Raw genomic sequence first — 57,671 nt, forward strand, 5'->3', positions numbered from 1 at the left:
GTTGGTGCAGGTCAAGTAACTGAAATTACTGACTAATTCCAAATAATATTTAAAAGTTCCGTAGGGAAACTTACGGAACTTTTTTAATCTACGGGCATCGTCCAATGGTAGGATACCGGTCTCCAAAACCGTTGATCAGGGTTCGAGTCCTTGTGCCCGTGCAAAAAATAGATAATGAGCTTAGTTGATTTTATAAAAGGTTCTTATACAGAATTTAGCAGCAAGGTAGAGTGGCCGAAATGGCCAGAATTGCAATCGTCTACGATTGTGGTAACTATCGCGACAATTATTTTAGCATTATTTGTTTTTGGAGTAGACTCTGTCTTCAGCAAAACAATTGCAAATACATTGTCAATCTTCATCAACATGTTCAATTAAAAGTACTTTCCTAAATGAGTGATTTGAAGTGGTATGTTCTGAAGTCCATCAGTGGGCAAGAAAATAAGGTGAAAACCTATATTGAGAACGAGATGAAGCATCATGGGCTCGAAGCTTTCGTAACCCAAGTGGTTATTCCTATGGAAAAAGTGATCCAGATGAGAAATGGTAAAAAGGTCCCGAAAGAGAAACCTTATTATCCAGGATATTTAATGGTAGAATCTAACCTTGTTGGAGAGGTTCCTCACATTATTAAAAATATTCCCGGAGTTATTTCTTTCTTAAGTCTTACAAAAGGAGGTGATCCAGTACCAATGCGTAAGTCTGAAGTGAATAGAATGCTTGGTAGAATGGATGAATTATCTGAGTTTGCTGTAGAAGCAAATATTCCATTTATCGTGGGAGAAAACATCAAAGTTATTGATGGACCATTCAATGGATTTAATGGAACAATCGAAAGATTATTCGAAGATAAAAAGAAAATTGAGGTTTCAGTGATGATTTTTGGGAGAAAAACACCAATGGAATTAAGCTATATGCAAGTAGAAAAAGTGTAAAACTTGATTTAAATATAATTAAAATCGCTCTTTGTGAGCGATTTTTTTGTTAGAAGAGTTCCTCAAAATTATTCGAATTTGTTTCTTACAATACGGAGCGATATGATTTGATTGGTTGCTATATTTCCTCTAAATAGTATATAAACATGAGCGAGTACCATAAAAATCCGAAAACAATCTGCTAAAGTGCGTAAAGGTTCCCTTTTGCAGTGGAGTCTTCTAAACTGCTTTTCCTACAAAGGACAACTAACATGTACCTTTTTTGGGGCAAGCTAAGCTGCCTTTTCAGCAAGCATGCATATATTAATTTCGCAATTCTTTCTAAAAATCAACTGTTTATCTCTTGTGTAATTAAAAATTATTCTTAATTTTGCAATCCGAAATGTAAAGTAGTTAGATGAGATAACCTTTGCAGATTTATAAATGCTTCCACATTCATAAATTCATTAATTTTTATAAAAAATCAAAATGGCTAAAAAAGTCTTTAAAATGGTTAAGCTCCAAGTAAAAGGAGGAGCAGCAAACCCTTCTCCACCAGTAGGTCCAGCATTGGGTTCTGCAGGTGTGAATATTATGGAGTTTTGTAAGCAATTTAACGGAAGAACTCAAGACAAACCGGGGCAAATTTTACCTGTAGTAATTACAGTGTTCGAAGACAAATCTTTTGAATTCGTTATTAAAACTCCACCGGCTGCAATCCAACTTTTAGATGCAAGTAAGCAAAAGAAAGGTTCAGGAGAGCCAAACAGACTCAAAGTAGGTTCTGTTTCTTGGGATCAGGTTAAAAAAATTGCTGAAGACAAAATGGTAGATCTTAATTGCTTTACAATAGATGGTGCCCTTACAATGGTGGCCGGAACTGCAAGATCTATGGGATTAAGAGTAACAGGAACTAAACCAACTAACGCTTAAAACTAATAGAAATGGCAAAATTGACAAAAAAGCAAAAAGAAGCTTTAAGCAAAATAGAAAAAAATAAAGTTTACAACTTAGAAGAAGCATCTGCTTTGGTAAAGGAGGTAAATTTCGCAAAATTTGACGCATCTGTTGATATCGCAGTTCGTTTAGGAGTTGATCCTAGAAAAGCGAATCAAATGGTAAGGGGCGTAGTTTCTCTTCCACACGGAACTGGTAAGGATATTAAAGTTTTGGCTTTAGTAACTCCAGATAAAGAAGCTGAAGCTACTGCAGCTGGTGCAGATTATGTAGGTCTTGATGAATATTTACAGAAAATCAAAGACGGTTGGACTGATGTAGACGTAATTGTTACGATGCCCGCAGTAATGGGGAAATTAGGTCCATTGGGTAGAGTATTAGGACCAAGAGGTTTAATGCCGAATCCAAAATCTGGAACCGTAACAATGGACATTGGTAAAGCTGTGGCAGAAGTAAAGGCTGGTAAAATCGATTTCAAAGTTGACAAATACGGAATCATTCACGCTGGGATTGGTAAAGTGTCTTTTGATGCTGCTAAAATCAGAGAAAATGCTTCTGAATTAATTCAGACTTTGATCAAATTGAAACCAACTGCTTCCAAAGGTATTTATGTGAAGAGCATTTATATGTCTTCTACTATGAGCCCAGGTATTGCAATTGATACTAAATCTGTAAACTAAAATCTGAAGAACAATGACAAAAGAAGATAAAGTATTAGTAATACAAGATATAAAAGAAATGTTGCAAGACGCGAAAGTGATCTACGTAGCAAATCTTGAAGGAATGAATGCTGCTGCAACTTCAGATTTCAGAAGACAAGCATTTAAGCAAAATATTACAATGAAAGTTGTAAAAAATACTTTGCTGCAAAAAGCAATGGAACAAATGGAAGGTGATGTAGATTACTCAGAAATGTTCCCGTCTTTCAAAGGTAATACTGCTCTAATGATTTCTGAAACAGCTAATGCTCCGGCTAAGTTGATTCAAGGATTCAGAAAAAAAGCTGCAGTCCCTGCGTTGAAATCTGCTTATTTGCAAGATACATTTTATGTAGGTGATGAGAATTTAGGCGCGTTGGTAAACATCAAGTCTAGAGAAGAAATGATTGGTGAAATCATCACATTGCTTCAATCTCCACTTAGAAATGTACTTTCTGCCCTACAAAACAAACCGGAAACTACAGAAGCGAAAGCGGAAGAAGCAGCTCCAGTTGCAGAAGAAGAGGTAAAAGCAAAAGAAACTCCAGCTGCAGATGCTGCTCCAGAAGCAAGTACTGAAGCTACAGATGCACCTAGTGCAGAGTAATTAGACTCAAAAACAAATCAAAATAAATCGTTCAACAATTAAAACATTATTAAAATGTCAGATTTAAAAAACTTAGCGGAAACGCTTGTAAACCTTACTGTAAAAGACGTAAGTGAATTAGCTGCAATTCTTAAAGATGAGTACGGAATCGAACCTGCTGCAGTAGCTGTAGCTGCTGGTGGTGGTGCAGGTGCTGAAGCTGTAGAAGAAAAAACAGAATTCGATGTAATCTTGAAAGCTGCAGGTGCTTCTAAATTAGCAGTTGTAAAATTAGTTAAAGATTTAACTGGTGCAGGCTTGAAAGAAGCTAAAGATATGGTAGATTCAGCTCCGACTGCAATTAAAGAAGGTATTTCTAAAGACGAAGCAGAAGCTTTGAAAAAACAATTAGAAGATGCAGGTGCAGAAGTAGAAGTAAAATAATTCTTCCTGTTATCCTTATATAATGCCGTTTCCCTTTGGAAGCGGCTTTTTTTTGAACTGGTTTTCAGTTTGATCTTTTAAATTTGTTCATGGACATTGTAAATTTCTATTTTACAGACAAGCGGAAGATTTTTATCATGCATCTATCTTAAATTATTCACCTTTTACTCTTCCGCATTTTATTACAAATTGATTGGGATATGAAAGTTTTAGAATATCACGTAATTGATTTTTAGATCATGATTATCATTATTTTAATTGATGAAAAGTGCCTGTTTTGTACAAGGGGTTTTAACCCTTTCTGCGCAATCTCACTAAAAAAAGATGGTTATATAAGAATTAAACTTCTAAAATTTGTAAATTTGTGGGGAATTGAACAGCGGACTAATATTTCGATGTTTGATTCAAACACAACACAACACAAATTTTGAAAAAACATTTATTCACTGTACCTTTGGGGGAGCAGGGTTTAAGAACGTATAAGCTACGCTTATTTGTCATTCTTTTAATCAGCCTCTTTTTCAGTTCACATGCTACTGCTGTGATACCCGATAGTGCTATTTCCCAAAATAATCCAGAAGCCATCATTTATGTTGCTCATGGAACCACAATCATCGGCACTTCCGATTTTTCTAATGCGCGGGTCATCCAGATTCCGAAAATTTCCACAGATAAAAAAGACAACGGTGAAAAGGTCTCTTCAGCACCGGTTTCTGAACAGATAACAGCAAAGCGTGACGAAATTGAAAAGACTTCGAAGGTCCTTCAGGCTAAGATTACCAAAGGTGTACAAAGTTTCTACAAGTCGTCACCCCAAAGCGACTGGTTTAATTATTCAAAATTAAATTTCAGTTCTATTGCGGTAATCAATACGGTAAATATTTATAAGTATTATCCTTCAATTTTTGTCGAAGAGGTAATTTTAAGAGCTTTTTCCTTATCCTCTATTGATCAACAATTTTACACTTCTTTATCTTATTTGCAACTCTGCAAATTTAGAAGTTCCTCTCTTCGGGCACCGCCTGCACATTCGTAAACATTTGATTTCTACTTCAGCGTATTTTATTAATAGATAAGATTCTTCGTAAAGATTTTTACTCTTGAAGAAAAGAAATCAGTCCAATTTATAAATTATTCACACTGAACAGTTTATAAATTAATTCTTTCTCAATTTTCTACAACACAACAAACCATATTATGATGAAAAAACAAATTATTCAAATGAAAAAGAACACTTTAAAAGTGTTTTTCGCAGCCTTGCTATTTTTAATCGCAGGTGCGGCACAAGTTAATGCACAGAACCTCGCACTGTTTGATAAAAGTGAAATTCCTCAAGAGCTCATTTCTCCAACTAAATTTTCCATAACTAAATCTGTGCAGCCTGAACTTACTTTTGATTCGGCAACTCCTTATTTTGATACCTTAGAAGTAGTGGATTATAATAACCAATTATTGGCAACAGTTATCGCTACAAATGTTACTAATTCTGATAACACTATAGTAAATCGAGTATTTGATTTTTCTAGAGTTTCCCCAGCAACTTATTTTGCGAAAGGAGATTTGACCGGCGCTATAATTTACTATCAGATTGATGTAAAAAATTAATAACAACCATATATTTAAACACATACACAAATGAAAAATCTATATTTTACACTAAAAAATTATAAGGTTAGGTTGTTGTTTAGCGTCGCGCTACTTTTTCTACTTAACGCTATTGGTTATGCGCAGATTAACACGGTTCTAAATACCCAGATAAAAGGTGAAATTACAGCTGTCGCAGGTGGATCTACCTCATCAACTTACAATATTACAACACCAAAACCCGCTGGTGCAACAACGGTTAACAAAATTTTTATATATTACTCTCATGTGCTTCGGGGTGGATCTGAATTAGGAGCCAATGCTATTACCGTTAATGGCGTAAACCCAAATTTAAATATTTATACTGTTTCAGGGACCTCACTTGTTAGTTACACCCGTTACGCAGAGGTAAGCACTACTGCAACTGCTTTGGTTAATACCTTAGATACACTAGCTGCAGGTACCAATACCACTATTGCTGTAAATGAAGGATCCAACTCTGCAAAAATTGAGGGTGTAGGAATCTTGATTTTATGGAATGTGCCAACTAAACCGCTTGGTCGTTTTGTAATTCAGATGGGTACTTTAATAACGGGACCACTTCCAGCTTCTCAATCATTCCTAGTGAATGCAATAGATAAAACTTTACCGGGTTTCAGTGCAACATTGGGGGTGGGAATTAGTTTCTCAACAGGAGATTTTAATGGTAATAACCAACTTTCACAATTAAAGATTGGTGGTGCAACTCCAACCGTTATCGTTACCTCTACCGCAGGTGGTTATGATGACGGGCAATTATCGAACGGAGCACTAATCACGCTTGGTGGATTTGGAGATAGTCCCACAACTAACGCTTCTGATGAACTCTACGATGTTGCCTCTTTTTTAACGAATGGACAAACGCAGATTTCCTATAGTTTGTTAGATGTTGATAACGTTTATGATGATTACATTAATGTCGTGTACTTTACGAGTACCGGGATCAGTTCACCGTGTTTAGCTGGAACTGTAGCTCCTGCATTATCTGCTACTACCCTTAGCAACATTTGTCCTGCAACAACGGCAAATTTAACTACCATCACGGCAAGTAATAAACCAACAGGAACTACTCTTTCTTGGCATACCGGTTCACCTGCAACTACTGCCAATGCAATTAGTGGAAATATGGTCGCTGGAGGAACTTATTATGCATCTTTCTTTGATTCTGTAGGTAACTGCTATAGTCCTACCACCGCAGTAACTGTCACCATAAATCCGTGTTTCTGCTACAATTTACCTAATACTGCAACTGCGGGAACAAATACGCAGCACGGTATCACTTTATTAAAAAGAGCCGGTGGTTCAAGCGCGGATTGGCCGATGGTTAGAAAATCAGCGCTAACTGCCTTAGAATCTAACAGTAAAGGATTTGTAATCACAAGAATGACTACGGCACAAATTAATGCCATTACCTCTCCACAAGAAGGAATGATGGTTTTTGATACGTCACCATCGGTAAAATGTTTAAAAATTTATTCAGACGGTGTCTGGAGCTGTTTTAACACTCCTGCCTGTCCATAATAAATAAAATGTGATTCTGGTTAAATCAAATAATAAATTGATTATCAATTTAATCGCTCACTTCAATATCAAAATTTACAAATAACACACAAATGAAAAATATATTCACAATCATACTGTTAACAGTATTAACCGGACTTAATGCTCAGGTAATCATCGGTAATGCTATTGGCACTGCCACCACTAAAACCTCTGTCCTTTTAGAATTTGCCGCAGGACAGAATAAAGGGCTTATTGTTCCGTATGTAAGAACATTGCCCACATCTAATGCACTTGTAGAAGGAGCAATTATATTAGATGCGACCATGGCTACTACAGCAAGAATGAAATATTACAATGGAACAAGTTGGATCGATTTAAGCGGTCAGGATGCTAATGTTACTGCATCTCTAGCGGATCAGCCTTCCACAGGCGTAGTGGAAACTGCGTCTAAAGCCATTATTGGAGCTAGTACTTCTTCTGCAGACGGCGTTTTAGTCCTTGAATCTACGACTCAAGCCATGATTTTGCCCATTGTTGCTGATGTACAGCTTATTCCGAGTCCTTCCCCAGGAATGATGGTTTATGTTAACAAAGCAGGAGCAAAACGTATGGCCGTTTACAATGGCAGCAAATGGAGTTTCTGGAAACCTTAAAAAAGGGAGTGATGTAAAAAGGCCGAATCAAAATTTGATTCGGCCTTTTTTGTAATATTTCAAAAAAGTAAAGAACCATTATATGATTATCGATAGAATTGTATTTAATTAACAACATCATAACAATTTTTATGTATTTTTGGTACCATTAAATATGTAACAAAAAATATTTGTAACATATTTCGCAAAAATTACGCTTTTGAGAAAAAATTTATTTTTTAGTAATTTAAACAGGACGCAAATAAAAACGCAAAACGATATGTGTTTTTTTGCCGTCTTTTTAATTTCTTTTTTTTGTCAGACCCATCTTAGTGCCTCTTTAACCAAGAGCACTGCTCTTAGCATCATCGAATCAAAAGTGACCTACAGCCCAGAAAATCCTCTTGAAATTTATGCCGCAAATGATTTAGATAAAATTCCTTTTGCAGACAGTACGAAAAAACCGACTGCGCGTTTAGCTACAGTTTCCAATAAACAACTTCATTTACTTTCCAAAAAAAGTAATCCTACAACAGAAAGTGGGGAAGGCTTTACCAATACTCAGACAGAACCAGTTGAAATTTTTATTACGTCTGGAACTACTGTGATTGGTTTGGAAAATATATACAATGTGAAGCTGGTTGCCCTAAAAGCGAAAGCCAAACCTAAAAAAGTTGAAAATTCCGCTCTTTCTGAGCAGGTGAAATTAGCCGAAAAAAACAGCCAAGAAAAATTAGCGGTAACAAAAAAAGCTAAGGAGCTAAACATAAAAACAGAGGTTATCTTTTATGCTGATCCAAGTGGAAATTCAGATATTAAAAAACAATCAGGAAGTTTTTTTGCAGCGGTAATTTCACCCTTTAATGTTCTTCAAAAATCGGTACTTGCTTCTTCTAATAGCAAACATACTGCAACGATCAAACTGGAGGAAAAAAAGCAAAAATTTGCAACCTCTTTATCTTATTTACAATTTGGTCCATTAATAAATTCTTTTCTTCGGGGTCCTCCGAATTTTTCCTAATTCTTACATTCTCTTTTTTTCGCTCACAGAAAACGTTTTAACAGATTTTAATTTACATAAAGAGTTTTAAATTAAAAGGAACTTTTTTAAAATTTAAATTTTGTAATGCGATTTTTATAAAGAGGCTGAACAAAATTCAAAAAATTCTACTATTTATTAAAGTAGATTATACAATACGATAAATTAAAAAAATATGTTTAAAAAATTACAACAGCAAAGCATTTTCTTGAGTGCTTTATCTAAGCGGAAGGCAAGTTATCTCAAAAAAAATGTTGCCTTTTTATTTTTACTTACGATACTTGGCTCTTCTAATTTATTTGCCCAAGCTGGTAAAGATGGAGCTTTAACAGTATCAGCGGCTAATACCGTATTATCCAGGTATACAAGACCAACCGCTGATATTGCGGCAGGCGCTACCAGTATTACTGTTACAGCGATCTCCGATTTGAATAGAGATGCTGTTAGTTATTTGCCATCGGGATTGGTGACCAATGCAGCAGGTTTTGCCTCAAATGCTGTCGCAGCGGGAGATTTATTGATGATCTATCAAGCCCAAGGAGCTACTATCAATACTGCGAATACAATTGCTTATGGTGCTGTAACCGCTTTAAATGGAGCCGGTACGTATGAATTGGCAAGAGTTGCCAGTGTTTCAGGTAACACTATTAGTTTATCATGTGCAACCAAGCAATCTTATATGCTTGCTGGCCATGTGCAAGTAATTAGAGTCCCACAATATACCACATTAACTGTTGCTTCAGGTGGGTCGGTTGTTGCAATTGATTGGGGTAGCCCTACTTTTGGTGGAGCAGATCCTTCTGCTCCTGAAAGAAGACGAGGTGGATTTAATGCCCTGTTAGCAAACGCTATCATTAACAATGGAACAATATCTGCAAACAAGGCGGGTTTTAGAGGAGGCACCAGAGATAATAATACCACAGGGGTTGGAGGTTTCAACACAGATTATGTAACAGCAAGTGATGCTCTATCTGCAGAAAAAGGAGAAAGCATAGCAGGTTACAGAGTTGATTATGATGCCATAGGCGGTAGATACGGACGGGGAGCTGCTGCCAATGGTGGAGGTGGTGGTAATGCCCACAATGCCGGTGGTGGTGGTGGTGCTAATGGAGGGAATCTAGCCAACTGGTTTAGAGGCGCAGGAGTGATGCAATCTTCCGGTAGTTGTGGTGCTACTGCATGGACTTTGGATCCAGATTACATAGGGAATGGCAATGTCCTCACCACTTCTTCGGGAGGTGGTAGAGGGGGATACACTTATGGTGCTAATAATTTAGATGCTTGTACGCAGGGACCCTCATACGCTGCGGGTTCAATAAGCCCAGGTAATCCAGCGTCTAATGTTACTGTAGCTTGGGGTGGAGATAACAGGGTTTCTGTAGGCGGATTGGGTGGTAGACCTATCACTTCTACAACCTTTTCAAACCGAATTATATTTGGTGGCGGTGGTGGAGCTGGAGATGGTAATAATAATGCCAGCAATGATGGTGGTGACGGTGGAGGAATTGTGTTTCTTGTAAATACTACTACTATTACGGGAACAGGTACCATACAGGCAAATGGCGAAAATGCCCTTAATACGATCAATGTCGGTAATGACGCTCCTGGAGGTGGAGGTGGTGGCGGATCTATCGTCATCCAATCAACTACAATCAGCAATACTCAAACAGTTAATGCTAGAGGAGGCGCTGGTGGAAATCAATTAATTGGCACTAATGAAAGTGAAGGTCCTGGTGGAGGTGGCGGTGGCGGCGTAATCACAATAAATGCTGCTACAGATTCTTCTACCAAATCGGTTACTGGTGGTGTATTTGGTACGAGTACTTCAAATTCTGTAACAGAGTTTCCTGCAAATGGTGCAACAAGTGGAAATGAAGGTACTATTTTAAGCTTATCTATAGATATTTCTGTATGTGGGGTGTGCTACAATCTTCCAAATACCGGAATAGCAGGAATAGATACCAAACACGGAATCACTTTGTTGCAAAAAGCAGGTGCAGACAACGGTGGCTGGCCAATGATTAGAAAAAGCGCACATACTGCTTTAGAATCTAATACCAAAGGCTTTGTAATTACCAGAATGACGACAGCGCAAATTGGTAATATCGTTTCGCCACAAGAAGGAATGATGGTTTTTGATTTGACAGTATCTTGTTTAAAAATCTATGCAGATGGAGTTTGGAGTTGTTTTACAACACCCGCTTGTCCATAATTTAAAAAAAAGTAGATAAGAGAGCTTTTTATCACACTACATAATCAGCTTTCTTCTCTCCTTTAATCATTAAAATATTAAAAATGAAATCACAGATTCATACATACCCAACTCAAAATAGATATAAGATGTATAAAAATATATTCACAATCATATTATTAGCCGCAATTACCGGGGCCAATGCGCAAGTCATCATCGGTGATGCGGCAGGAACTGCTTCAGATAAAACTTCGGTTTTGCTGGAATTCGCTACAGGAGCAGGACAAAACAAAGGAATTATTGTTCCCTATGTTCGATCCCTACCAACAGGAAGCGCTCTTGTAGGCGGTGCAATAATTTTAGATGCAACAACTGCAACAACTGCAAGAATGAAATATTACAATGGCACCGCTTGGATTGATCTAAGTGGGCAAGATGCTAATATTACGACCACTTTAACTGCTCAACCTTCTACAAGCGTTGTAGAAACTGGTGCAAAAGCCATTATTGGAGCTACAACTTCTACTGCAGATGGCGTTTTGGTTTTGGAATCTACCAGCAAAGCTATGGTTTTGCCTACGGTTGCAGACGTACAAGATATTCCAAGTCCTTCTCCAGGAATGATGGTTTTCGTAAAAGGGGTAACGCCAAATTTCAATAAGCGACTGGCTGTTTATAATGGCAATAAGTGGAGTTTTTGGAAACCTTAAAATTTTCATAGGCTAAAATACCGGTTCCTTTTTGGAGCCGGTTTTTTTTATTCAATATTCAATTTTATTTTCTACATTTGTTTTTGCGTTTTCAAAGAAATTAAATAGTTCACTTCAATTACCGTCGAAATTTTATTTGTTTCGCACCGAACTTATTTGTATCTTTGCACTCAATTTTGGCGCAACAATTTATATACTTTCCCTAGAAATACTACTCTTTCATATTCTGAAAGGGCTTTGTCGTTTTTAAAATAGTCTATGAAAGTTATTCCATTATTACTTCAAAAGTATTTTGCACTACTCCGTGAAAAGATATACCGGTGTTGCAGTTAGAAAGAGCCAAGTAAAAGACCCAAGAGCCAAGACTTCTCCTGATTGCGCCAAAAATCAACCGTCTTCACTCTATTTCTTTCTTAATTCTTTCTGATATTTTTAAAACAAAATATTTTTTTAACCCTCATTCTTTAATTTTTTTATGAGTAAATCTAAAGCAGTCGCTAAAACTCAGGCCAATCAAAGGATCAATTTCTCCGAAGCAAAAGGAAAAATTGTGACTCCTGACTTTTTGGACATTCAGATCCAATCTTTCAAAGATTTTTTCCAGTTGGATACCCTTCCGGAGCAGAGACTCAATGAGTCCCTGTACAAAACCTTTCAAGAAAATTTCCCAATTACCGATTCCCGAAACAATTTTGTTTTGGAATTCTTGGATTATTTGGTTGATTCCCCACGATACTCGAGAGACGAGTGTGTAGAAAGAGGTTTAACGTATTCAGTACCTCTTAAAGCCAGATTAAAATTGTATTGTACAGACCCGGAACATGAAGATTTCCAAACTGTAGTACAAGATGTTTATTTAGGACCAGTTCCTTATATGACGCCATCTGGATCATTTATTATTAATGGAGCTGAGCGTGTTATTGTAACGCAATTACACAGGTCTCCAGGTGTTTTCTTTGGTCAGACCTATCACGCCAACGGAACTAAATTGTACTATTCCCGTATTATTCCTTTTAAAGGATCTTGGATGGAATTTACAACGGATATTAATAATGTAATGTTCGCCTATATTGACCGTAAGAAAAAATTACCTCTTACAACATTACTAAGAGCAATCGGGTACGAATCCGATAAAGATATCCTTCAGATTTTTGATCTTGCAGAAGAAGTAAAGGTTTCTAAAGCAGCCTTGAAAAAAGTAGAAGGTAGAGTTCTTGCAGCGAGAGTTTTGAACACTTGGTTCGAAGATTTCGTGGATGAAGATACAGGTGAGGTTGTTTCTATTGAAAGAAATGAAATCATTTTAGATAGAGAAACAGTTCTTGAAAAAGAGCACATCGATATGATTATGGATTCTGGGGTGAAATCAATTTTGATTCACAAAGAAAATGCAAACGAATTTTCTATCATCCAGAATACTTTACAAAAAGATCCAACCAACTCCGAAAAAGAAGCGGTTGAATATATTTACCGTCAGTTGCGTAATGCAGATCCACCCGATGAAGAAACTGCACGTGGTATTATTGAAAAATTATTCTTCAGTGAGCAACGTTATTCATTAGGAGAAGTTGGTCGGTACAGATTGAATAAAAAATTAGGTTTAAACATTCCAGAAAAAACGGAAGTTTTAACCAAAGAAGATATCATCGCTATTGTTAGACACTTAATCGAATTAGTGAATGCAAAAGCCGAAGTTGATGATATTGATCACTTGTCTAACCGTCGTATTAAAACTGTAGGGGAGCAATTATCTGGTCAATTCAGTGTAGGTCTTTCAAGAATTGCAAGAACAATTAGAGAGCGAATGAACGTTAGAGATAACGAGATTTTTACTCCAATTGACTTGGTAAACGCAAAAACATTAACCTCTGTAATCAACTCGTTCTTCGGAACCAACCAGTTGTCTCAGTTCATGGATCAAACCAATCCTTTATCAGAAATCACGCACAAGCGTAGACTTTCTGCCCTAGGACCTGGTGGACTTTCCAGAGAGAGAGCAGGATTTGAGGTTCGTGATGTTCACCATACTCACTACGGTCGTATTTGTCCGATAGAAACTCCAGAGGGACCAAACATTGGTTTGATTTCATCTTTGGGAATCTATGCGAAAATTAATACGCTTGGTTTCATTGAGACTCCTTATAGAAAAGTAGAAAACGGTAAAGTTGATTTAAAAACAGCACCTATTTTCTTAAATGCAGAGGATGAGGAAGATAGAGTAATTGCGCAGGCAAATATTGACATGAAAGAGGATGGAACCATTCTTACAGACCGAGTTATTGCTCGTTTAGATGGTGATTATCCAGTTGTTGAGCCACAACAAGTAGATTTAATTGATGTAGCACCAAACCAGATTTCTGGTATTTCTGCATCACTTATTCCTTTCTTGGAACATGATGATGCGAATAGAGCTTTGATGGGATCAAATATGATGCGTCAAGCTGTACCATTATTAAAACCAGAAGCACCAATTGTAGGTACAGGATTAGAAAAGCAAGTTGCTTCTGACTCTAGAGTATTGATCAACGCAGAAGGTAATGGTATTGTAGAATATGTAGATGCTGATAAAATCACCATTAAATATGACAGAAGTGATGATGAAAATCTAGTTTCTTTCGATACAGGTACTAAAACTTATAAATTAACCAAATTCCGCAAGACCAATCAGGGAACAACCATTACTTTAAGACCAAACGTAAGAGTAGGTGAAAAAGTAGAAAAAGGTCAAGTTCTTTGTGATGGTTATGCTACAGAAAATGGTGAATTAGCAATCGGTAGAAACCTTACTGTAGCATTTATGCCATGGAAAGGGTACAACTTTGAGGATGCAATTGTAATTAATGAAAAAGTAGTTCGAGAAGACTGGTTTACTTCAATCCACGTAGATGAATACTCTCTAGAAGTTCGAGATACCAAATTAGGTATGGAAGAATTAACTGCAGATATTCCAAACGTTTCTGAAGAAGCAACCAAAGATCTAGACGAAAACGGAATGATCAGAATTGGAGCCGATGTGAAACCTGGTGACATTATGATTGGTAAGATTACTCCAAAAGGAGAATCTGATCCAACTCCAGAGGAGAAATTGCTTCGTGCAATCTTCGGAGACAAAGCCGGTGATGTAAAAGATGCTTCCTTGAAAGCCGATTCTTCTCTAAGAGGAGTGGTGATTAATAAGAAATTGTTCTCTAGAAACATCAAAGACAAAAAGAAAAGAACGGAAGAGAAAATTAAACTTGAAGAGATCGAAAACACGTATAAAGCGAAATTCGATGAATTAAGAAATACTCTTCTAGAAAAATTAGGAACTCTGGTAAACGGTAAAACTTCTCAAGGCGTTAATAATGACTTGAGCGAAGAAATCATCGGGAAAGGAGTAAAATTCACAACGAAGTTACTTCAGTCTGTAGAAGATTATGTAAATGTAAGTGGTGCAGATTGGACCGTTGATGCTGAACGTAATGAGTTAGTGAAACAATTAATCCACAACTACAAGATCAAATACAATGATCTAAACGGTAGAAAAAACAGAGAGAAATTTGCAATTTCAATCGGTGATGAATTACCTGCAGGTATTATTAAACTGGCTAAAGTTTATGTTGCTAAAAAACGTAAACTGAATGTTGGAGATAAAATGGCGGGTCGTCACGGTAACAAAGGAATTGTTTCCCGTATCGTTCGTGAAGAGGATATGCCGTTCTTAGAAGATGGAACACCTGTAGATATCGTATTGAATCCATTAGGAGTGCCATCTCGTATGAACATTGGACAGATTTATGAAACCGTTTTAGGTTGGGCTGGACAAAAACTAGGGTTAAAATTTGCAACACCGATTTTTGATGGGGCAAGTTTAGATCAGATTAATGAGTACACAGAACAAGCTGGTTTACCACAATATGGTAGCACTTATCTTTATGATGGTGGTACTGGTGAAAGATTTACACAACCTGCAACAGTTGGTATTATTTATATGCTAAAACTGGGTCACATGGTTGATGATAAAATGCACGCAAGATCAATTGGACCTTATTCCCTAATTACGCAGCAACCTTTAGGTGGTAAAGCGCAGTTTGGTGGACAAAGATTCGGGGAGATGGAAGTTTGGGCATTAGAAGCATTTGGTGCATCTAATATCCTTAGAGAAATCTTAACAGTGAAGTCTGATGACGTGATTGGTAGAGCAAAAACTTATGAAGCAATTGCGAAAGGAGAAGCAATGCCTGAACCAGGTATTCCAGAATCTTTCAACGTTTTACTACATGAGTTACAAGGTTTAGGTCTGGATGTAAGACTTGAAGAATAATTAGAAACAAGTTTCAAGATACAAGACACAAGATTTGTAGCCTTGGTCATTGATTCTGGACTCTCTTAATCTTTAATAATAAAAAATGTCAAATAAAAATAAAACAAGTAATTTTACTAAAATTACAATCGGACTTTCTTCTCCGGAGATCATTTTACAAGATTCCCGTGGCGAAGTTTTAAAGCCCGAAACAATTAACTACCGTACGCATAAGCCGGAAAGAGATGGTCTTTTTTGCGAAAAAATATTCGGTCCTGTAAAGGATTATGAATGCGCTTGTGGAAAATACAAAAGAATCCGCTACAAAGGAATCGTTTGTGACCGTTGTGGAGTAGAAGTTACCGAGAAAAAAGTACGTAGAGAAAGAATCGGCCATATTGGTTTGGTTGTTCCTGTTGCGCATATTTGGTACTTCCGTTCTTTGCCGAATAAAATCGGATATCTTTTAGGATTGCCGTCTAAGAAATTGGATATGATCATCTATTATGAAAGATATGTGGTCATTCAGCAAGGGATCGCGAAAAAAGCAGACGGTGCCGACTTTGACGACAAAGAATTTTTAACGGAAGAAGAATACCTGGATGTTCTAGAAACTCTTCCTGCAGAAAATCAATATCTTGATGATTCTGACCCGAATAAATTCATCGCCAAAATGGGTGCTGAAGCGGTAGAAGAATTATTAAGAAGAATTGATTTAGATGCTTTGTCTTTTGATTTAAGACACAAAGCTCATAATGAATCTTCTAAACAAAGAAGAACTGAAGCCTTAAAACGTCTAAACGTTGTTGAAGCATTACGTGGTGCAAATACCCGAATGATCAACAAGCCAGAATGGATGATTATGCGCGTTCTTCCTGTAATTCCACCAGAACTAAGACCATTGGTTCCATTGGATGGAGGTAGATTCGCAACTTCAGATTTAAATGATCTTTATAGAAGAGTAATCATTAGAAATAACCGTTTAAAGCGTCTTTTGGAAATTAAAGCTCCAGAAGTTATTCTTAGAAACGAAAAAAGAATGTTGCAGGAATCTGTGGATTCACTATTTGATAACACCAGAAAATCTTCTGCTGTAAAATCAGAATCCAACAGACCATTGAAATCACTTTCTGATTCATTAAAAGGTAAGCAAGGTCGTTTCCGTCAGAATTTACTTGGGAAGCGTGTGGATTATTCAGCACGTTCCGTAATTGTTGTAGGACCAAACTTGAAACTACATGAATGCGGTATTCCTAAGGATATGGCAGCAGAACTTTACAAGCCGTTTATCATTAGAAAACTGATTGAAAGAGGAATTGTAAAGACTGTAAAATCTGCAAAACGAATCATAGACAGAAAAGAACCTGTTGTTTATGATATCTTGGAAGGTATAATGAAAGGTCACCCTGTTCTTTTGAACAGAGCACCTACTTTGCACAGACTTGGTATTCAGGCTTTCCAGCCAAAAATGATTGAAGGAAAAGCAATTCAACTTCACCCATTGTGTACCACTGCATTTAATGCCGATTTTGATGGTGACCAGATGGCGGTACATTTACCACTAGGTCCAGAAGCGATCTTAGAAGCACAACTTCTAATGTTAGGTTCTCAGAATATTTTGAACCCGGCAAATGGTTCACCGATTACAGTACCATCTCAGGATATGGTTTTGGGTCTTTATTTTATGACCAAACAACTAGATTCTACAGATACGATGAAAGTGAAAGGAGAAGGTTTAGCTTTCTATTCACCAGAAGAAGTAGAAATCGCTTATGCAGAAGGACAAGTTTCTTTAAATGCAAAAGTAAGATGTAGAGTTCCTGTAAAAGAAGAAGGAGAAATCGTAATTCGATTAACAGAAACTACAGTAGGTAGAATTTTATTCAACCAAATCGTACCGAAAGAATCTGGATTTGTAAATGAGCTTTTGACCAAAAAATCATTGAGAAATGTTATTGGTAGAGTTCTAGCGGATACGGATTTCCCTACAACTGTTCGTTTCTTGGATGATATGAAGGACTTGGGTTATTCTAATGCCTTCCGTGGTGGATTATCCTTTAGTTTAGGAGATATCGCAATTCCCGAGGAGAAAAAAGGAATGATCGCAGCTGCAGTAGAAAATGTAGACGAAATTAAGGCCAATTATAACATGGGTCTTATTACAGATACAGAGCGTTATAACCAAGTAATTGATGTTTGGACGAACACTAATGCAGGATTAACAGAGATGATTATGAGCAGAATGAAAACCGATCAAGGTGGGTTTAATTCAGTTTATATGATGCTTGATTCTGGAGCAAGGGGTTCCAAAGAACAGATTCGTCAGCTTTCTGGAATGAGAGGGTTGATGGCGAAACCACAAAAAGCTGGTTCTACTGGTGCAGAGATTATTGAAAACCCGATTGTAGCGAACTTTAAAGAAGGTTTATCCATCTTAGAGTACTTTATCTCTACTCACGGTGCTCGTAAAGGTCTTGCAGATACCGCACTTAAAACTGCCGATGCTGGTTACTTAACCCGTAGATTGGTAGATGTTGCACAAGATGTTATCATTACAGAAAACGATTGTGGAACTTTAAGAGGTACAGAAATTACCCCATTGAAGAAAAATGATGAGATCGTTGAGAGAATTTCTGAGCGAATCTTAGGTAGAGTTTCTCTTCACAATATTTATGATCCAGAAACGGATGAGATTATTGTAGAAGCAGATCAGTTGATTAATGAAGCTTTAGCAAAATTAGTTGAAGCAGCAGGAATTGACATGGTTGAAGCTCGTTCACCCTTAGTTTGTGAAGCGAAAAAAGGAATCTGCGCGAAATGTTATGGTCGTAACCTGGCAACAGGTAAACCAATTCACATGGGAGAGGCAGTAGGAGTTATTGCAGCACAATCCATCGGGGAGCCAGGAACTCAGTTAACCTTGAGAACCTTCCACCAAGGGGGAACTGCAGGTAACATTACAGAGAATCCATCAATTGTTGCAAGACGAGATGGTATTGTAGAAATGGATGAAGTAAGAACGGTAACTTCTGAAAACGAAGACGGTAAAAAAGCTGAAATCTTAGTTTCTCGTTCTACAGAATTCCGTTTGGTTGCAGACAATGCAGCCAGAACACCTTTAATGGTAGCCAACGTTCCTTATGGATCTGAACTATTAGTTAAACAAGGAGACAAAGTAAAAAAAGGAGACACCATTGCGAAATGGGATCCTTATAACGCGGTAATTATTGCAGAATCTGCTGGTAAAGTAGAGTACGAAGATATTATCCAAGGTATTTCCTTCCAATTGGAAATAGATGAGCAAACTGGTTTTGAAGAGAAAGTAATCTCTGAATCCAGAAATAAGAAAGCGGTACCAACTTTAAAAGTTGTAGATGGAAAAGGAGTAGAGCAAAAAGCCTATAACCTTCCAGTCGGAGCCCACCTTATGGTAAACGATGGAGAAAAAATTAAGGCTGGTAAAGTCATGATTAAAATCCCTCGTAAATCTGCAAAATCTGGAGATATTACCGGTGGTTTACCACGGGTAACTGAATTGTTCGAAGCGAGAAATCCTTCAAACCCTGCAGTAGTAACAGAAATAGATGGTGTAGTATCTTACGGTAAAATTAAGAGAGGTAACCGTGAGTTGATCGTAGAAGCTAAAACAGGTGAAATCTCTAAATATTTAGTGAAATTATCGAATCAGATTCTTGTTCAGGAAAATGACTTTGTGAGAGCAGGAAGCAGACTTTCTGATGGATCAATTACACCAGATGACATCTTGAAAATTAAAGGACCAACTGCCGTACAGGAATATTTGGTTAATGAAATTCAAGAAGTTTATAGACTTCAAGGGGTGAAAATCGATGACAAACACTTTGAAATTATTGTTCGTCAGATGATGACCAAAGTTTCTATTGTGGATGGTGGAGATACGCATTTCTTAGAAGGTGCTTTGGAACATAAATTAGATTTCTTATTAGAAAACAATAGAGTTTTCGGTCTGAAAGTAGTAGTAGAAGCTGGAGAATCAAAAGAATTCAAACCAGGTCAAATGATTACGACCAAAGAATTAAGAGATGAGAATTCTAAACTGAAAAGAGAAGACCAAGCCTTGGTTGAAGTGCGCGAAGCATTGCCTGCAACAGCAACATCTGTTCTACAGGGAATTACCAGAGCAGCACTACAAACCAAATCGTTTATGTCTGCAGCTTCTTTCCAGGAAACAACTAAAGTTCTAAACGAAGCAGCGGTATCCGGAAAAGTAGATTACTTGAGCGGATTGAAAGAAAACGTAATTGTAGGACACAGAATTCCTGCAGGTACGGGTCTTAAAGACTACCAAAACGTAATTGTAGGGTCTAAGAAAGAATTCGAAGATATCAACTAAAGACAATAGATAATAGACAGATAGATAATGGATTTTAAATTGCTTTTCAAAGCTTCGTCTATTATCTATTCGTCTATCATCTTTTATCTAAAATAAAATATTATAATTTAAAATTTAACAAGAAATGGACAACAATCAGAACCAAAATCAAAATCAAGATCCAAACAACATTAACATTCAATTAAGCGAAATGGTTGCAGGAGGAGTTTATTGTAACTTAGCTTTAGTAAATCATTCCCCGTCTGAATTCGTGGTAGATTTCATCCAAATGATGCCAGGAGTTCAGCAAGCTAACGTGAGATCAAGAGTAATACTTGCTCCACTTCACGCGAAGAGAGTGATGGCTGCTTTGCAACAAAATATCACCAACTATGAGCAACAATTCGGAGAAATCAAAGAATTAGAGCCTTTCGTAGTAGGACAAAATAACGTTCAGGCATAATTGGCATCCTGAAAATATTTAATCCCGATTCATTCATTTGAATCGGGTTTTTTTTATTTAATATGTAGCGCTAATCCTCAACTTTGACAAAGTTTTAAACTTTGACAAAGTTGTTATAAGATTTTTTCTTTCAATTTTTCTATAATTTCACCATGTTGTTTTTCCAGAAAAGGATTCCACTCTTCCGGTGAAAAATAAGCGGACGAATGTCTGGCAAAAGAAATATTGGTTGTCTGACGATCAATTTCTATGGATGCCGAGATAGGATTAGTATTCCCGATTTTATCATGCGAAATTCTGTTCGTCCGTTTAATATTCAGTTGATCCATCATTCGTTCAAAAGGCATTGCCGCACTTACTCCAATAAAAATACAATCTGTTGGTTTCAGAATTTTAACTATTTCCACAAAAACTTTCCAACCCGCATCAAAATCTGCTATGGTAGGTTGCTCTGTCTTTTTAGAATCAAAACTGCTGTAATCCATCACGCGCTGCACGAAATTATAGAAGGCAATTTCTTCCCATAATTTTTCTTTATTAACAGGAGCATTTCCGAAAATCGCTTTCAAAAGATTATCTAAAGCTGGATGTTTATAATGTTTTTCAAGTTGCGTTTGCAAAACTGCATTTCTGGTGAAATCTATGTTATTTAGTCGGGCTAAATCTTCAATAAAAGCAATTGCTGTTTCACCTTGTGCATATTGTGATTCACCAATAATGAGCAGTCGTTGATTGTTTTTAAAATAGGCTGAACCGATCCAAGGGAGCCATTTTAGGTTTGGAATTTTTTTAAGGTTGGAATCTGCGTATTGGGAACTTTGGGATTTCATTAATTATCTTTCGAAGAAGGCTTCACTTGTTGAAAGTGAGGCTTTTATTTATTTGTTATCACTTTTTCTTAGGTGATATGAAGCAACTGAATGAAATTACTATTTAAATAGGCCATAGATTGTTACTCCTAATAGTGCAAGAATTGCCACTAAAATTCCTCCTAGAATCCAAATCGCCCATTTTGAAAATACCTAGAATTTTTGCAAGATGCATACTAGTATCCTTAGTAAAAGCTTGTGCAACACCTAATAGAGAACCACCTGTAATTACTAAATCATCCATCCATCCAGCTACTGGAATAAAATCAGGAATAGCATCAATTGGACTTACACCATATAGCACACCCAATATTCCAATTATGATTGGTCCTACTTTATTTGTTTTCTCTGTTAGTTCGAATTTTTGTTCCATATTAAAATTATGTTTTTATTTTTAATTGCTATTTCGTTGGTAAATATAATTTCCATTTTCATCAGTGTAAGTACCCTCAATTCTGCCTGAAATATTACTTTTACCCGTTCTATTAAAGTGACCTACGGCTCCCCTAATATAGTTTGTAATATTACGTCCAGAATTTGAGATCCCTAATTTATCAGCTAACTGATTGATTGTCATTGGGCCTTTTGCGTTCATTGCAATTTCTCCAACTTTTATGTGTATTTGTTCACTCATATTTTATAATTAGATTATTTAAGTATTTGGTTAAGAAACCAACTCCGTCCATTAAGGAAAAAATTATTCAAATATTATTTATAGTAATTATTTTAACCTTGACAATTTATGTTAATTTAACATTAAATTGTCTGTACATTTGTGTACAATCCTTTTTTAATAATAAGCATAGTTTAATAGTGTTGTAAAACAATTTTTGAAAGCTGAACTTTTAAATTATAGTGTGAAAATAATTTCAAATGCTCATAGGAGAATTATAAAAATAAAAAAATAAAAAACCTCCTTGGAAAAAGAGAGTTTTCAGAGGTGTGCGAAAATTCATTCCCGTAAGAATATATTTTCTCCATCATTTGTGTGAGTGCAATTGTACCATTTTTGTCATTTACTATTTTGTACAATATTGTGCATCAGTTTGTGGCTTTCACTATATTGAAGAGCCAAATGTGTAGTATGAATAGAGATGTCAGTATTTTAACTCAATTACAAAAAAATGTAGCGAAAGAATTTGGGAAGCAAATCAGTACCGCGACAGATTGCGATCAATTAAGATGGATTTTATAAGCACATTTTAATGCAAACTTAAGCTCACAGACACTTCGCCGGTTTTTTGGTTTAATTAAATCGGACTCTAAATCAAGCCATTTTACTTTAGATCTACTTTCCAGATATTGTGGGTTTTTGGATTTTAAAGATTTCAGAACTTCCTACAGCGAGATTCAATTAGAGCTTTTTTTTACCGACACCTCCAATTGTGACGTAGGTTATTGGCAAAAAAGTGAAATGCTTTGCAAACAAATTACAGATTCGCCAGAACTTTTGGTCAATACGCATCACCGCTTAATGGCTTTTCCCATGGCGCGGAAATATTTCATAGAAAATCATCCGCTGCGTGATCTTATTGGAACGGTTTATTCCCAATATTTTCTGGCCTACTTAAAGTTCAATCAAAGTAGTGAAGCCAAAATTTTTGCGTACGGTTTTCTTTTTCAAAGCGCCTTTTTGCAGCAGAATAAAGAGTTAATGGAACTTTATTTTAAAAAAGTAAAAGATACTGCGCTCTCCGAAAAAGTTCATGTGATTCCGGCTGGGTTAAAGTGTGGGGTTCAGCTACTGTATGCTGATTTTACAGGCAACGAATATCTTTTCAAAAAGTATTTCGCAGAGATGAAAAAGGCCAGATTGATCTACCAAGAATTTTCGGAAAAGTCGGTCTGTAGTTTTGAAAACACCGTCTTAGAATTGCTCATTTTTACAAATCGTACGAAGGAAATGAAATTTTTAATCGATCATCATACTTTTCAGAAAGTCCACGATCAGAGTTATATTCCCGCCGAAAGAAAAAAAACACATGAGGAAGTCTGGAATATTCTTTGTGCTGCAGCCTTCCAGAAAATGGATGACCATTTGAAAGCAGGAGATTTTCTAAAAAGAATTAATTTGGAAAACTTAGGAATCGGCTGGAAAAAATATTATTCCATCATGTACTATTTTGTTGAGTTAAAGGCAACGGAAGCTAGCAACCAAAAACCCATTATTTCAAAACTAAGAACTTTGATCAACGAGACCTATTTCAGTTATTACGAAGATTTACTAAACGTTTATTTGGAAGCTTCTCCTGAAGAAATGCTACAGATTAAAGAACTTCACAAATCTGAAATTTTAGCAACTTCCTAAGATTTTTGATTTTCATACTTATCATTAGATAGAATCAATGATTGCCGCGATTTTTTTTCTAGAATTACCGCTACATTTATCGTTACATAATGCCTTTGAATTTGGTTGAAAAGAAAAATTTGAATTCAAGATTGCATTTAAAATTCAATAAACAGTAAAAGTATGAAAGCAACCTGGAACGGAAAAATTATCGCAAATAGCAACGATACAATTGTAGTAGAAAACAACCACTATTTTCCTGCTGATAGCATTAATAAAGAATATTTTAAAGAATCAAGCCATCATACGTCCTGTCCTTGGAAGGGAAAAGCATCTTATTACAGTCTGGAAGTAGAAGGAGAAAAAAATGAAAATGCCGCTTGGTTTTATTCGACACCAAAAGATGCCGCTGCAAATATCAAAGGCTACGTTGCTTTTTGGAAAGGAGTAGAAGTCAAAAAATGAGTCTTAGATGTTTCTCTAATCTTCAAACTTTGACAAAGTTTAATACCTATAAAGATCCCGATTCAATAATTGAATCGGGATTATTTATTTTATCAGATCGAATATCCGGCGTAGTCACAGTCAAAATCTTTGAAAAAGTATATCAGAAATTTTTTAAAACTCCAAAACACAAAATCTCAAAGCTTGAAATTTCACTTGGCTCTTTTACCTTTTACCTTGGCTCTTCTACAGCTGCACCATTTCCGTCACTTCCACATCATAGCCACCAACAAGCGGTTTCTGATTCGTGTTTTGCGTGATTACCCGGAATTTATTGATCCCCAAATTCTTCAAAATCTGCGTTCCAATTCCATAATCATGGAAATTAGAAGCTAAAGTAGGTCTGTTTTCCTGTCCATCCTGAAAATCCAAAAACTGTTGCAGTTTACGCATCGTATTTTCAGAATTAGAGACATTATTGATGAAAATAATTACGCCCTTTCCTTCTTCGTTGATAATGTTGGTTACCTTTTCTAACAATGGTTTCTCTCCCGAATTTAAACGGCTTAACACATCAAAATAAGAATTAGAAGCTTGTACTCTCACTAAAACTGGTTCGTTCACCGCCCATTTTCCTTTCGTTAAAGCGAAATGGATTTGTTCCGTGCTCGTTTCTTTAAATGCCACAAAATCAAACTCTCCATAATGTGTTTTTACTTTGCGCTCTTCAATCCTTTCAATTAAATCACCTTTTTTCAGCATGTAATGAATCAAATCTTCAATGGAAACAATTTTCAGATCATGCTTTTTCGCCAAGTCAATCAGTTGCGGTAATCTCGCCATTGACCCATCATCATTCATGATTTCGCAAATTACACCACCTTCTTTCAGACCGGCTAATTTGGTCAGATCAATTGCTGCTTCTGTGTGTCCAGCTCTTTTTAAAACACCACCTTTTTTTGCACGCAACGGGAAAATATGTCCCGGACGCATAAAATCAGCAGGTTTTGTAGAATCTTCCATCAATGCCAAAATCGTTTTGCTACGATCACTTGCAGAAATTCCGGTTGAAACGCCTTCCCCCAATAAATCCACAGAAACCGTAAACGCCGTCTCTTTTGGATCGCTGCTGCGCGTCACCATAATATCCAGTCCCAATTCATCGCAACGTTTTTCTGGGAGCGGCGTACAAATTAACCCACGACCGTGAATCGTCATGAAATTAATAATTTCTGGCGTGGTCAATTCGGCAGCAGAAAGAAAATCACCTTCATTTTCTCGGTTTTCATCATCTACAACGATGATTATTTTACCATTTTTCAGGTCATCAATCGCTTCGGGTATCGTATTCAATTGTATATCAGACATTTTACTTTTTTAGATGGTGCAAAGATACTGAGTTTATGAGCAATGAACAATTTTTATTGGGGCGTCTTTATCCTCGTTCCGTTCCCTCCCGATTTTACATCGGGATCCACTCAACTCGGGACGCAGACCACGCTTTTTCCGGATTTTTGGTTGAAGGTTTTATGCTCAGATTTCTTTTTGAAATCTCTTTTTAGTGAGTGAACGTCGCAGTTTTAGGAGCTGTAACATTTAGTTCATCCGCTGCATTTCTGAATATTTTGTAGGAGTCAACTCTTTTATCATGTTCATAAATATGCGCGGTAATCATCATTTCATCCACCTGAAAAAGCTTTTGGAACTGCTCCATCTGCTTTTTTACGGTCTCTTTGCTACCGATAAAACTGTAGCGAAGCATATTTAAAACATAATTTTTCTCCGCTGGATTCCACACCTTGTCAATATCTTCTACTGGCGGAGCATAAGGTTTTCTATCATTTCTAATGATATTAAGGAAAGCTTGGTAAAGAGTAGTGGCTAATTTTTTCGCCTCTTCATCAGTTTCTGCCGCAATTCCATTCACACAAGAAATTAAATACGGCCGTGGAAATTCTGCGCTGGGTTCATAGTTTTCTCTGTAAATTTCAAAGGCAGCGGCCATCATTTCTGGCGCAAAATGTCCCGCAAAAGCATAAGGCAATCCCATTTTTGCAGCAAGCCAAGCAGAATCTGTGCTCGATCCTAGAATGTAAATAGGAATATCGCAACCTTCTCCCGGAATTGCTCTCACCAAACTTGTGGAATTTTCTGCGGAGAAATATTTTTGCAATTCTTGAATTTGCTGTGGAAAATACTGATTGATATTTTGGGGATTTCTACCCAAAGCTTTTGCTGTAATTCCATCTGTTCCTGGCGCTCTTCCGACTCCCAAATCAATTCTCCCTGGAAATAAACTTTCCAGCGTCCCGAATTGTTCCGCGATAACCAAAGAACTATGGTTCGGCAACATAATACCTCCCGAACCTACTTTAATAGTTTTTGTCCCGTTCGCGATATAGCCGATCAATACAGAGGTTGCAGAACTTGCAATACTTGCCATATTGTGGTGTTCTGCGAGCCAAAATCTTTTATAGTCTAATTTTTCAACTTCACGGGCGAGATCCAAACTGTCATTAAAAGTATCTTGAATAGTTTTATTTTGTTTTACTGGAGCCAGATCCAGTACAGATAATTCGAAATTTTTCATGATAAAAAGGTAAGAAATTAACAGTCATCAATCAAGTCAAAAACCCCTAAAAGCAGTCAGATAGAGAATATCAATAAGTGGCGAGACTTGTAATTTTTAAGTGTTGTAATTAAAAATTGTGCAAATTTGTAGCATTTGAAAGAATCCTCATGCAAAAATCCTTCCTCACCCTATTTCTTTTGGTCAGTTGTTTTACTTTTAGCCAAAAGACAGACATTATCCCTCAAGTTGCTGATTACAATTTCCCAAAAATTAAGTCTTCGCTTTCCATGCCCGTGAAAATCCCTTTGATAGAAATTGGAAACATGATTAACAGTTCGGTGAAAACATTAATCTTTGAGGATAATTCTTTTACCGACAATAACAATGATCAGTTTAAAGTAAAAGTGTACAAAACGCGTCCGATTCGTTTGGTGGGTGGGACAAAACAGAATTTACTCATTGAAGTTCCCCTGAAAATTTGGGCCGAAAAAGGCATCGGAACCTTCGGACTTTACAATTATCAAAACACCACTTTTGAAACCGTCATGTTTTTTAATATGCAGCTGAACTTTAATAATAATTGGACGGTTGTAACCACCACATCGCCCATGGGTTTTAAATGGGTCACGAAACCTGTTTTGGATTATGGCAGATTTAAAGTTCCCATTACTTCTTTGGTGGAATCCAGTTTAAAGCAACAGCAGACTGATTTTTCTAAAACAATCGACGAGATGATGCGTACTCAATTAAATTTTCAGCAATATGCCATTCTTGCCTGGAATCAATTTGCAGAACCTTTTAATATTTCTGAAGATTACAATACTTGGCTGAAGGTAACGCCAATCAAAATCAATATGACGCCGCTTATTTTCTATGGCAATCAACTTGAAGCCAATATCGGAATTGATACTTTTTCGGAAACTTTTTCTGGGTCGAAACCATTGTCCTCTCAGAAAATAAAAACCATTGCTAATTTTAATTCTGTGCAAAATTTACCGGGCCAATTTCTCTTGCAAACCACCGCTAATATTCCTTTTACAGAAGCCACAAGCATCGCGGAGAAAACATTTTTGAATAAAGAATTTGATTTTCGAGAGGGTAAATCAAAAATTAAAATCACTGGCATCAAAGTATATGGAGAAAATGAAAGAATTATGATTGAAGCTCAAACAGAAGGAACAGTTGAAGGCGTTTCTTATATCTCCGGAATTCCGATTTATGATCCTTTGAAACGAAAAATTGTCTTGACTGACACCAAATTCAAATTGAAAACAAAGAATATATTACAGAAAACGGCAACCCTTCTTTTCCAGAGTAAAATTGTGAAAATGATAGAAGATGAGTATGGAATCCCAACTTCGGAAATGGAAGATACAGCGAGAAAAAGCATCATAGAAACCTTTAACAAAGAATATTACAAAGGCTTAAAAATGCAGGGAAAAGTTTTCAAATTAATCCCCTCGAAAATTTTGCTAACAAATGCTGGAATCACTGCCATTATTGATACAGAAGCGCAATTAAAATTATCTGTTCAGGGACTTTAATTTCAAATATAGCACCCTCCATAATTAGTTAAATCTTTAGCATTTACCATATTACAGGTTTTTCGAAACGTAATTTTAAATTTTTTGGTGGTTATTTTTCATTGGCAGAAATACCATTAAAAGGAAATTAATGAGATTTAATTTTTTAAAAAAATAAAAAACGCTATATTTGCAAACCAAAATGGTTCTTTGGCCGAGTGGCTAGGCAGTGGTCTGCAACACCATCTACAGCGGTTCGAATCCGCTAGGAACCTCATTTTGAATCCCTAATTTTTTTAATTAGGGATTTTTTTTTCATACTTTCACAAAAAAATCCAAAGTAACGATGCACTTTGGATTGAAAGTCAACTTAGTTGACCGCATTCGAATTAAAATGCTACTTGCTTAATTTCGCATACAGCATTTCTGCAACTTTTTCTGAAGACGCTGGATTTTGCCCTGTAATTAGTAAACCGTCTTCAATCGCATATTCTTCAAAATCTCCTTTTTTGCTGTAGATTCCGCCATTTTCTTTTAACATATCCTCCACTAAAAATGGAACAACATCTGTCAATTTTACCAATTCTTCTTCTGTATTGGTGAATCCGGTGACTTTTTTACCTTTTACTAAAGGTTCTCCCTCCGTATTTTTAACATTTTTCAATGCTGCGGGAGCATGACAAACGAAAGAAACTGGTTTGTTGGAATTGTAAAAACTTCCAATCAATTTCACGGAAGTTTCGCTTTCTGCCAAATCCCACAACGGACCGTGACCGCCTGGATAAAATACCGCATCATAATCATCAGATGTTACTTCTAAAAGTTTGTGCGTTTTGCTTAATTTTTCCTGTAATTCTGTATCATCTTTAAATCTTCTGGTAGATTCTGTTTGGTTTTCTGGCTTGTCGCTGGTTGGATCAATGGGTGGCTGTCCGCCTTTTGGAGAAGCTAAAGTAACCTCCACTCCTTTATCAACTAAATAATAATATGGACTTGCAAATTCTTCAATCCAAAATCCAGTTTTTTCGCCGGTGTTTCCTAATTGATCGTGTGATGTTAAGACAAATAAAATTTTCATAATAATTTTTTTAATTGTTTGTATTTTTAATAACTCATTTCAATGATTTTCTGTGCATCCGAAGGTTTCAAAGATTTATGTTCGCCAAGTCCTTCCCAACCTCTTTCGGTAAAACGTTTTGCAACGGTACTTCCAGTTTCTGAATAATCTTCTGTATACTCTGATAATTTAATATCGATTCCTAAGGATTTGAAAAACGCATCGGTTTTATCAATTCCAGCATGTGCTTTTTCTTCTAAAGTTCCTTCCGTAATAGTCCAAACACGTTCTGCATATTGCGCTAATTTTTCTTTCTTCGTTTCGAAATTATATCGGTAATGATTTCCGGCTAAAATGGCTAAAGTTCTTGCATGATCAATTCCGTACAATGCAGTTAATTCATGACCCATCGAGTGAACTGCCCAGTCGCCGGGAACACCTTGCTGAATTAATCCATTCAATGCTAAAGTACAACTCCACATAAAATTAGAAGCCGCTTCATAATCGGTCGGATCTTTTATAATTACCGGAGCGATTTCAACTAAAGTTTGCATAATACTTTCCGCGAAACGGTCTTGTAATTTCGCCCCAATTGGATACGTCATATATTGTTCCATTACATGCGTAAAGGCATCTGCAATTCCATTCGCCAATTGACGTTGTGGAATTGATTTGATCACGCCCGGATCAAGTATTGAAAATTGCGGGAACATTCCTGGTCCGCCAAAAGCTAGTTTTTCTTTTGTTTCTGCACGAGTGATCACGGAACCAGAATTCATTTCTGAACCTGTGGCAGGTAAAGTTAACACTGTCGCGAACGGCATTCCTTCCGTGACAGGTTTTTTGTTGGTCAATAAATCCCACGGCGTTTCACCTTCATATAAAGCTGCGGCTGATAAAAATTTAGTTCCGTCAATCACCGAACCACCACCTACGGCTAAGAGATACGTGATATTTTCTTCTTTAATGACTTTCAACGCCTCCAATAATACGGTGTACTCTGGGTTTGCCGGAATTCCCCCAAATTCTATAACTTCATAATCTGAAAGTGCTGTTTTAACCTGATCGTAAATTCCATTTTTCATAATACTTCCACCGCCGTAAAGCATCAAGATTTTTGAATCTGCTGGAATTTCAGTGGAGAGGTTTTCAATCTGACCTTTACCAAACAATATTTTTGTTGGATTTCTGTACTTAAAATTGTTCATATGATATATTTTTGTGTTAATGACTTATATGGTTATCGCATCCCATGCTGCTCTAAAAGTTTCTACTTTAGTTTTTTCACTTAAAGTATAAATTTCCCGTTCCTGCATTCCCAATAAAAAAGAGAGCGGATAAACGGTAAAGGCGTACAAAACGTAATCGGAAAGTGGTTTTATAATCTTTTCCTTTCTTCCTCTTTGCCATAAATCGAGTAAAGGCTGCAAATTTTTCAATCCTTCTACTCGAATCACCTCCTCAATCATAGGACTGTTGTCACATTGTGATAAAAAATTGGCTTCTTTAATTTGATTAAGTTTGTAATTCGCGATATTAAACCAAATGAGTTCGAAACCTTTTTTTACAGATAAATTTTCGTGATAACCTTCAAAAGCATTCTTGCTGAAATCTTCTTTCACTTGAAGGTAAAGTTTGTTTACAAGATCCTGTTTATTTTCAAAATAGAGATAAATTGTAGCGGGAGCAACACCTGCAAGTTGCGCTATTTTAGCCATCGGCGCATTGTGAAAACCATGATTATTCACCAGACTGAGCGTAGCCTGAAGCAAAGCGTTTCTCTTATCTGTTATTTTTTCTTTCTTAATCATCAATAATTATAAATTTTCCTAAAGACAGTTGACTAATTTACAAATGCAAATATACAATCAGAAGAATGAACGTTCATTCATGATTTAATAATTGATTCATTTATAAAAACTATGACTTTTTAAAAAGGAGGACATTTGTAGTACTATTAAAAAATTTTAATTATTTAAATGGCAACAGGAGGCAAATCTATATTCTCATGCGAAGTATGATTAGAGTTGAACATCCTATTTACAGGCGAAGTACAAGCTTTTAACCTTTTGTATATAAATAATTTAAAAGAAATTTAAATTATTTAACGTTTCCTTAACACTAGATTGGTTGCGTATTTGGCTATAGGGTAAGAACGATACAAATTATCATAGTTTGAAACGTAAATCAAAATTTAAAGTTATGAATACACCAACGATAATATCTCAGCTCACATTTAATCCTATAAGTTTAAAAAAGTTGGTTATACCAGCGTTTGCTTCAATGATGTTGTTAGCATCTTGCACAAAGGATAATTCAATTGCTGAAAAATCAGTTGAACAGCAGAAGGTAGAATTTCAACAAAGACAATTGGAAATTGAAAAGCAGAAATTAGCAATTGAAAAAGAAAAAATTGCATATGAAATGCAAAAGAGAACTGACAGTGTAGCACAGGTGCAAGAAAAAGCGCAGGCAAGAGCTGCAGCGAGACCGCAAGTTATAAGAGAAACTAAAACGGTTTATGTTAATAATACACCGAGAAGATCTGCAAGTTCATCAGGTTCAAATTCTGGAACTTATGACGGTGGTTCACAAGGAACGACTCAAACACAACGAACCGGAATGAGTAAAGCTGCGAAAGGAACAATAATCGGTACAGTTGGTGGAGCCGCTGCAGGTGCAATTATCAGTAAAAATAATCGTGGTCTAGGTGCTGTAGTTGGTGGAGTTGTAGGTGGTGCTACAGGATACACAATTGGTAGAGCTGGAGATAGAAGAGACGGTAGAGTACAACCGAGAAATTAAAAAATCAACCCAATATAAAGAAAAGATTGCTTATTTTTAAGCAATCTTTTTTATGCTCTATATCCTATTTATGCTCATTCTGTTACTTCCTGCTTTGGCGGGAATTGGCGTTTTAGTGATGAAAATTACTCGGAAGAAGGATTTTGGAATTTCTGGAAAATTATTGACGGGAATTGTTTCCACTTCGGTAATTTGGACTGTGGTAGCCTTTTTATTTCCGCTCAATTTAACGGTAGAACTGATCACGCTGACAATTGGGATATTGAGTTTTTTTTACTTTAAAGTTTTTGATGATTTTTGGGCTTTTTTTGCTACTCAGAATAGAGCGTTTTTATTGATCGCCGTACTCATCGTGATTGCGGGGTCCTACTTTCCTTTTATTCTTGATCATTTCGGATATTACGTTCCTACTATCAAATGGATTTCAGAGGTTGGCTTGGTTCAGGGGATTTCTAACTTGGATTTACTTTTGGGTCAAATGTCTTTCTGGCATATTTTCCAGGCGGGTTTTTCACATTTCGCAGATCCATTTCTCAGGATCAATGTTTTAGTATTAATTATTTTTCAAATTTATATTTTCGAAAAGAAAAGTTGGACTCTTCTCGCGTTCATTCCCTTCTGTTTTCTTTTTGTGCAATCGCCTTCACCTGATCTTGCGGCAATCGCATTTTCTCTAATGATCTTAAATGAAATATTTCGCTGCTCCCTGAAAGTGGGATTTTTGTTTACATTTTGCATGTTTATATTTGCACTGAAGCCAACCGTGTTGTGGTTGCCTATCCTGGTTTTTTTGTATGGCATTTTCGTCCTAAAAGCTTCTCCAAAGATTTTTGTGCCCGGTTTTGCAATTCTACTTCTTTTCTGTTTTAAAAATATTTGGACTTTTGGATTTCCTATTTTTCCGGTTCAGGTCTTTGATTTCGGTTTCGCCTGGACGCCAAACGATGAATTACTAAACAATTCCTCCCAAATGGCGATTCGAAAAACATTTGATCTAAAATATACGTATAACCAAATTCAGCAATTTTCCCTCTTTGATTATATTAAGAATTGGTTCTTTTTACCCGGAATTAAGGGAGTTATTCATTCCTTTTTCATTCTGAGTTTACTTGTATTGTTTATTTTTGCTTTGAGAAAAAAGTCCAAATTAATTTGGCTCGTGTTCATTGCAGTAAGCGTTAAAAGCATTTTGGTCTTGCTATTTTCAGCACAATACCGTTTTTTCTTTGAAGTCTTTTTTGTTGTGGCTTTTCTGATTTTAAATGAGATGATTTCAAAAAAAACTTCCCTGCTCGTTTTTACTTTAGGGTCCATCTTCTTTTTGGTATTTCTAAGTTTCCCTAATTTGGTTCAAAAGGTAATCCCGAGCTTTCGATTAGGGCAATTTATGATAGGTTTCACAAAAGATCAATTTTACAAACCCGCCTATTTTGAACTTCATGATTTTGAAACGCATCAAATTGGAAATCTCAATTTTAATATCGTTAAAAATTATCCTTTTTCTTTTGATACGCCGCTTCCTGCTATATCTCCCCAGTTTATTCAAGAGGATTTAGATGCCGGAATTTTTCCTCAATTGAAAGGTAAGACACTTAAAGAGGGATTTATTTGGCGAAAGATTTCGGCGGAAGAAAAAATCGAGCTGGAGAAAATTCTAAATCACCAATACTAATCAGAAATTTTTCATCTATAGGATCGATTTAACCGCACAACTTATCCTGCATCAATTTAAAAATCAAATAATCTCACTAACTTTGTCTTCATGTTTAATTTAGGAAATTTTCTCTCTCTATCAACTTTTGGCGAAAGTCATGGTCCCGCTTATGGCGGAATAATTACCAATTTTCCGGCAGGATTGTCAATTAATTTGGATGCAGTTCAAAAACAATTGGATCGCAGAAAACCCGGGCAATCTGCTATTGTTACCCAACGAAAAGAAAGCGATAAAGTAAAATTTCTCTCTGGTATTTTTGAAGGGAAAAGCACTGGAACACCCATTGGCTTTATCATCGAAAATGAAAATCAAAAATCAAAAGATTACGATCATATTGCCCAACAATACAGACCCAGCCATGCGGATTTTACGTATGACCAAAAATTTGGCGTCAGAGATTATCGCGGTGGTGGAAAATCTTCTGCACGGGAAACCGTCAATTGGGTAGTTGCAGGAAGTTTAGCTCAGCAATTATTGCCGAAAGATGTTGAGATTTATACCTACGTTTCTTCCGTGGGAGAAATATTTTGCGAGAAACCTTACCAAGACTTAGACTTTTCACAAATTGAATCCAATGAAATTCGCTGTCCAGATGCTGAGACTGCAGCGAAGATGATTTCTAAAATTAAAGAAATTAAGAAAGAAGGAAATACCATTGGGGGCACTATTACTTGCGTCATCAAAAATTTACCACTCGGCATTGGAGAACCTGTTTTTGGAAAATTACAGGCGGAATTAGGAAAGGCGATGCTAAACATTAATGCGTGCAAAGGCTTTGAATATGGCAGTGGATTTTGTGGTGCTAAAATGACGGGCAAGGACCACAATGATTTATTCAATGAAGATTTCTCCACCAAAAGCAATCTGTCCGGGGGAATTCAAGGTGGAATTTCTAATGGAATGGATATTTATTTTCGGGTTGCTTTCAAACCTGTAGCTACGATTTTGCGTCCACAGGATAGTTTTGATAAAGATGGAAACCCAATTATTGTAGAAGGAAAAGGCAGACATGATCCTTGTGTTTTGCCACGTGCCGTTCCGATTGTGGAAAATCTTGCAGCCTTCGTGCTTGCCGACTTATATCTCATCCATAAATTGCGAAAATTTGATATGTAACAATGGTTACTAAACTTACCGATTATAAAGCCGACCTTTAGATAAATAAAAAAAAATGGAAAAATACTGGCAACAAGCCTTAAGTCTGGATCAATATGTAGACGTTTCTCAACTTCGTTTTGAGAACAATCCAGATAAAAATGATGAACATCAAGAATATTATGAACTGGGACTTACGCGCGTACAGCGAACTTTGAAAACATTTAAAGTAAGTGAGGATCACTTAAGACAATTGGAAGCAAAAAACTTTCAGGGGAAAATTCTCGTCATTTCTGAGCCTTGGTGTGGCGATGCAAGTGCAACCGTTCCCGCCGTTTCCAAATTTTTTGCCGCTGCAGGAATTGAAGTTAAAATATTTTTAAGAGATTCTGACACCACTTTAATTGATAAGTATTTAACCAACGGTACGCAATCTATTCCAAAAGTTTTAATTTTAGACCAGGATTTTTCCGTTAGAAATGTATGGGGACCACGCCCGAAATTCGGAAATGATTTATTGAAAAAATTTAAAGATAACCCAGATACCTATCCTCGAGAAGAATTCTACAATGATTTGCAAGTATATTATGCAAAAAACCGTGGGATGGATGCGATAGAAGAAATAATTAATGCCATCTAAATGAACTTTCTTAAAAAGAACATCCTCAATTTTATACTCATTGCATTTGTAGCAACTATCTTCATATTCCCAGAAGTGAAGCTGAAAATAAAAGATCTTTTCTTTCCCATTGCCACCATAGAAAATGCAATCACTTTGCAAGATGAAGATTATAATATTCAACTAAAAGGAATCAATACACCAGATATCAATTTAAAAGACCTGAAAGGGAATAAGCTGGTTTTCCTTAATTTCTGGGGAACTTGGTGTCCACCATGTCGGGAAGAATGGCCAACAATTGAAAAATTATACCTCGCTAAAAAAGACAAAATCGATTTCGTTTTAATCGCCATGCAAGATGAAGAGCAGAAAGTAAGAAAATTTATGGAGGACAATAAATACACCGCACCCGTCTATATTGCGCAAAGTCCGGTCACCAAAAATGTGCTGCCGAAAGTTTTTCCCACCACTTTTCTTTTAGATAAAAATGGAAGAATTCTCTTAAAAGAAGACGGCTCTAAAGATTGGAATTCCAAATCTACCCATGATTTTATCGATAATGTATCGAAGTAATTTTTAACGAAATTTTATAGATTGTTGGTATAAAATTTGAGAAACATAAGGCAATCTAACCTAAAAATTACCAATGAAAGTATCAAAAATAGCATTAGCTAAGGAAGCGTTTAAGCATAAAGGATTTATTCGTCAGATCCCTGTGATCATTCGAATGATAAAATCTGCGATGCAGAAAGGGGGCTACAAACCACATTTCCAAAACGTCATTGTGCCGGGATTGGTTTTGCTCTATCTAATTTCTCCTATAGACATTATTCCAGATTGGATTCCGGTGATTGGGGTTTTAGATGATTTGGCCTTACTTGCCTTCGCAATCCCTTTATTGGTCAAGGAAGCAGAGAAATTTGTCGCTTGGGAAACATCCCTGAAAACAGAGCATGATCAAATTTCAGATGCGGAAATCATTCGCTGAGAACAGTTTAAACTAATAAATACGTTCCAGAAATGGAGCGTATTTTTTTTGGAGCCAGTAGAGTAGTCCATTTCCGAAGGTCACTTCCCGCTTTCCGTTCCAATCTTTTTTAGCTTTCGCTAAAAAAGGATTTTCTCTGCAATCGGGGCTAGAATTTCAGGGAGTTTGTTACAGATAAGAATACGAGCTATTAATAACTTGGATATTTTAATTGCGATGAGAAAATTCATTAAATTTCGCCATCACTTCAAAACCTTTTTCCTTTATTCGAAAAAAATGAGGAAATTTGCCTCGTGAAAAAACTCATCTCCATCATCGGCACCACAGGAATCGGAAAAACAAAACTCGCCATAGAACTCGCGAAACATTTTTCCACCGAAATTATTTCCTGTGATTCCCGCCAGTTTTTTCGCGAAATGAATATTGGTACTGCAACACCTTCAAAAGAAGAATTGGCAGAAGTGCCACATCATTTCATCGGACAATTGTCAGTTGACACCTATTATTCAATTGGGCAATTTGAGAAAGAAGCCCTGAAAAAGATGGAAAATCTTTTTCAAAAACATGATATTGTGATTCTCGTCGGTGGAAGCATGATGTATGAAAAAGCCGTCATCCAGGGTCTTCATGAATTGCCCGAAGCCAATAGTGACAATCAAGAAAAATTAGAGAAATGTTTTGCAGAAGAAGGCATTGAAGCACTTCAAAAATTACTAAAAGAATTAGATCCCACTTATTTTAATGTGGTTGATAAAGATAATCCACGACGTCTTTTTCGCGCCATTGATATCATTTGGCAAACAGGTAAAACCTACACGGATAATATTTCGGAACAAATAAAAAAGCGAGATTTCGAGGTCATCAGAATCGGAATTCAAGCGCCACGCGAGATTATTTACGATAGAATTAATCAGCGTGTGGATATCATGTTAGATAAAGGTTTGGTGGAAGAAGCAAAAAATCTAATTCCCCACAAAGATAAAACCGCTTTGCAAACCGTTGGTTACGCGGAACTTTTCAAACATTTTTCTGGTGAATGGACTTTGGAATTCGCTGTAGAAGAAATCAAAAAAAATTCTCGACGTTTCGCAAAAAGACAATTAACCTGGTACCGAAAAGAAGAAAATATCTATTGGGTTGATTTTGAAAATTCAGTCGCAGAATCCTTATCTTTGCTAGAGAAATTAACGATTAAAAAATTATAAAAATGTCTAATACCCCTTCAAATATGCTCGAGTTAGGAACAAAAGCGCCTTTCTTCGAACTTCCAAATCCTTCTCAGTCTAATGAAATTCAGTCTTTAGAAGATTTAAAAGGAGAAAAAGGAACCTTGGTATTTTTTATGTGCAATCACTGTCCTTTCGTTTTACACGTTATTGATAAATTGTCAGAATTGTATGAAGACTATCAGGGAAGTGGTATAGAATTCATCGGGATTAATTCTAATGATGTAGAAAAATATCCCGCAGATTCACCGGAAAAAATGGTAGAATTTCAAATGGAAAGAAAATTTGATTTCCCCTATCTTTTTGATGAAAGTCAAGCCATTGCAAAAGCGTATAATGCAGCTTGTACTCCAGATTTTTTCTTTTTTGATGACAAATTAGATCTAATTTACCGCGGACAAATGGATGATTCCAGACCGGGAAACCAGAAGGAAATCACAGGGGAAGATTTGGTAATTGCTTTCGAAAACTTATTGGCAGGTGGACCACAAGAAGAAATTCAAAATCCAAGCATAGGCTGCAATATTAAGTGGAAAGCTTAAGAAAGAGCCAAGTAAAAAGTGAAAAGAGCCAAGTATTAATGAATATTATACTTGGCTCTTTTATTTGAACTTCGCGTTTCTACCTTCTAGAAATAAGGATTGTGATTTTTTTCAAAACCAATTGTTGTTGGGTTGCCATGACCGTTGAATACTTTAGTTTCATCTGGTAGAACAAAGATTTTCTCTTTGATGCTTTTAATTAATTGCGCGTGATCACCTTTGTACAAATCTGTTCTTCCGATGCTTCCTTCAAATAAAACATCGCCGGAAATAATTAGGGAGCCAGCTTCATGATAAAAAGCAATATGTCCCGGACAATGCCCTGGAACGTGGATGATTTTAAATTCATCCATTCCTAATTGAATGATTTCATCTTCTTTTAAATAAGAAATTTCCCCTTCAAAAGGTTTAAAGAAAAACCCAAACCTATTCGCATCCATAGGATTTCTATCTAAGATTTCTTTTTCCAGTTCATGCATTAACACAGGAACTTTATACTGATCAAAAATCGCCTGCAAACCTAAAACATGGTCAATATGTGCGTGTGTTAAGAGAACATTCTTAACTTTTAATTCCTTCGCATGGATGAAATTTTGCAAAACTTTAGTTTCTTCTTCAGAGAAATTTCCGGGATCAATAATAAAAGCTTCTTGATGCTCATTAAAAACAACGTACGTGTTTTCTGAAAAGGGATTAAAAGCAAAGGACTGAATATGCAGCATGAACTATATTTTTTACAAATTTAAATGGTAATTCCCAATTAAAAAATTTTAAGCAGAAACAATATCTTAAAAGTATTTTGGTTTTAATGAAAGCATTTCAATTTCACCTTATTCCGCATCCACCTTAAATTCATTATCTTCGCTTCAATGAAATATTTATCCTTTTTACTTTTCTTTTTCGGGGCCTATTTATTTGCACAACAAATCCAAAGTGTGCAGCTCTTTAATCCACAAACAAATGATGAAACTGCGGTAATCAGGTTCAATGAACAACTGATTTTGAAGTTTGATGATTTGTCTAATTCCAGCACAATTTACCGCTACACCATCAAACATTTTGATCGGAATTGGGAGGAGGACGATCTATTTTTTACGGAATATGCCAATGGGAGTTTAAACGGCTTGCTGGATAATTTTCAGTATTCTTTTAATACACTTCAACCTTACACCACCTATACCTTAGCTTTTCCGAATGATAAAATTCAACCTAAAATTTCGGGAAACTTTGAACTTTGGGTTTATCAGGATTCGCCGAGTAAACCCATCATCCGAAAAAGATTTTGCGTAGTAGAAGACGGTGCCAATGTAGGATTGAAAATTTCGAGAACAGCAGATGCAAGAAATCCGGAAATTAATCAGCGGGTGGAAGTTCAGGCTGTTGGAAATACGGCCGCGCTAAGTTCTAATTTGAATTCTATCACCTTAAATGTGCTTCAAAATAACAATTGGACCACCGGAATTTACAATCAAAAAGCGAGTTCTACCTTAGGAAACAAAGTGCTTTTTCAGCAATTTAATTTGGCTTTTCCGGGGAATAATGAATTTTACTATTTCGACAATAAAAACATCAATCAGCCTGTAGATATGGTGGCGCAAACTGAAATTTTGGATGGATTTAATTACACCTATTTATATCCAGTTTGGGCTTTTCCGCTTAATTATCAATTTCAGCCTGATGTAAATGGTGCCTTTTATTACCGCAGAAATGATTTGGGAATTGAGAGAAATGCAGACAGAGAAGCAGATTATGCGTGGGTTTACTTTTCTTTGGAGTCAGAGAAAACTGCTCAGGAAATTTACGTTTTGGGTGGATTCAATGATTTCTTACCTACCAAACAGAATCAAATGTTTTATGACGAACCTTCTAAAAGATATATTGCAAAAATTTATTTGAAACAAGGTTTTTACAATTATATTTTGGCCACCAAAAATCCAGATGGTTCCCTTAATTATGGCGAAATCAATGGGAATTTCTGGCAGACGGAAAACTTATACCAAGCCTTTCTATATTACAAGCCATTCGGCAGAAGTTATGATGGATTAATTGGATATGGCGAATTTCGAACGCCGATTAGGTAATTTTTTAGAAGCTTAATCCCGCTTTATCTCGTCTTTTGGACGAGATCGTTTCGATGGCTATTTGGATTCGGATTTTGAAATAAGGGAACATAAAATTGAAAAAAATCTAAGTTATTCTTCAATATTTTCCTTTGACATAATTATTCTACAATGATCAGAATCTTCAAAGCAAATACCTTTATTTTTCCAATAAGGATTTTTTGGTTCGAGTAAAGGTACTTTAAATTCTTTCAGGTTTTCCGAAATTTGATCATAGGATTTTTGAGTTTTCGGATAAAAAACCTTAGCGTCATCTTCATCAAATTTCGATTTTGGTTTTTCTTTGTTTTGCGTAAATTCTAAATGCCAATTTTCTCCTTTAACGCCGAGAAAAACACCATCATAACCATCATGATTTTTAAAATTTCCAAGAACTTCAAAATTTAAAATGGAAGTATAAAAAGTAATTAAATGTTCAATATTTTCAGTGTGTCTTGCGAAACGGACATTCATTTAAGGTTTTAGTTTTTCTGGATTTTGAGAAGTGTGGAAAATAGCAGAAATAAAAATAGTAGCGTTTTCTTTTTCGTAGCTCTAATGAATTCTGAAGGGGAACGTTTTCAAATATGTCACATGAACTTTGTCGTATTTTATTGCAGAAGATAATGGATGTTTTGCAATAAATTTCACTTTTTTATCGAGATGGTTTTTAAATCTTGCTCCTAATCCCCTTTGTCTCTTTTCATAAAAATGAACCGATTCTTTTAATTGAATTTTGGCTTTATCAGAAAGTTTATTTTCATTCTAATTCTCGATCTACTTCATCCATTACATCCTCCCAATTGTGTGCTGAAGAAGGATTCTTCTTATAATCGGCAAGTCTTTCTCGAACCTCATTTTTCTGCCAATCTGGAATTTCAAGATTGGTTTCTTGGTCTGATAAACCATCAATATAACCCCAAACTCTTTCTAAAATATTATTAGGAAGGGTTTTTAATTTTTCAGTAAGTGTTCAACAGTAATATTCATAGAATCAAAGTTAAGAAAAACCAATAATTAAAAAGACCCTCAAGAATTCTTGAGGGTCAATATTTTTAAACCAAATAAAACTCGTGTAGTTTTTCTTCGCATAATATTTTTACAACTTCAATCCAGCGGTCTTCATCATTCAAGCACGGAATGTAATGGAAGTTTTCTCCACCGCCATGTTCAAATTGCTCCTTTCCTTCTACAGAAATTTCTTCTAAAGTTTCCAAACAATCAGATACAAAAGCCGGACAAACAATTGCAAGATTTTTCACTCCTTTTTTGCCTAAATTCTCTAACGTTTCATCCGTGTAAGGTTCCATCCACTTGTCATTTCCCAAACGGGATTGAAAAGTGACCATGGTTTTTTCTTTCGGAATATTTAATTTCTCAATCACTTTTTCGGTGACTTTAAAACATTGATGACGGTAACAAAATTGGTGACTTGGATTGTCATCTCGGGAACAGCAATCGTTCAAATTACAGGTGTTAGTAGGATCCGTTTTGTAGATATGTCGCTCTGGAACACCGTGGTAAGAAAACTGCAAAGCATCAAAATTTTCTGGCAATTTTTCCCGAATACTTTCCGCCAAACAATCGATGTAAATTTCTCGGTTATAAAAAGGCTGAATGTAATTAATTTTAATAGCGGGGAAATGTTTTTTGCGCACCGCTTCAGCTTTATCGATCACCGTTTCTGTGGTGCTCATGGCGTATTGCGGGTAAAGCGGAAACAGGACGATTTCCGTAATTCCTTGCTCAGTTAATTTCCGCATTCCAGTTTCAATGCTTGGTTCTGCATAACGCATCCCGATTTCTACAGGAACATCTACAATTTTTTCCAGCTTCTTTTTTATTCTTTCTGTAATAAAAATTAAGGGCGAACCTTCATCAGTCCATACTGTTTTATAAGCTTCTGCAGATTTTTTCGGGCGCGTATTGAGGATAATTCCTTGCACGAGCAATGAGCGGAAAAACCAGCGATAATCAATCACTTTTTCATCCATTAAAAACTCATCTAAATATTCTCTTACGTCTTCCGTTTTTGTAGATCTTGGCGAACCTAAATTCACCAATAAAATTCCTTTTTTTGCCATATTTATTTTATTTGAGCGCCATAATCCGTTATCCACTTCGTCCCAATTTTGGATCGGAACGCGTTCAATCCGGCGCGTAATATTATTAGTTTTCCTTTAGACTATATTGATTATTTGATAATTTCATCCATCATCCATCATCCATCATCCATCATCCATCATCCATCATCCATCAGTTAACCATTTACTGCTTCCACATTCTCTACCAAGTCTGGTAAAAATTGTTTCAAAATATTTTCAATTCCGCCCTTTAAGGTTGCAGTAGAACTCGGGCAGCCAGAACATGCACCTTGAAGCAACATTTTTGCAGTTTTCGTTTTTGCATCATATTCCATCAAAGAAATTTTTCCGCCGTCGCCTTCTACGGCAGGAGCTACGTACTCGGTTAGGATATCGGAAATTTTTTGTTCTGTTTCCGTATATTCTCTGTTGATGAGATTTTCAACGGGATTTTCATGTTTTTGTGGTTGAACTGCAGAAACCTTTCCACCGTCCTGCAGATATTTTTCAATAAATGCTTTCATTGTAACCATCACTTCATGCCATTCTACGTCTACTTTTTTCGTTACCGCAACAAAATTATCAGATATAAAAACTTCTTTTGTAAAATCAAATTCGTCATAAATAGCCTTCGCTAAAGGGATTTCTACGGCATCTTCTTTCGTTTTAACTTCCACAAAACCCTCCAATAAATTAAGCGTGGAAACAAATTTCATCACCGCAGGATTAGGTGTCATCTCTGCATAAATCTGATGAACTTCTTGATTTTTCTGCAAGTAAATTCTTGGATTTGCCGTTAACTCATCTTCAATAATGTCCTTTAAACTTTCTACTACAAATTCCCAATCTACAAGGTCTTGTTTTGCAATGGCAATGAAATTAGCCGTAATAAAAATTCTTTCTACGAAAGGATAATTAAAAAGATGCTGTGCCATCGGAATTTTCGATATGTCTGAATTTCTATCAAGTTCCAATGATCCCGGTATTAAGTTGTAATCCGCTACAAACTTCATTACTTTTGGGTTTTCCGTGGGCTCTATAATTATTTGTCTCATTTTAATTTCCTAAATTTGAGTGCAAAAATACGGATAAGAAACTACAATCTTTCCCTCTTATTTTAGACGCTGTCAATCTGCTTTATTAGGAAAAAAACACAGCGTTAGAAGTGGAAAGGAAATGATTCATTTTTGAACCTGCATTTTGAACACATTTATTTAAATTCAAGAAATAAAATATGGCAATTGTAAAAGAACTTTTAGGAAAAACACCTCAGATTGGAGCCAACACCTTTTTGGCTGAAACCGCAACGGTTATTGGCGATGTTACAATGGGTGAAAACTGCAGTATTTGGTACAATGCCGTCATTCGGGGCGATGTTCATTTCATCACACTCGGAAATAAAGTGAATGTTCAAGACAATGCAATGCTACATTGCACTTATGAGAAATACCCGCTTATTATTGGTCATAATGTTTCCATTGGTCATAATGCAATTGTTCACGGGTGCACTATCAAAGACAATGTGCTCATCGGAATGGGTTCCATTGTGATGGACGATTGTGTGGTAGAAAGCAACTCTATAGTTGGTGCAGGTTCTGTGGTTATTCAGGGAACCCACATTAAATCTGGAGAAGTTTGGGCTGGAACTCCCGCACGGAAAATCAAAGACATTTCCGCAGAATTGTTAGAAGGGGAAGTCAATAGAATTGCAGAAAATTATGTAAAATATTCCTCTTGGTACAAAGAGTAAAACTTTTTTCCGGTAATTTACTGCACAGTTAAGGCTGCAGAATTTTCATTCATTAAAACAGCTTTTCCCTCCACGCACGCAATTTCAGTTGGAGGAAGCACGATTGCACAATCCGACATTAACCGGTATTTTTTGTTAAATGCATCTTGCATAGCAGTCAATTTATTGACCTTTGGTAAAATTTCTTCTGCTAATTTTTTTGGATACGCGATATAAGAACTTGGTCCACCACATGGTTTTGCTCCAATGGCTGTAAAGGTCCACTCTTCAGGATTTGGACAATTCACTGTTTGAATCAATGAGTCAATCTCCAGCATGACCATTTTTAATTGTTCCTGCTCTAACTGCTGAGAAATATTATTTTCTGGCTTCAAAGAAATATCTTTGGGCAGGGTATCTACATCAACGACGGCGTTTTTAGACTTACAGCTGTTTATAAAAAGAAGAGCAATTGCAGTGATGACAACGTTTTTCATGATGATTGATTAGGTGCCTTGCAAAAATAATATAAATTCTTTAACTTCTCTATTCTTGTCAATGATCTTTGAGGGATTTAATTGCGCTAATTTTAATTTCAGATCTTATTTCTAGAATTTCCCCCTGTTTTTCTGCGTCTTCCAAAAGTTTAGAAATTTCTCCCAAAGTCTCTTGAAGTTGCTTTATGCGGTGATGAGAATGCTCCACAACTTTTCCAAAACGCTCTTGATTGCTGAAATTTTTCATTCGGTGAAATTGCATTTTACTTTTAAAAACGCTTGTCAAAATATCGCTGCTTTCTTTCGGCGAAAATTGCCCCGAGATGAGCGTGAAAGTTTTAGTGTCTGTCATAAATTTTTTTTAGCTGATTAAAATTGAGATTAATGTCAATGTGAATAGAGTAGAAAAAGTCCGATGCTGGATCGGACTTCCTGTTAATTTCATCTAGCGCTCCTTTGCGAGTGAAACGCTATTGACCTTGTCCTAAGGAATAACCTTTCACGCCATCAAATTCATAAAGGTTTTCAGTTTTTATCACGTCTATTTTTGCGTCTAAAGCCGTTGATAATAGATTGATGATGTTGTTTTTAAATAGAAATTTACCATTTTTTGGTGTGTACCTGCATCGCCAATGATCGGTACAAAAAGTTTCCGAAAAACCTTCTGGCCATACCTTGATTCCGCGGTTTGTAATCATGGTCAAATGCTTATTTTCTGTATTTATTTTTTGCATAATTTCCGCCAGTTCATTGGGATCTGTGCCTTTCCAGTCTACAAATAAGTCTACGCCAACCAACTCTTTATTCGCTGGTGCTTTTTTTACATATTTTGGTAAGTTTAAAACGGCATCTTTCACAAATTTCACAGGTTTTAAAACACTGGGAATGTGACCTAAATTTTTAATTATCGCTTCTGCAAATTCGCTTGTTCCCACTTTTTCTTTACTGATTCCTTCTTTAAAAATATCATAAGTGTGAATTCCATCTTCGATGGTTTTTAACCAGGCATTTTGCACATTTTCTGCGACTTCCGTTTGTCCGATGTGATTCAACATCATGATCGCACCCTGCAATAGTCCAGATGGATTGGCCAAATTTTGTCCCGCTCTTCTTGGTGCAGAACCGTGAATTGCTTCAAACATTGCGCATTCTTCTCCAATATTTGCGGAGCCCGCTAAACCGACGGAGCCTGCAATTTGGGCCGCGATATCAGAAATCACATCGCCGTATAAATTTAAAGTAACAATCACATCAAAAATTTCGGGAGTATCGGCCATCTTCGCAGAGCCAATATCGATGATCCAGTGCTCATTTTCAATCTCGGGATATTCCAGAGCAATTTCATCAAAAACTTTATGGAACAATCCGTCGGTTTGCTTCATGATATTGTCTTTCGTGAAACAAGTCACTTTTTTTCTACCATAGACTTTCGCATATTCGAAAGCATATCTCACAATTTTTTCACAACCGGGACGACTGATCAATTTTAGGCATTGAACCACTTCATCCGTTTGCTGATGCTCAATTCCCCCGTACAAATCCTCTTCATTTTCCCGAATGATAACAAGGTCCATTTCTTGATGTTTTGTTTCTACAAAAGGGTGCAAACTGAAGCACGGTCGAACATTTGAATATAAACCGAGAAATTTTCGGGTGGTCACATTTAGACTTTTGTAACCGCCACCTTGAGGGGTCGTGATCGGCGCTTTCAAAAAAACTTTATTTTTTCTGATGGTGTCCCAAGATGTTGAGGCAATCCCGTTCGAGTTTCCCGCGAGATATACTTTTTCGCCCACTGCAATTTGATCGATTTCAATTTGAGCACCTGCTGCTAAAATAATTTTTAAAGTGGCGTCCATAATTTCTGGACCAATTCCATCTCCTTTTGCTACGGTAATTCTTGTCATTTTATATTTTTTGATGGGACAAATTTGCATCATATAATTCATATATTTTTATATATATTTGTAATGGTTTCCATAAATATATTTAATGAATTATACTTTAAATCAACTTCGAATTTTTTTAAAAGTCGTGCAGACCGAAAGCGTGACCAAAGCTGCTGAAGAACTTTTCTTAACACAACCTGCCGTTTCTATACAGCTCAAAAATTTTCAGGATCAGTTTGATATTGCTTTGACGGAAGTAGTAGGAAGAAAAATTTATATCACCGATTTTGGGAGAGAAATTGCAGAAGCTGCCGAAAATATAATCAATCAAGTGCATGCCATTAATTATAAGACATTGGCTTATAAAGGGCAACTCACCGGGAAATTGAAAATTTCTGTAGTCTCTACGGGGAAATATTTAATGCCCTATTTTCTTTCAGAATTTATGAGTGAAAATAAGGGAGTTGAGCTATTAATGGATGTTACCAATAAAAGCAGAGTCATAGAAAGTCTGGAAAATAACGCCGTCGATTTCGCTTTGGTCTCTATTTTACCTCCAACGCCAAATGTTGAAAAGATAGATTTGCTTCAGAATAAATTATACTTGGTAGGGAGTAGCAAAATCAATTTCGAACAGGGAAGTTCCACGAAAGAAATTCTAGAAAGCATTCCTATTATTTTTCGGGAGAAAGGTTCCGGAACAAGACAAACCATGGAGAAATTTTTTACAGACAATAAAATTTCTGTGTTGAAAAGATTGGAGCTAACTTCTAATGAAGCTGTGAAACATGCTTTAATAGCAGGTTTAGGATTTTCCATCATGCCACTCATTGGGATAAAGAATGAATTGCACAATAAAGAGTTGCAAATTATTCCCCTCAAAGAATTTCCCATCAAAACGACTTGGAGCTTAATCTGGTTAAAGGGAAAAAATCAAACTTTAGTTTCCGCGGCCTACCTAGAATTTTTAAATAGAGAAAGAGCAAATATTGTCCAGTCGAAATTTATATGGTCAGAACAGTATTAATGAGTCTTATTTTCATTTTAAATGCATAAAGAAAATTTATTTTCAGAAAAAATCACTTCGCCCATTCCATCCAATTTCCCTAAATTTGACTGATGAATGAATCGCTCTTCAATTTAGTAGAATTTACCAACCGAAGCCTCTTTTTGACGGGAAAAGCGGGAACGGGAAAAACTACTTTTCTCAATGATTTCGTAAGAAAAACCCGCAAAAAACATATTGTAGTTGCACCCACCGGAATTGCTGCAATTAATGCAGGTGGGGTTACGATTCATTCTATGTTCGGTCTTCCTTTGCGCACATTTTTGCCTACCACAGAGAGAATAGACAGCGATTTTGCAAATAACATTGCAGATTTGATGAACCATTTCCGCTATCGGAAAGATAAATTGAAACTCCTGCGGGAAATTGAAATTATCATCATCGATGAGGTTTCTATGTTGCGTGCGGATGTTTTAGATATGATGGATTTTTCTCTCAGAACAGTGCGCCGGAATCAGCAAAAATTTGGCGGAGTTCAGATGCTTTTCATCGGGGATTTGTATCAGTTGCCACCTGTGGTCAGAGATGAGCATATTTTAAAGAAATTTTATACCTCGCCTTTTTTCTTTGAAAGTTATGCCTTGAAAGAACTGCCGTTAATCACTTTGGAATTAACAACCGTTTACCGCCAAAAAGATGAAAAATTCCTCGATATTTTAAATGAAATACGCGATGGAGCCATTGGTGATATTGATTTTGACACTTTAAATGAAAGGTATATTCCAGATTTCGAACCGAAAGAGGAAGCCTATGTTTATTTGACCTCTCATAACAGAATGGCAGATGAAATCAACGTGAAAAAATTAAAAGAACTTCCCGGAAAATCACATTACTACAGTGCAGAAATAACCGGAAACTTCAATGAAAACCAATATCCAAATGACGAAATTTTGGAGTTAAAAGTTGGGGCTCAGATTATGTTTTTGCGAAATGATGCCAGTGGAGAGCGGCGCTATTTTAATGGTAAGCTCGCCGAGGTGGTAGAAGTAGAAGAAAAAGAAATCTCCGTCATCATTGATGGTGAAGATGAAATCTTCAAACTTAAAAAAGAAAACTGGGATCAGAAACGCTATTCCTTGGCCGAAGATAAAAGCGTGCAGGAAGAAGTTCTGGGCAGTTTTAAACAATATCCCATTCGTTTAGCTTGGGCGGTGACCATTCATAAATCGCAGGGTTTAACGTTCGACCGATTGATTATCGATGCCGGAAAATCTTTCGCCTCCGGTCAGGTTTATGTGGCGCTTTCTCGGTGCCGAACTTTAGAAGGAATTGTGCTGAAATCTAAAATTACACCCGAAGTTATTTTTTCCGACAAACGCGTGGCTAAATTTCAGGATGAAACACATGCAAATGACCGAATGGAAGAAATTCTGCAGGCAGAAAAATATGATTACAGCATCACCAAAATGATGAGCCGCTTGGATTGCAGATGGATGAGTTCTGCTTTGGAACTTTGGTTTAATCAAGCCAAGTTCAGTAAATTTTTAGATAATGACAAAGCCAAATTTATTCACGGCAGTTTAAAACCAGAGGTGCAAAATTTCGGTAAGATTTTTGAAAAATTCGAAAAGATTATTCAACAAAAAGTTCAGAAATTTCTGGATGGAACAGAAGAATGGTCAGAAGTTGAAGAGAAAGCCAAAGGAGCCGTCACCTTCTTTTTCACCAACGTTAATACGAAAGTTTTCGCACCGTTGAAAGATTTTTATGCAGAGAGCAAAGGCGTAAAAGGCTTGAAACAATACAATGAAGATTTCCGGGTTTTTCTGGATGATTTAGAAGATTATTTGAATGATTTAAAAGACGTGCGGCTTTTGGAAAAATTTCTCTTTGATTCCGCTATTGATGTTCCAGTCACGGCTAAAATCGCAAAAATTCCTTCTCATATTTTGACTTTCCAGCTTTTTGAAGAAGGTAAATCTATTCCAGAAATCGCGAAAGAGCGAGGTTTGGTAACAGAAACAATATTTGGACATTTAGCGAAGTTTGCAGAGCAAGGATTATTAGACATCAAAAAAGTGTTACCAAAAGAAAAGATCAGCGCTTTTCAGAAAGAATTCAAGAAAAATAATTCCCACGAAACGTTAACGGACTGGAAACGAAATCTTTCCGACGATTTTGAATTTAATGAAATCCGATTATTGTTGAACCATTTCAATCATTTGAAATCAAAAAAGGAAAAATAAGACAGAATTTATACATAGAAAAAGTCGCGAAATTTTATTGTCGCGACTTTTTTATTTGGGCTGAAATCAATTTATCTTTTAATGACAATTTTCTTCGGCGGTTCTGGTGGTTTTCTGTTTTGGTATTTTTTGATGAGCGTGTAAAACACCAAGAAACCCAACACAAATATAGAAAGTCGGGAAAGCAAATCGCCTGCTTTGGTATAAAACGTTACTTTCTCATACAAATTAACTTTCGCGAAAAGGGTGGTTTTATCTCCGTAAAAAGTATCCGCTACCACTTCACCTCTCGCGTCAATATGCGCAGAAATTCCACTGTTCGCGGCTCTGGCAATTTCTCTACGTGTCTCTATAGCGCGCAATTTTGCGTAAGACATTAATTGTTCGTGTCCTTGCGTTTCTCCCCACCAAGAATCATTCGTCATGATGGCTAAGAAATTAGCGCCTTTTTTAATGTAATCGGTTACGAATTCTCCGTAAATACTTTCGTAACAAATAATGGGAGCCAATTTGCCTTGGTTAAAAGAATTGGTAAAAACTTTTCGCTCTGGATCCATGCCGAGAGAAGCTGTAGTTCCGCCTAAATCAATCATGGAGTCGCCCAACAATGGTTTTAAAACATTGATGTAAGGAAACAATTCTACGCCGGGAACTAGCTTTCCTTTGTGATAAACCTCTACTTTTTGATTCGGAATAATTTGTACGGCAGAGTTGTAACTGTCTACGAAACTTCCCGCAGAAGTCTGATAAGCTGTATTGGATTCTTTTTCATCTCGGGAATAAAATCGATGCGAAGAAATTCCCGTCGCGAAAATAGATTTTGGATGTGAGGATAAAAATCCTTTCACTTGATTTAAAAGTAAACTTTGCTCAAAGCCTCTTTCAGAAATGGAGCCATAACCGGGCAAAGAAGTTTCGGGGCCGATGAAATAATCAACTTGTCCCGTCGCATTTTCTTGCGCTAAAGTCAGCAATTCACTTAAAATCGTTAAACTGTCTTTAGAATATTTTTCATTGTACGGATCAAGATCTGGCTGCAACATTAAAACATTCACTTGTCCGATGGGTTTCTCCTCGAAATTATTGTACTTCAATAAAGAAATTCCCATGGGAATAAAGATGAAAGCAGCTAAAACTGCAATATTGGTAATTAAAGATTTTCTTTTTCTGCCCGCTTCATATATTCTAATCGTATAAAAAACGTACACGTTGATCAGCAGAATCCAGAAACTTCCGCCTGTTGCACCTAAAGTATCATACCATTGGATCATTTTCGGATACTCAGAGAAAACATTTCCCAAGTTTAACCAGGGCCAAGTAAATTCCCAACTCAAATGAACTTTCTCGAAAACCATCCAAATCGCTACAAAAAAGACCAACCCAAAATAGGTTCCCTGCGCTTTTTTATAGTAATGGAAGAGTTGAAAAATAGCAGCGTAGAAAAAAGAATTAAATAAAACCGGAAATACTACGGCCATCATAGAATGACTGCCATCAGGGTTTTTTGCACCGTACAACCATCCTGTGGTTACGATATTCCAAATGAAGAAACACAGATAAGTGAGTCCAAATATGGTGAGGCTTTTATTTTTTATTTTGGAAAAATGTGTGATGTCATGCTCCATCAATAATAGGGGGACGAGGGCGAAAAAGATAAAAAAGGGAATTCCGTACGTGGGCCAAGAAATGCTGAGCAACATCGCAGAGATTAAAGAAAGCAGAAGATATTTCATAAATTTTTGAGGAGTTCTGAGGTAATAGAAAGTGGTAATAGTTTTCCAGAAGCAAATTTAAAGAAAATTAGGTGAGGGAAATTTCCTTTCAAATTGTATTTTTCTATGGAGCAAATGACTTTTCCATTTCCACACTTACACCGTCCATTTCGCCGGGCATGGGTGGATTGGTTTTGGTCAATTTAATTTTAGCAGCGGTGATTTGCGGGAAGGAAGATTGCAGTCGGTTAAAAATTCTGCCAATCACATGTTCTAATAATTGGGAGTTAATTTTCATTTCAGCATGAATGATATCGTTGATTTTCGCGTAGTTGATGGTGTCTTTTAAATCATCGGAAGCGGCCGCTTTAGACAGATCTGCCTGAATTTCTGCATTGATGATGTAATACGTTCCGATAATGGTTTCCTCTGGCAGTACGCCGTGAAAGGCATAAATTTTTAGGTTTTCTAACAGTATTTTTGAGGTCATAAGTTTTCTTATTTAAAATTTAAAAACTGCTCTTCAACTGAGCTCACTCTGCAATAGGGATGGAAGTGAAAATCCCGCAGTCTCGTCTCGAAGGACGAGATGAGGAATTGCAACGGACAGCCCGGCTTTTTTTGGAGGGAAAAGAGAAGGCGAAAAAGATTGCCCAAAAGATATTTTAAAACTTTGTCAAAGATTTAAAATTTGGCAAAGTGAATTTATTTAATGGTTTTAGACAATTCGAGCATCGCTTCAATTGGTTTCAGCGCTTTTAATCGCAATTCTTCATCTATTAAAATTTCTGGTAATTCGTATTTCATGCAGAGGTACAATTTTTCCATAGTGTTTCTTTTCATGTAAAAACATTCGGAACAGTTGCAGCTTTCGTCATACACAAGAGCGGGAAGCAATTCTTTGTGCGGCGCGCGTTTACGCATTTCGTGTAGAATTCCTTCTTCCGTTGCGACGACAAACTTCTGACCATCATCTTTCTCCACATAGTTGAGCAGGGCAGAAGTGGATCCAATAAAATGCGCCAAATCCAAAACGGAAGTTTCACTTTCTGGGTGTGCAATTAATTTAGCATCTGGGTTTGCGGCCATTTGCTGCGCAATTCTTTCCATAGAAAAAGCCTCGTGCACGATGCAACTGCCGTCCCAGAGAATCATATCACGACCTGTTTTTTTGGCTAAATATTTACCCAGATTTTTATCGGGTGCGAAAATAATTGGACGATCCAAAGGCAAAGATTTAATGATGGTTTCTGCATTAGAACTCGTCACGATGATATCTGACTCTGCTTTCGTTTCTGCATTGCAATTTATGTAAGTTGCGATCAATGCGTTGGGATGTTTTTCTCGCATGGAGCGCAAACCTTCTCCGCTGCAACCATCTGCGAGGGAACATCCGGCTTGAGTGTCTGGTAAAACGACCTTTTTCGTTGGGTTCAAAATCTTCGCGGCTTCTGCCATAAAATGAACGCCGCAAAATACAATCATATCTGCATCTGTATCCTTTGCTTGTCGCGCTAATTGCAATGAATCACCTAAAAAATCTGCAATATCTTGAATGTCGGGCGTTTGATAATAATGCGCCAAAATAACGGCGTTTTTTTCTTTTTTTAAAGCCAAGATTGCCTGCACCAATTCTTCACCTTGTGGAATTTTTAGGTTGTCTATTTTTAAAAATCCTCTTACGGGAAGATTTGATTTTGCTTGATCTAATGTTTCTGTACTCATGGGTCAAAAATATTTTGGATTGGGATGTATAAATGTATAATGATAATCTTGAATCAATTTTTCGGAGGAGATTAGTCGCTCGAATTTTGGCTGATTCTCTGCTGGTTCTGAAGAAATTTCTACTCCTAAAACTTCTGCAATCGTTGGATGTTCTGGCGCAACAATATTATAAGTTTCTCCTTGGGTAGGGGAGTTCAAAAATAATTCCACGATTTTTAAAATATCGTCGTAATGAATGTAATTTGTGAGTTTCGATGGATTTTCAGGCGTTCTGTTCTTGAACATATTTTTTAGTCCTCTTTCATCCCCCATTAAACCGCCGAAACGCAGAATATTGGTTTGTGGATATTTTTCTCTAACTAAATTTTCTGCATTCAAAATATCGGAGCGCAAATTGTCTCTGTCTTTTTCTGTAAAAGTTTTGTTTTCTTGCGGATAAATTCCTGTAGAACTGAAAAGCATTGTTTTTGGGAAATGGATTTGCAGTTTTTGAAAGCCTTCTAACCATGAATCTCTGGAAATCGGCATGCTGAAAATAGCGTAATCAATATTTTTTAAAAAATCGAAATCTTTGGTGGTGTTAAAATCCAGTAAATACACTTCGGTTGCACTTTCTTTTAATAATTCTACTTTCTCCGGGGTAGTAGTTGTGGCAATAACGTGGTGGTTTTTGCCGACCAAATATTTTCCTAATCTGCTCCCAACCCAACCGCAACCTATGATGGCTATTTTCATAATGCTAAAAATTCTTGGATGATATTCTCGATGTCAGTTTTTGCAGTATCTAAATTATTGTTGACCACAATTTCATCGAATTCTGTTTTAAAGGTCATTTCGTCTGCTGCTTTTTGAACACGTGTTTTAATAGTGTCTGAATCATCTGTTCCACGGGCGATGAGTCGTAATTCCAGTTCTGCCACAGAAGGTGGCATAATGAAAACGGATAAAGCCTGTTCCCCAAAATATTTCTTCAAAGAAATACCTCCTTTTACATCCACATCGAAAATAACGACTTTTCCATCTTTCCAAATTCTGTCCACTTCAGATTTTAATGTTCCGTAGTATTTATCTGCATACACTTCTTCAAATTCTACAAAAGCATCTTCAGTTATTTTTTTTCTGAAATCATCAGGACTAACAAAATGATAATCAATGCCGTTGATTTCTGTTCCACGAGCATTTCTTGTTGTGCAAGAAATGGAAAAAGCCAGTTCAGGAAAAGTTTCCAGACAGTGTTTAACCAAAGTGGTTTTCCCACTTCCGGAAGGTGCTGAAAAGATGATGACTTTATTCATGAGCGTTTTATATTTGATAGACGGATAGATGATAGACGAGTCGTGACTAAATTGTCGAAAAATTTCTGATAAATCTTTTTAGCGAATTAATTAAGTCTTTTATCTATTCGTCTATTATCTTTTTGTCTTGATCTAAAGTACGTTGAGAGTTTGTTCCTTAATTTTTTCCAAATCGTCTTTCATCATGACCACTAATTTTTGGATTTCTGCATGATTGGCTTTGGAACCTAAAGTATTGATTTCCCGCCCAATTTCTTGGCCAATGAACCCTAATTTTTTACCATTGAAATCTTCCTCAGTCATTACTTCTGTGTAATATTTCAAATGTTGAGAAAGTCTAACTTTTTCTTCTGCAATGTCTAATTTCTCAGTGTAATACGCCATTTCTTGATAGAATCGAGTTTCATCAATCTGATCGAACTCGTGCAAAGATTTGCGGTAGCGTTCTTTTACACCGTCCATTCTTACTTGCTCATACGGTTCTACAGCGAGTAAATATTTCTCAATATTATTAATGTTGCGCTGCAATTCTTCTTTTAAAATTTCACCTTCAGTTCTGCGGAAATTATCAAACTTGGCAATGGCTTTGTCAATTAATGTCTTTAAAAACTGCCATTCAGACGCTGTGAGTTCTTCGCTTTTAGAGGAAATTGCATCGGGCATTCTCACGGCCATTTTTAGATACTCGAAATCTGGTCCATCTCCGGCAACTTTTTTTAATTCTGCCATGTAAGACTGCACGAGTTCATGATTAATGTTTACATCGGTGACGTTATCCAGCATTTCTAGATTGATATAGCAATCTACTTTTCCGCGCAGTATTCGGTCATTGAGCAATTTTCTAATCTCAAATTCCTTCTCCTTGAAGCGGGAAGGCATTTTAATGTTGAGGTCGAAAGATTTGCTGTTAAGAGATTTTATATCAAGGGTGATTTTTTTTTCTTCGAAAACACCTTCGCTTCTGCCGAAGCCGGTCATGGATAGAATCATGTATTTGATTTAGTAGACAAAGATAAATATTTATAAACTTTCTAGCTTATAAATTTTAGAATGCAAAATTCCACAGGGGCAAAAACTATTATTTTATATATTTGCACCTATATCTTAAGATTAAAAATTATGCTAAAATCGCTTTTCCATTGGAAAGTCTTAGTAAATGTCCTTTTGGCAGCCGTAGTATTCACAGGTTTGGTTTGGTTAACTTTCCGTTGGTTAGAACTTCATACCAATCATGGGAAGGAAATAGCAGTACCGAATGTAATGAACAGATCTGTTCACGACGCTATTAAAATTCTAGATGATTCTGGGTTAGAATATGAAGTAGACAGTTTTAAATATGATCCAAGATATAAGCCTTTCCAGGTTTTGCAGATTTACCCTTCTCCCGGTTCCCGTGTGAAAGATGGTAGAACAATTATCATGAAGGTGAATCCAAGAACTTATGCACAAGTTTCTGTACCCGATGTTCTAGACCGTTACAAGGGATTGGCTTTCCGCCAGTTAGAGCAGGTAGGATTGAAAGTGGGCGATACCATTTTCGAACCGAGCATTCAGCGAGACGCTATTATCCGCTTGGTTTATAATGGTACGAATCTAAAACCCGGAACTCTACTGCCAAGATTTACAACCATTGATGTGGTCATTGGAGCAGGTCCGAGAAGAAATATTTCTGTACCCAATCTTGTTGGTTTAACAGTTCAAGAAGCCAAAGCCATTATTGCACAAAATTTATTTGAAGTGGGATTGGTGGAACATGAAGATGAAGGCCGAGATGAGTCAGATATCGTTTATTACCAAGATCCAGCGCCTTTTGATGTAAGAGATCAAGGAATGCAAATTGATATTTGGGCGAGTAAAAAAACTCCTGCAGAAATGGGCGGAAAAATTTCTCAGCTCAATTCTATTTATCGAATAAAAATTGATCCTTATGTTCCGGGTATGGATGATATCCCAACCTACAGTCCACCAGTAGAGCAATATACGCCAAGGCCAGAAAGTCAGAGGCCAGAAAGTCCAAAAGTACAAACGTTGCCAACAGAAACACCGAAACAAGAACCTGCGAAAACCACTGCGGAGCCAAAACCTAAAACTACAGCTCCTGCAACGACGCCAAAAGCAACTGCACCGAAAAAAGTGGAAGAAAAGCCCAAAGCGAAGAAAGTAATCGTGGAATAATTTGTTCCTACAAAATAGTTTAAGCTTCAGCCGAAATGTTGAAGCTTTTTTATAAAATGAAGACAGATAACGAAGAATTTTTAGAAGAAGAATTTTCTACTCAGGAGGAGAATGAAGAAGAATCTGCGGGTTTATTCGAGCATCTCAATGTTACCGTTGATAAAAATCAAGAACCTTTAAGAATTGATAAATTCCTCTTTATTTTTCGGAAAAATTCTTCCAGAAATAAAATTTCCCAAACCTGTCGCGCCGGAAATGTAGTGGTTAATGGAAACTCGGTGAAACAAAATTACCGCGTAAAACCCGGCGATCAAATTTCTGTCTTGCTGGCAACGCCAAAAAGATTAAATCTCATCATTCCACAAGATATTCCCGTAAACATCGTTTATGAAGATGAGGATGTAGTGGTAGTTGATAAGGAAGCGGGAATGGTGGTCCATCCGGGACATGGAAATTATGATGGAACTTTGGTGAATGCACTCGCCTTTCACTTTGAAAAAAATGGACAGAAATCAGATTTGGATCGCGTTGGTTTGGTCCATCGGATAGATAAAGATACTTCTGGCTTATTGGTCATCGCGAAAACTGAATATGCCCTGAGTTTTTTGGCAAAACAGTTTTTTGACCGCACCACAAAACGCCTCTATTGGGCTTTTGTGTGGGGTAATGTAGAAGATGAAAAAGGCACCATCGAAGGAAATATTGGGCGACATTTAAAAAATAGAATGCAAATGACCGTTTTTCCAGATGGAAGTTTAGGCAAACACGCCGTTACGCATTATACCGTTTTAGAACGTTTTCGTTATATCACTTGGGTGGAGTGTAAATTAGAAACTGGGAGAACGCATCAGATTCGGGCGCATTTTAAATATATTGGTCATACTTTGTTTAATGATGAACGGTATGAAGGTAATCAAATTTTGAAAGGCATCAATATGCCGAAATACAAACAATTTGTGAAAAATGTCTTCGAAGTTTTGCCGCGCCACGCTTTGCACGCACACACGCTCGGTTTTATTCATCCTACGACCAAAAAAGAAATGTATTTTGAAAGTCCGATGCCCGCCGATATGGATGCCG

General features: G+C 36.5%; 56 protein-coding genes and 2 tRNA genes (2 of these 58 cut by a window edge). 36 read left to right on the plus strand and 22 right to left on the minus strand.

What is annotated here, in order from left to right:
* The 18 genes from tuf to RCH13_RS08435 form a co-directional block, all read left to right on the plus strand.
* Nucleotides 1-36: the 3' end of an elongation factor Tu gene (gene tuf / locus RCH13_RS08350; protein ID WP_326986780.1), read on the plus strand. The gene continues 1,152 nt to the left of window position 1, outside the view; only the last 36 of its 1,188 coding nucleotides appear in the window; the start codon falls outside the window, past its left edge; its stop codon occupies nt 34-36.
* Between the two features lie 54 nt (nt 37-90).
* Nucleotides 91-161 (plus strand) — tRNA-Trp (locus tag RCH13_RS08355).
* A 13-nt stretch (nt 162-174) separates the two neighbouring features.
* Nucleotides 175-378, plus strand: coding sequence for a preprotein translocase subunit SecE (gene secE, locus RCH13_RS08360; protein ID WP_326986781.1), 204 nt, complete (start codon nt 175-177; stop codon nt 376-378).
* A gap of 14 nt (nt 379-392) precedes the next feature.
* Nucleotides 393-935, plus strand: a complete 543-nt coding sequence (gene nusG, locus RCH13_RS08365; protein WP_326986782.1) for a transcription termination/antitermination protein NusG — start codon at nt 393-395, stop codon at nt 933-935.
* 468 nt (nt 936-1,403) lie between these two features.
* Nucleotides 1,404-1,847, plus strand: coding sequence for a 50S ribosomal protein L11 (gene rplK / locus RCH13_RS08370; protein WP_326986783.1), 444 nt, complete (start codon nt 1,404-1,406; stop codon nt 1,845-1,847).
* Between the two features lie 11 nt (nt 1,848-1,858).
* The gene (rplA, locus tag RCH13_RS08375) at nt 1,859-2,551 is read left to right on the plus strand and encodes a 50S ribosomal protein L1 (protein ID WP_326986784.1); all 693 of its coding nucleotides are present in this window, start codon (nt 1,859-1,861) and stop codon (nt 2,549-2,551) included.
* A gap of 13 nt (nt 2,552-2,564) precedes the next feature.
* A complete protein-coding gene (gene rplJ / locus RCH13_RS08380) occupies nt 2,565-3,176 on the plus strand; it encodes a 50S ribosomal protein L10 (protein ID WP_326986785.1) in 612 nt (203 codons plus the stop codon).
* 54 nt (nt 3,177-3,230) lie between these two features.
* Nucleotides 3,231-3,599, plus strand: coding sequence for a 50S ribosomal protein L7/L12 (rplL, locus tag RCH13_RS08385; protein ID WP_326986786.1), 369 nt, complete (start codon nt 3,231-3,233; stop codon nt 3,597-3,599).
* A 427-nt stretch (nt 3,600-4,026) separates the two neighbouring features.
* The gene (locus RCH13_RS08390; protein ID WP_326986787.1) at nt 4,027-4,635 is read left to right on the plus strand and encodes a hypothetical protein; all 609 of its coding nucleotides are present in this window, start codon (nt 4,027-4,029) and stop codon (nt 4,633-4,635) included.
* Between the two features lie 161 nt (nt 4,636-4,796).
* A complete protein-coding gene (locus RCH13_RS08395; RefSeq protein ID WP_326986788.1) occupies nt 4,797-5,204 on the plus strand; it encodes a hypothetical protein in 408 nt (135 codons plus the stop codon).
* A gap of 30 nt (nt 5,205-5,234) precedes the next feature.
* On the plus strand, nt 5,235-6,743 hold the full coding sequence (locus RCH13_RS08400; RefSeq protein WP_326986789.1) for a hypothetical protein: 1,509 nt from the start codon (nt 5,235-5,237) through the stop codon (nt 6,741-6,743).
* Nucleotides 6,744-6,835: 92 nt separating this feature from the next.
* Nucleotides 6,836-7,378 carry a hypothetical protein gene (locus RCH13_RS08405; RefSeq protein ID WP_326986790.1) on the plus strand — a complete coding sequence of 181 codons (543 nt, stop codon included), beginning with the start codon at nt 6,836-6,838 and terminating at the stop codon, nt 7,376-7,378.
* Nucleotides 7,379-7,736: 358 nt separating this feature from the next.
* A complete protein-coding gene (locus tag RCH13_RS08410) occupies nt 7,737-8,378 on the plus strand; it encodes a hypothetical protein (RefSeq protein ID WP_326986791.1) in 642 nt (213 codons plus the stop codon).
* A gap of 193 nt (nt 8,379-8,571) precedes the next feature.
* Complete coding sequence (locus RCH13_RS08415) at nt 8,572-10,608, plus strand: hypothetical protein (protein WP_326986792.1); 2,037 nt, start codon at nt 8,572-8,574, stop codon at nt 10,606-10,608.
* 128 nt (nt 10,609-10,736) lie between these two features.
* Nucleotides 10,737-11,297: a hypothetical protein gene (locus RCH13_RS08420; RefSeq protein WP_326986793.1), complete on the plus strand. Its 561-nt coding sequence runs from the start codon at nt 10,737-10,739 to the stop codon at nt 11,295-11,297.
* Between the two features lie 475 nt (nt 11,298-11,772).
* Nucleotides 11,773-15,600, plus strand: a complete 3,828-nt coding sequence (gene rpoB, locus RCH13_RS08425) for a DNA-directed RNA polymerase subunit beta (protein ID WP_326986794.1) — start codon at nt 11,773-11,775, stop codon at nt 15,598-15,600.
* 85 nt (nt 15,601-15,685) lie between these two features.
* The gene (gene rpoC, locus RCH13_RS08430) at nt 15,686-19,951 is read left to right on the plus strand and encodes a DNA-directed RNA polymerase subunit beta' (protein WP_326986795.1); all 4,266 of its coding nucleotides are present in this window, start codon (nt 15,686-15,688) and stop codon (nt 19,949-19,951) included.
* A gap of 124 nt (nt 19,952-20,075) precedes the next feature.
* Nucleotides 20,076-20,393: a DUF3467 domain-containing protein gene (locus tag RCH13_RS08435; protein ID WP_326986796.1), complete on the plus strand. Its 318-nt coding sequence runs from the start codon at nt 20,076-20,078 to the stop codon at nt 20,391-20,393.
* A 113-nt stretch (nt 20,394-20,506) separates the two neighbouring features.
* Here RCH13_RS08435 and RCH13_RS08440 read toward each other — a convergent pair whose 3' ends face one another.
* The 3 genes from RCH13_RS08440 to RCH13_RS08450 all read right to left on the minus strand — a co-directional run bounded on the left by RCH13_RS08440 (nt 20,507) and on the right by RCH13_RS08450 (nt 21,896).
* Nucleotides 20,507-21,223, minus strand: coding sequence for a hypothetical protein (locus tag RCH13_RS08440; protein WP_326986797.1), 717 nt, complete (start codon nt 21,221-21,223; stop codon nt 20,507-20,509).
* A 103-nt stretch (nt 21,224-21,326) separates the two neighbouring features.
* Nucleotides 21,327-21,635: a YkvA family protein gene (locus tag RCH13_RS08445; RefSeq protein ID WP_326986798.1), complete on the minus strand. Its 309-nt coding sequence runs from the start codon at nt 21,633-21,635 to the stop codon at nt 21,327-21,329.
* Between the two features lie 21 nt (nt 21,636-21,656).
* Nucleotides 21,657-21,896, minus strand: coding sequence for a hypothetical protein (locus RCH13_RS08450; RefSeq protein WP_326986799.1), 240 nt, complete (start codon nt 21,894-21,896; stop codon nt 21,657-21,659).
* 780 nt (nt 21,897-22,676) lie between these two features.
* Here RCH13_RS08450 and RCH13_RS08455 point away from each other — a divergent pair.
* Both RCH13_RS08455 and RCH13_RS08460 read left to right on the plus strand, forming a co-directional pair.
* Nucleotides 22,677-23,570 (plus strand): hypothetical protein, encoded by an 894-nt coding sequence (locus RCH13_RS08455; RefSeq protein WP_326986800.1) that lies wholly within the window; start codon nt 22,677-22,679, stop codon nt 23,568-23,570.
* Between the two features lie 162 nt (nt 23,571-23,732).
* Nucleotides 23,733-24,014, plus strand: a complete 282-nt coding sequence (locus RCH13_RS08460) for a DUF427 domain-containing protein (protein WP_326986801.1) — start codon at nt 23,733-23,735, stop codon at nt 24,012-24,014.
* A 225-nt stretch (nt 24,015-24,239) separates the two neighbouring features.
* Here the strand turns inward: RCH13_RS08460 and ribB are convergent, their stop codons facing one another.
* Nucleotides 24,240-25,361: a 3,4-dihydroxy-2-butanone-4-phosphate synthase gene (gene ribB / locus RCH13_RS08465; protein WP_326986802.1), complete on the minus strand. Its 1,122-nt coding sequence runs from the start codon at nt 25,359-25,361 to the stop codon at nt 24,240-24,242.
* Between the two features lie 190 nt (nt 25,362-25,551).
* The gene (locus RCH13_RS08470; RefSeq protein ID WP_326986803.1) at nt 25,552-26,583 is read right to left on the minus strand and encodes an LLM class flavin-dependent oxidoreductase; all 1,032 of its coding nucleotides are present in this window, start codon (nt 26,581-26,583) and stop codon (nt 25,552-25,554) included.
* Nucleotides 26,584-26,732: 149 nt separating this feature from the next.
* Between RCH13_RS08470 and RCH13_RS08475 the strand changes: the two genes are divergently transcribed.
* Both RCH13_RS08475 and RCH13_RS08480 read left to right on the plus strand, forming a co-directional pair.
* Complete coding sequence (locus tag RCH13_RS08475; protein WP_326986804.1) at nt 26,733-28,109, plus strand: DUF4403 family protein; 1,377 nt, start codon at nt 26,733-26,735, stop codon at nt 28,107-28,109.
* 183 nt (nt 28,110-28,292) lie between these two features.
* A tRNA-Cys gene (locus RCH13_RS08480) sits at nt 28,293-28,363 on the plus strand.
* Nucleotides 28,364-28,485: 122 nt separating this feature from the next.
* On the opposite strand, the gene RCH13_RS08485 is transcribed toward RCH13_RS08480, so the two are convergent.
* From RCH13_RS08485 to RCH13_RS08495, 3 genes are read right to left on the minus strand one after another with little or no spacing between them, the layout of a single operon-like run.
* On the minus strand, nt 28,486-29,166 hold the full coding sequence (locus RCH13_RS08485) for a type 1 glutamine amidotransferase domain-containing protein (RefSeq protein ID WP_326986805.1): 681 nt from the start codon (nt 29,164-29,166) through the stop codon (nt 28,486-28,488).
* A gap of 26 nt (nt 29,167-29,192) precedes the next feature.
* Complete coding sequence (locus tag RCH13_RS08490; RefSeq protein ID WP_326986806.1) at nt 29,193-30,353, minus strand: iron-containing alcohol dehydrogenase; 1,161 nt, start codon at nt 30,351-30,353, stop codon at nt 29,193-29,195.
* Between the two features lie 24 nt (nt 30,354-30,377).
* Nucleotides 30,378-30,956, minus strand: coding sequence for a TetR/AcrR family transcriptional regulator (locus RCH13_RS08495; protein WP_326986807.1), 579 nt, complete (start codon nt 30,954-30,956; stop codon nt 30,378-30,380).
* 391 nt (nt 30,957-31,347) lie between these two features.
* Between RCH13_RS08495 and RCH13_RS08500 the strand changes: the two genes are divergently transcribed.
* From RCH13_RS08500 to RCH13_RS08535, 8 genes are all read left to right on the plus strand, one after another.
* Nucleotides 31,348-31,950, plus strand: coding sequence for a YMGG-like glycine zipper-containing protein (locus RCH13_RS08500; RefSeq protein WP_326986808.1), 603 nt, complete (start codon nt 31,348-31,350; stop codon nt 31,948-31,950).
* A 52-nt stretch (nt 31,951-32,002) separates the two neighbouring features.
* Nucleotides 32,003-33,622, plus strand: a complete 1,620-nt coding sequence (locus tag RCH13_RS08505) for an LIC_10190 family membrane protein (protein WP_326986809.1) — start codon at nt 32,003-32,005, stop codon at nt 33,620-33,622.
* A gap of 90 nt (nt 33,623-33,712) precedes the next feature.
* Nucleotides 33,713-34,780 carry a chorismate synthase gene (gene aroC, locus RCH13_RS08510; RefSeq protein WP_326986810.1) on the plus strand — a complete coding sequence of 356 codons (1,068 nt, stop codon included), beginning with the start codon at nt 33,713-33,715 and terminating at the stop codon, nt 34,778-34,780.
* 55 nt (nt 34,781-34,835) lie between these two features.
* Nucleotides 34,836-35,399, plus strand: a complete 564-nt coding sequence (locus RCH13_RS08515) for a thioredoxin family protein (protein ID WP_326986811.1) — start codon at nt 34,836-34,838, stop codon at nt 35,397-35,399.
* Nucleotides 35,400-35,951: a TlpA family protein disulfide reductase gene (locus tag RCH13_RS08520; protein ID WP_326986812.1), complete on the plus strand. Its 552-nt coding sequence runs from the start codon at nt 35,400-35,402 to the stop codon at nt 35,949-35,951.
* A 73-nt stretch (nt 35,952-36,024) separates the two neighbouring features.
* Nucleotides 36,025-36,366, plus strand: coding sequence for a YkvA family protein (locus tag RCH13_RS08525; RefSeq protein ID WP_326986813.1), 342 nt, complete (start codon nt 36,025-36,027; stop codon nt 36,364-36,366).
* A 293-nt stretch (nt 36,367-36,659) separates the two neighbouring features.
* A complete protein-coding gene (miaA, locus tag RCH13_RS08530) occupies nt 36,660-37,571 on the plus strand; it encodes a tRNA (adenosine(37)-N6)-dimethylallyltransferase MiaA (RefSeq protein ID WP_326986814.1) in 912 nt (303 codons plus the stop codon).
* 2 nt (nt 37,572-37,573) lie between these two features.
* A complete protein-coding gene (locus tag RCH13_RS08535) occupies nt 37,574-38,134 on the plus strand; it encodes a thioredoxin family protein (protein ID WP_326986815.1) in 561 nt (186 codons plus the stop codon).
* Between the two features lie 86 nt (nt 38,135-38,220).
* On the opposite strand, the gene RCH13_RS08540 is transcribed toward RCH13_RS08535, so the two are convergent.
* Nucleotides 38,221-38,856: an MBL fold metallo-hydrolase gene (locus RCH13_RS08540; protein ID WP_326986816.1), complete on the minus strand. Its 636-nt coding sequence runs from the start codon at nt 38,854-38,856 to the stop codon at nt 38,221-38,223.
* A 147-nt stretch (nt 38,857-39,003) separates the two neighbouring features.
* Between RCH13_RS08540 and RCH13_RS08545 the strand changes: the two genes are divergently transcribed.
* Nucleotides 39,004-40,215, plus strand: coding sequence for a type IX secretion system plug protein (locus RCH13_RS08545; protein WP_326986817.1), 1,212 nt, complete (start codon nt 39,004-39,006; stop codon nt 40,213-40,215).
* A gap of 111 nt (nt 40,216-40,326) precedes the next feature.
* Here RCH13_RS08545 and RCH13_RS08550 read toward each other — a convergent pair whose 3' ends face one another.
* The 4 genes from RCH13_RS08550 to RCH13_RS08560 all read right to left on the minus strand — a co-directional run bounded on the left by RCH13_RS08550 (nt 40,327) and on the right by RCH13_RS08560 (nt 43,372).
* The gene (locus RCH13_RS08550; RefSeq protein WP_326986818.1) at nt 40,327-40,707 is read right to left on the minus strand and encodes a VOC family protein; all 381 of its coding nucleotides are present in this window, start codon (nt 40,705-40,707) and stop codon (nt 40,327-40,329) included.
* A gap of 286 nt (nt 40,708-40,993) precedes the next feature.
* On the minus strand, nt 40,994-41,170 hold the full coding sequence (locus RCH13_RS13935; protein WP_442784624.1) for an addiction module protein: 177 nt from the start codon (nt 41,168-41,170) through the stop codon (nt 40,994-40,996).
* A gap of 118 nt (nt 41,171-41,288) precedes the next feature.
* Nucleotides 41,289-42,317: a ferrochelatase gene (gene hemH / locus RCH13_RS08555; protein WP_326986819.1), complete on the minus strand. Its 1,029-nt coding sequence runs from the start codon at nt 42,315-42,317 to the stop codon at nt 41,289-41,291.
* Between the two features lie 176 nt (nt 42,318-42,493).
* A complete protein-coding gene (locus RCH13_RS08560) occupies nt 42,494-43,372 on the minus strand; it encodes a NifU family protein (RefSeq protein ID WP_326986820.1) in 879 nt (292 codons plus the stop codon).
* A 179-nt stretch (nt 43,373-43,551) separates the two neighbouring features.
* Between RCH13_RS08560 and RCH13_RS08565 the strand changes: the two genes are divergently transcribed.
* Entirely contained in the window at nt 43,552-44,067 is a 516-nt protein-coding gene (locus tag RCH13_RS08565; RefSeq protein ID WP_326986821.1) for a gamma carbonic anhydrase family protein, read from the plus strand.
* A 17-nt stretch (nt 44,068-44,084) separates the two neighbouring features.
* On the opposite strand, the gene RCH13_RS08570 is transcribed toward RCH13_RS08565, so the two are convergent.
* The 3 genes from RCH13_RS08570 to RCH13_RS08580 all read right to left on the minus strand — a co-directional run bounded on the left by RCH13_RS08570 (nt 44,085) and on the right by RCH13_RS08580 (nt 46,450).
* Nucleotides 44,085-44,543: a hypothetical protein gene (locus RCH13_RS08570; RefSeq protein ID WP_326986822.1), complete on the minus strand. Its 459-nt coding sequence runs from the start codon at nt 44,541-44,543 to the stop codon at nt 44,085-44,087.
* Nucleotides 44,544-44,601: 58 nt separating this feature from the next.
* Nucleotides 44,602-44,895, minus strand: a complete 294-nt coding sequence (locus RCH13_RS08575) for a hypothetical protein (protein WP_326986823.1) — start codon at nt 44,893-44,895, stop codon at nt 44,602-44,604.
* 118 nt (nt 44,896-45,013) lie between these two features.
* Complete coding sequence (locus RCH13_RS08580; RefSeq protein ID WP_326986824.1) at nt 45,014-46,450, minus strand: NADP-dependent isocitrate dehydrogenase; 1,437 nt, start codon at nt 46,448-46,450, stop codon at nt 45,014-45,016.
* 85 nt (nt 46,451-46,535) lie between these two features.
* On the opposite strand from RCH13_RS08580, the gene RCH13_RS08585 reads away from it, so the two are divergent.
* Complete coding sequence (locus tag RCH13_RS08585) at nt 46,536-47,459, plus strand: LysR family transcriptional regulator (RefSeq protein WP_326986825.1); 924 nt, start codon at nt 46,536-46,538, stop codon at nt 47,457-47,459.
* 92 nt (nt 47,460-47,551) lie between these two features.
* Complete coding sequence (locus tag RCH13_RS08590; RefSeq protein ID WP_326986826.1) at nt 47,552-49,684, plus strand: helix-turn-helix domain-containing protein; 2,133 nt, start codon at nt 47,552-47,554, stop codon at nt 49,682-49,684.
* Between the two features lie 71 nt (nt 49,685-49,755).
* Here RCH13_RS08590 and lnt read toward each other — a convergent pair whose 3' ends face one another.
* From lnt to RCH13_RS08620, 6 genes are all read right to left on the minus strand, one after another.
* Nucleotides 49,756-51,417, minus strand: a complete 1,662-nt coding sequence (gene lnt / locus RCH13_RS08595) for an apolipoprotein N-acyltransferase (RefSeq protein ID WP_326986827.1) — start codon at nt 51,415-51,417, stop codon at nt 49,756-49,758.
* A gap of 103 nt (nt 51,418-51,520) precedes the next feature.
* On the minus strand, nt 51,521-51,886 hold the full coding sequence (folB, locus tag RCH13_RS08600; RefSeq protein ID WP_326986828.1) for a dihydroneopterin aldolase: 366 nt from the start codon (nt 51,884-51,886) through the stop codon (nt 51,521-51,523).
* Between the two features lie 215 nt (nt 51,887-52,101).
* Entirely contained in the window at nt 52,102-53,121 is a 1,020-nt protein-coding gene (gene nadA, locus RCH13_RS08605; protein ID WP_326986829.1) for a quinolinate synthase NadA, read from the minus strand.
* Between the two features lie 3 nt (nt 53,122-53,124).
* Nucleotides 53,125-53,856, minus strand: coding sequence for an NAD(P)-binding domain-containing protein (locus RCH13_RS08610; RefSeq protein WP_326986830.1), 732 nt, complete (start codon nt 53,854-53,856; stop codon nt 53,125-53,127).
* A complete protein-coding gene (gene gmk / locus RCH13_RS08615) occupies nt 53,853-54,416 on the minus strand; it encodes a guanylate kinase (RefSeq protein WP_326986831.1) in 564 nt (187 codons plus the stop codon). The genes RCH13_RS08610 and gmk overlap by 4 nt, the downstream gene beginning before the upstream one ends.
* 132 nt (nt 54,417-54,548) lie before the next feature.
* The gene (locus tag RCH13_RS08620) at nt 54,549-55,406 is read right to left on the minus strand and encodes a YicC/YloC family endoribonuclease (RefSeq protein WP_326986832.1); all 858 of its coding nucleotides are present in this window, start codon (nt 55,404-55,406) and stop codon (nt 54,549-54,551) included.
* A gap of 129 nt (nt 55,407-55,535) precedes the next feature.
* On the opposite strand from RCH13_RS08620, the gene RCH13_RS08625 reads away from it, so the two are divergent.
* On the plus strand, nt 55,536-56,591 hold the full coding sequence (locus RCH13_RS08625; RefSeq protein ID WP_326986872.1) for a PASTA domain-containing protein: 1,056 nt from the start codon (nt 55,536-55,538) through the stop codon (nt 56,589-56,591).
* A 56-nt stretch (nt 56,592-56,647) separates the two neighbouring features.
* Nucleotides 56,648-57,671: the 5' portion of an RluA family pseudouridine synthase gene (locus RCH13_RS08630; RefSeq protein ID WP_326986833.1), read on the plus strand. The gene runs 35 nt beyond the window's last position; 1,024 of the gene's 1,059 nt are visible here — the first part of the coding sequence; it begins with the start codon at nt 56,648-56,650; its stop codon lies off the right edge, out of view.

Source organism: Chryseobacterium sp. MP_3.2, from assembly GCF_035984805.1.
Taxonomy (GTDB): domain Bacteria; phylum Bacteroidota; class Bacteroidia; order Flavobacteriales; family Weeksellaceae; genus Kaistella.

Bases quoted from the DNA above. Each gene is read 5' to 3' on its own strand.
- gmk (WP_326986831.1), bottom strand. From the start codon at position 54,416: ATGAATAAAGTCATCATCTTTTCAGCACCTTCCGGAAGTGGGAAAACC.
- RCH13_RS08550 (WP_326986818.1), bottom strand. From the start codon at position 40,707: ATGAATGTCCGTTTCGCAAGACACACTGAAAATATTGAACATTTAATT.
- RCH13_RS08485 (WP_326986805.1), bottom strand. From the start codon at position 29,166: ATGAAAATTTTATTTGTCTTAACATCACACGATCAATTAGGAAACACC.
- lnt (WP_326986827.1), bottom strand. From the start codon at position 51,417: ATGAAATATCTTCTGCTTTCTTTAATCTCTGCGATGTTGCTCAGCATT.
- RCH13_RS08395 (WP_326986788.1), top strand. From the start codon at position 4,797: ATGATGAAAAAACAAATTATTCAAATGAAAAAGAACACTTTAAAAGTG.
- RCH13_RS08445 (WP_326986798.1), bottom strand. From the start codon at position 21,635: ATGGAACAAAAATTCGAACTAACAGAGAAAACAAATAAAGTAGGACCA.
- nadA (WP_326986829.1), bottom strand. From the start codon at position 53,121: ATGAGTACAGAAACATTAGATCAAGCAAAATCAAATCTTCCCGTAAGA.
- rpoB (WP_326986794.1), top strand. From the start codon at position 11,773: ATGAGTAAATCTAAAGCAGTCGCTAAAACTCAGGCCAATCAAAGGATC.
- RCH13_RS08525 (WP_326986813.1), top strand. From the start codon at position 36,025: ATGAAAGTATCAAAAATAGCATTAGCTAAGGAAGCGTTTAAGCATAAA.
- RCH13_RS08450 (WP_326986799.1), bottom strand. From the start codon at position 21,896: ATGAGTGAACAAATACACATAAAAGTTGGAGAAATTGCAATGAACGCA.
- RCH13_RS08460 (WP_326986801.1), top strand. From the start codon at position 23,733: ATGAAAGCAACCTGGAACGGAAAAATTATCGCAAATAGCAACGATACA.
- RCH13_RS08440 (WP_326986797.1), bottom strand. From the start codon at position 21,223: ATGAAATCCCAAAGTTCCCAATACGCAGATTCCAACCTTAAAAAAATT.
- RCH13_RS08420 (WP_326986793.1), top strand. From the start codon at position 10,737: ATGTATAAAAATATATTCACAATCATATTATTAGCCGCAATTACCGGG.
- RCH13_RS08585 (WP_326986825.1), top strand. From the start codon at position 46,536: ATGAATTATACTTTAAATCAACTTCGAATTTTTTTAAAAGTCGTGCAG.
- RCH13_RS08495 (WP_326986807.1), bottom strand. From the start codon at position 30,956: ATGATTAAGAAAGAAAAAATAACAGATAAGAGAAACGCTTTGCTTCAG.
- RCH13_RS08625 (WP_326986872.1), top strand. From the start codon at position 55,536: ATGCTAAAATCGCTTTTCCATTGGAAAGTCTTAGTAAATGTCCTTTTG.
- hemH (WP_326986819.1), bottom strand. From the start codon at position 42,317: ATGGCAAAAAAAGGAATTTTATTGGTGAATTTAGGTTCGCCAAGATCT.
- RCH13_RS08575 (WP_326986823.1), bottom strand. From the start codon at position 44,895: ATGACAGACACTAAAACTTTCACGCTCATCTCGGGGCAATTTTCGCCG.
- rplK (WP_326986783.1), top strand. From the start codon at position 1,404: ATGGCTAAAAAAGTCTTTAAAATGGTTAAGCTCCAAGTAAAAGGAGGA.
- aroC (WP_326986810.1), top strand. From the start codon at position 33,713: ATGTTTAATTTAGGAAATTTTCTCTCTCTATCAACTTTTGGCGAAAGT.
- RCH13_RS08590 (WP_326986826.1), top strand. From the start codon at position 47,552: ATGAATGAATCGCTCTTCAATTTAGTAGAATTTACCAACCGAAGCCTC.
- RCH13_RS08405 (WP_326986790.1), top strand. From the start codon at position 6,836: ATGAAAAATATATTCACAATCATACTGTTAACAGTATTAACCGGACTT.
- RCH13_RS08535 (WP_326986815.1), top strand. From the start codon at position 37,574: ATGTCTAATACCCCTTCAAATATGCTCGAGTTAGGAACAAAAGCGCCT.
- RCH13_RS08565 (WP_326986821.1), top strand. From the start codon at position 43,552: ATGGCAATTGTAAAAGAACTTTTAGGAAAAACACCTCAGATTGGAGCC.
- RCH13_RS08540 (WP_326986816.1), bottom strand. From the start codon at position 38,856: ATGCTGCATATTCAGTCCTTTGCTTTTAATCCCTTTTCAGAAAACACG.
- RCH13_RS08560 (WP_326986820.1), bottom strand. From the start codon at position 43,372: ATGAGACAAATAATTATAGAGCCCACGGAAAACCCAAAAGTAATGAAG.
- ribB (WP_326986802.1), bottom strand. From the start codon at position 25,361: ATGTCTGATATACAATTGAATACGATACCCGAAGCGATTGATGACCTG.
- RCH13_RS08475 (WP_326986804.1), top strand. From the start codon at position 26,733: ATGCAAAAATCCTTCCTCACCCTATTTCTTTTGGTCAGTTGTTTTACT.
- RCH13_RS08610 (WP_326986830.1), bottom strand. From the start codon at position 53,856: ATGAAAATAGCCATCATAGGTTGCGGTTGGGTTGGGAGCAGATTAGGA.
- RCH13_RS08620 (WP_326986832.1), bottom strand. From the start codon at position 55,406: ATGATTCTATCCATGACCGGCTTCGGCAGAAGCGAAGGTGTTTTCGAA.
- RCH13_RS08490 (WP_326986806.1), bottom strand. From the start codon at position 30,353: ATGAACAATTTTAAGTACAGAAATCCAACAAAAATATTGTTTGGTAAA.
- rpoC (WP_326986795.1), top strand. From the start codon at position 15,686: ATGTCAAATAAAAATAAAACAAGTAATTTTACTAAAATTACAATCGGA.
- RCH13_RS08415 (WP_326986792.1), top strand. From the start codon at position 8,572: ATGTTTAAAAAATTACAACAGCAAAGCATTTTCTTGAGTGCTTTATCT.
- RCH13_RS08515 (WP_326986811.1), top strand. From the start codon at position 34,836: ATGGAAAAATACTGGCAACAAGCCTTAAGTCTGGATCAATATGTAGAC.
- RCH13_RS08470 (WP_326986803.1), bottom strand. From the start codon at position 26,583: ATGAAAAATTTCGAATTATCTGTACTGGATCTGGCTCCAGTAAAACAA.
- RCH13_RS08520 (WP_326986812.1), top strand. From the start codon at position 35,400: ATGAACTTTCTTAAAAAGAACATCCTCAATTTTATACTCATTGCATTT.
- folB (WP_326986828.1), bottom strand. From the start codon at position 51,886: ATGACCTCAAAAATACTGTTAGAAAACCTAAAAATTTATGCCTTTCAC.
- rplJ (WP_326986785.1), top strand. From the start codon at position 2,565: ATGACAAAAGAAGATAAAGTATTAGTAATACAAGATATAAAAGAAATG.
- nusG (WP_326986782.1), top strand. From the start codon at position 393: ATGAGTGATTTGAAGTGGTATGTTCTGAAGTCCATCAGTGGGCAAGAA.
- RCH13_RS08545 (WP_326986817.1), top strand. From the start codon at position 39,004: ATGAAATATTTATCCTTTTTACTTTTCTTTTTCGGGGCCTATTTATTT.
- RCH13_RS08570 (WP_326986822.1), bottom strand. From the start codon at position 44,543: ATGAAAAACGTTGTCATCACTGCAATTGCTCTTCTTTTTATAAACAGC.
- RCH13_RS08505 (WP_326986809.1), top strand. From the start codon at position 32,003: ATGCTCTATATCCTATTTATGCTCATTCTGTTACTTCCTGCTTTGGCG.
- secE (WP_326986781.1), top strand. From the start codon at position 175: ATGAGCTTAGTTGATTTTATAAAAGGTTCTTATACAGAATTTAGCAGC.
- RCH13_RS08400 (WP_326986789.1), top strand. From the start codon at position 5,235: ATGAAAAATCTATATTTTACACTAAAAAATTATAAGGTTAGGTTGTTG.
- RCH13_RS08435 (WP_326986796.1), top strand. From the start codon at position 20,076: ATGGACAACAATCAGAACCAAAATCAAAATCAAGATCCAAACAACATT.
- rplL (WP_326986786.1), top strand. From the start codon at position 3,231: ATGTCAGATTTAAAAAACTTAGCGGAAACGCTTGTAAACCTTACTGTA.
- RCH13_RS08580 (WP_326986824.1), bottom strand. From the start codon at position 46,450: ATGACAAGAATTACCGTAGCAAAAGGAGATGGAATTGGTCCAGAAATT.
- RCH13_RS08455 (WP_326986800.1), top strand. From the start codon at position 22,677: ATGCTTTGCAAACAAATTACAGATTCGCCAGAACTTTTGGTCAATACG.
- RCH13_RS08500 (WP_326986808.1), top strand. From the start codon at position 31,348: ATGAATACACCAACGATAATATCTCAGCTCACATTTAATCCTATAAGT.
- rplA (WP_326986784.1), top strand. From the start codon at position 1,859: ATGGCAAAATTGACAAAAAAGCAAAAAGAAGCTTTAAGCAAAATAGAA.